The organism is Streptomyces sp. NPDC057253, from assembly GCF_042669125.1.
In the GTDB taxonomy this organism is placed as follows: domain Bacteria; phylum Actinomycetota; class Actinomycetes; order Streptomycetales; family Streptomycetaceae; genus Streptomyces.
This window is the reverse complement of record NZ_JBHUXV010000022.1, coordinates 1-54,624: the sequence shown is the minus strand read 5'-3', so window position 1 is coordinate 54,624 and position 54,624 is coordinate 1. Positions and strand designations below refer to the sequence as shown.

Here is a 54,624-nt window from a genome sequence, read left to right as displayed (position 1 = left end):
TGGCCATCTTCCCCACCAGGTAGTGCTGCGGGGTGCGGGTCTGCGCGGCGATGTGCCCCACGCACACCTCGATCACCTCGGTATACGCCGTGAGCTGCGCAGCGGGCCAGGAATCGATCTTCGCTTCCGGGTTCTCCAGCCACAGGATGCGGTCGGTGACGAACTTCTTGAGGTCGATCGGCCGCTCGCCGACCTTCTGCCCGTTCGAGTCGAGGATCGGCACCTTCGGCACCTCGGCACCGGTGACGATCCGCTGCTGAAGGGAGGCGTAGTCGGCGTTGGTGAACAGCAGCGCCCACAGCAGGTTGATGGCGTCCTGCATGGCGATCACGCCGGAGACGTCCGAGACGGGCTCGGAGGCCAGCAGCGGCCGGTTCGGCAGCTCCACCATCGGCACCACGCCCATGGGGTTGGGCTGCGGGTTCGGCTCGCTGCCCATCTCGCGCGGTGTCCAGGAGTCCATCACCGCGTCGGCCTCCGCCATCTGCGGCGACTTCTTGTCACCCGCAGACAGCGGCCGCTCGAACTTCCACACCTCGTCCTTCAGGTAGAGGGTGGCGTACTCGCTGAAGCCGTCCTGCCACATCTTCATGGCGGCCCGGCGCCGGCGGCGGGAGCCGGGCTCGTACTGGACGATCGCGGAGGAGGCGTCCTCGAAGGTGACGCACGGGGTGTCCTCGTCGTCCGGGTCGCCCCACACCAGCACGAAGCAGCGGGCCGCGTTCCCGGCCCCGAGGAAGCCGAGCTGGCTGTCGGCGTCCAGGCCGTTGCGCTGCCACACACCCCACAGATCGGCGTCCGCCTTCACCTCGCCGGGCACCTGTACCCCGGTGACGGTGAGCCGTTCCACCGGGCTGTCGGCGACCGGCTGCGTCCAGTTGTCCGAGAATCCCGCGTACCGGTCCGCGCAGTACTTACGGAACTCGTCCGAAGCGAAGCGAAGCGGGTGCTTGCCCCGGTAGTAGCGGTCGTGCTTCAGCACGTCGATCGACCGGGTCGTCAGCTCCGTCGCGAGGACGTCGACCAGGCGGCGGGCCTGTTCCTCCGTAGCCACGCGCACCCCCTCTCAAGCCGTGTAGGCGTAGTAGGTGGGCGGCGGCTCCGCCTGCCCTGCTGCGATCGCGTCGCCGGCCGCCTCGTGGGCGAGCAGGGCACACATGCCGAGGTCGATCTTCTGAGCCACGGACGCCTTGCGGAGCACATAGCGGTTCGACGGACGGGCCGCCTTGCGGGCGTTGCCGACGTGCACCGCGGTGGTCGGGCAGCCGTCGTGCGTGAACGTGCTGTCCTTCTTGTTCACGTCGGTGACGAGCCGCTCGGCCGCCGCGTGGGCCTGCGTGGTGCGGGCGGTGTACCAGCGGACCACCCGCTTCTCTCCGTACCGGTCGGCCCACACGTCCACCTCGGTCTCCCAGTAGGGCGGGTCGAAGTAGCCGCGCACGACGTCGTACCGGGCGAAGATCTCGTCCATCGCCGCGTCGACTTCCAGGCGCGGCACCTGGCCGTCCCAGTCGGCCGGATCCCAGATCGTTGGGCGCCGGTCGGGCCCGTAGGTGGGCGTGAACTGGTAGCCGGTCATGGTCTCCAGGCGGATGCCGGTCCAGTCGTCGACGTCGGAGCCGTCGAAGCCGAGAGCGACGCGGGTCTTGGCCGGGACCGATTGCGGCAGCGCACGGGCGTCCCAGCGGTCCTTGTCGATCCAGGCCCCGGTGCCGGCCACGATGCGGTTCAGGTAGTACCGCTCGGCCTGCGCGGGGTCGGTCTCAGCGATCTCCAGCATCTCGGCGTCGATGCGGTCGATCGACACCCAGCCGAACGGCTTCTTCGCCGAGTCCCCGTAGGCGACCCGCAGGGCCTTTCGGCGCTCCGCCTTGTTCGCCAGCGACGCGGGCGGTGCCATCCGGTGGTCCCGGTAGATGTCCTTCGCCTTGGCCTCGCTGGTGCGCTGCGCCACGGACTGCTCGGAGGGGTCCCACGCGTTCGTGGTCTCCACCGCGCGCCCACCGGTACCGGACAGGTTGCGCCGCTGCGTGGTGGCGATCGTCCACCCGCCGTTGGACTCCACCCAGCAGTGGGTCTCGTCCTGCACGGCGAAGGTGATGCGCTGCCCCAGGCGGGCGTTGCGCGAGCTGGTGACGGGCTCAATGAGCCCGCCGCCGGGCACGTTGATGCGGGTCTCGCCGGTGTCCGGGATGAGATCCGCAAGGGGCCCTTCCTCGATCATCGGGGTGAGCGCCCGGTACACGTTGTCCGTCTGGTCCTCGGACGTTGCAGTGACCTGGATCCACGGCGTGGCCCACGGCATGCCGACCGGCTCGCCGCTTGCGTCCCAGCCGCCGAAGCGGACCGGGCCCACGGCTTCCGCGCAGATCATCGCGGCGGTCAGCGGACCCTTGCCCCACTTCTGCGGGCGGACCAGCAGGGAGCGGCGGTAGGCCCATGCCGCCTGCCACTCGTCACCTATGGCTTCCGGCTTGATGCGGTAGTGCCAGACGAGGAAGTTCCACATCTCGTCCGTGAGGAGGTACGGCTCGCCGAGGCGGTCGCCGTCGGGGATGACGCAGTTCTCCTCGATCCACTCGCCGACCAGCCAGCCCAGCGTGGGGAACTCACCCGGATAGTCAGGACCCCGCCACGGCACTGGAGTCGACCACCCTCATGCGCTGCCGAGCACTGGGACGCCCGGTCGCGGCCGGCCGTTCCTGGCGCTGCTCGGCGACCTCGTCCGCGGCGATCTCCCACCGCAGGCGCAGCATGGCCAGCGGGGTCAGACCGATACGGTCCGACAGCTGCCGGGCCTCCTTCGCCGCCTCCAGGCTGCCGAGCTCAGCGAGCACCTTCCACCGCACGTACTGAGCCACGTCACGCGTCCAGCCCAGCCGCTCCCAGGCACAGGCCTGCGGGGTCTTCCACAGCTCCCGCCACAACGCCCGCTCCAGCTTGCGCTGTTCGGCCAGTTGCAGCGCGATGGTCTCCACCTCGATGTCGAGCTCGTCGACCTGCCGCTCCAGCCGGGCCCGCCGCGGCCCCGGTTCGGCCTCGTCCAGCTGGTACCGCAGCCGTTCGGCCTTGGCCGACAGGACAGAGTGCCGGGCCTTGAGCGCGACGTCGTCCAGCAGCGGCCATGTCGGGGGCTTTCCCTCACGTCCACCAGAGGGCAGGCGGGTCATGGCGATCGTGGCGTTGCGCCGGCGTGCGCCCTTCCCGTCTGGTCCAGCCGGTTTCGGTGCCGGTCCCATTCCACCCATGTGATCACTCTCCTCGTGCCGTTGCGGCACGTCAGCGGCCCCGTCATTGCGACGGAGCGGGGTCACACAGGGTCACGGGAGGGGGCACTTCCCCGACCTCCCAGACCCGTACATGCGGCGAGCCACCTCCCCGGCGGTCCTCCGGACGATCTTGGTTGGGGGTCACCCCCCGGGGTGATCATGGATCTCGTCACGGTCCGTGACTGTCTGGCCTGCGGGCAGGTCCAGGTCGATGACCAGCGGTGACACGCGCTCGATCGTCCAGGCCTTGTCCCGGTCGCGGGGGTCGATGAGCTTGCCGCCGGCGTCGTTCAGGCGGAAGGTCTCGTAGCGGATGAAGCGCTGGCCGGCCTCCTGCTCGATGCTCAGCCAGTCGCTGGCCACCGTGCTCGGGTCGATGTGGTTCGCGCTCAGCCATGCCGTGAGCACCGCGCGGTGCTGTGGCACCGTCGTGCGGTCGAACACCCTGAGCACGATGGCGTCAGGCATGGGCGCGAGCGGTGCGAGTGCTGCCGTGTTGATGTCCTCCTCGAACACGGCGACCGAGCTGAGGGCGAGGGCGTGGCGCAGGCTGAGCAAGCCGTCGTGCAGCGCGTCCAGTGCGTCCTCGCTCGACACTCCGATGTTGCCGATGAGCAGGACGTCGCCAGGCTTGAGTACGACGGTGCGTGCGCTGGTGTCCTTCATCGGTTCCACCCTCCTGGTTGGTGCCGTGCTGTCACGCTGCTGTGGCACGGGCCGCACAGTCCGCGTCCGTACTGCGGGTCGTTCGGGTTGAGGCCGGCCTGGACCAGGGCCCGGCGGTCCTGGGGGTAGTGGTCGGCATGCCGGGACTGGGCACCGCACGGGCTGCCGTGCTTGTGGCTCTGGTCGGTGCACACGCACGTGGGGTCGCGCCGGAGGACGGGCTTACGGAAGAGGACCTCGTGGTCCTGGCCGTAGCCGCGGTCTCGTGCGCTGCCTCGTGCCTGCTCTGCCTCGCGGCGGTGCTTGTCGCACTTGCCGTCGCGGGTGTACTCGGGGCAGCGGGGGACGTTGCAGACGCGGAGCCGCTTGGGCTTGGGCATGGCGTCTCCCGTCCGTATCGTGCTGCGCCTACGACTTGGGGGATTGATGGGCGAGAGAGGTGGCACGGGGCGGCCGTTCACGGCCGTGGAGAAGGCGGCGATGGGTTTCGCCGCGCTGGTGATGGGGCTCGTCTGCTTCAACAGCTGCGGCGGGGATGACGGGGCGAGCGAGGGCGACGCCGAGTCGACGACGTCAGCGGCGGCGGTGGGCGGGGCGGAGTCTTCGCACATGCGGCCGGTGGTGCAGTCCGGGTTCTCGGAGTGGCCGTTCACCGTGGCGTCGGGGACGCTGCGCTGCCGCTCGGGCAGCGAGGTGACGTTCGAGCCGGCGGGCGGCCCCGAGTACGCGGTGAACGGGACGGCGAAGGGGGCGGGGTATCCGCCGATCACGCCTATCTGGGCGGATGACGAGGACCTGGGCTACGGGCTGAAGGTGGATATCTCCGAGGTGCTGGCCGCTGGCCGCTCCTTGTGCTGAGCGTGGCTCCTGCGGGTTGTGGGCGGCGGTGCGGGGTGGCTGCCGTATCCACCCGCCTGCGGTCGTGACCCGCTCTTCCGCACCGTCGCCAGGCACGACGAAGCCCCCGGCCGGGGTGGTGGCCGGGGCTTCGTGTGCGTCTGTGGTGCCTGCTTCGGGGCACAGTTGTTCACCGAGATCGTTACACGCTGTCTGACCTGCGGTCAAGCGGCGGCGCGTTCGCGGCGTTTGGCGAGGAGGGCGGCGACGTCTGTGGCGGCGTAGAGCGGGTGGCGTTCGGTGCCTGCCGTGCGCTTCAGCTGGCCTCGGTGGACGAGGAGGCGGACGCTGGCGGGCTTGATGCCGAGGGCTCTGGCGACGTCGCTGGTGCCGTAGAAGCCGGGCGGGATGTCGGCGGAGTTCATGCGTCCATGATGCCGCCCTGCCGGGGTTCTCGGGGGTGATCCTCTACCCCCTCTAGCCCCACTACTTCGCAGGTGGGGGCCCACTACAGGGGGGTCTACGACGGTAGAGACCCCCCTCTAGATCCACTCGCCGGGTAGTGGGGATCAAGAGGGGGGTCTCGTAGTGGGGTTGGTAGTGGGGTCCCCCTCTACCGGGCGTTGAGGAGTTCGGCGGGCATGGCCGCTTCGAGGTCCTCGCGGCGGTATCCGGCGAGGTTCTTGCCGCCGATGTTGACCTGCTTGGTGGTGCGCTTCACGCCGGCGTCTTCGAGCTCCTTGGCGAGGCGTTCGGCGTCCCAGTCGCCGTAGTCCTCGTCGAGGTTCTCCAGGCGGGCGAGCAGGTCGACGGTGTGCATCTTGACGCTGTGCCGCATGACGGCGAGGCAGTCGGACAGGACGGGGCTGATGGTGACGCCGCTCGCGTCGGCGATGGCGGCCGGGTCGCTGGCGGCGTCTCCGGTGAGCTGTCCGCAGGCTTCGCGCAGGGCGCGGCCCTTGGCGCACATGGTGTTGAAGGCGGCGGTCTCCAGCATGTCGGCCTTGACGGTGACGAACGAGGCAGGGCCGGTGACCAGCACACCGACGCCCTTGTGCTCCTCGGACAGGACGGAGGCGTCGGCGCCCTGGGCGGCCTTGCCCTTGCCGAGCACCATGTCGCTGGACGTCTGGTCGACGACCTGGGTGGAGTAGCGGATGGTGATGATCTCGCGGAGCTTGGTCGGTACGGACTTGGCGTCGGGGCGCTGGGAGGCGTAGTTGGAGACGAACCCGGCCGCAGGGCCGCGGCGGGCGATGCGCGCCATGTCGTTGATGATCTCCTCGCGTTCCTGGTCGTCGACGGCCAGGAAGGCTTCTTGCAGCTCATCGACGGTGAACAGGATGAACGGCATGTTGTAGCGCTTGACGATCTCGGGGGTGAGCTTGCCCTCGGGGCAGATGGAGGTGGGCAGGCCACGCAGGAGGGAGAAGCGGCGCTCCATCTCCGCCAGGAGCTCCTTGAGCAGGGCCTTGAAGGCGAGGATCGCGTCTTCTTCGGCGCCGAGGACCAGGCGGTGGGCGACCTGCCGCATCTGGATCCAGTCCTGGCCGCCCTTGAAGTCGGCGACGTAGTGCCGCACGTAGGGGTCGAGGAGGCCGGCGGCGGTGAGCAGGCGCTGGCTGAAGGTCTTGCCGCGCCGGGGCAGGCCGCCGAAGAACATGGACTGCCACACGATCGGGAGGGTGACGCGGTTGCCGCGGGCGTCCTGGCCGAAGGGGATGGGCTCCCAGATGCTGAAGGTGTCCATCTGCTCCAGGGGCGAGGGGTTGGGCGGGGCCAGGTAGGGGTCATCGTCGGCGACCCACATGGAGACGCGGCCCGCGTTGCCGCCGGCAGCTGCGCGGACGCGGGACATGATGACCTGGATCTCGTCGACGCCGAGCTCGGCGGCGATGGCGGTGCGCTTGGCGAGGACGTCGGCGGCGGTCTTCCCTCCGCCCTTGGGCAGGTCGAAGATGCAGCTCCAGCCGTTGCCGTCGCGCAGCGGCCCCATGACGCAGTTGACCTTGGGGCCCTCGTCGTCGCCCTTGCCGGGCTTGAGCAGGCCGGTGGCGCGCAGGGCGTCGTTGAGCTGCTGGGAGTCCATGGCGATGCGCAGCGGCGGCGTGCCGTGGTCGAGGATCTGTGCCTCGTCGGACCAGCCGATGGCGGTGAGTCCGCCGCAGGCGATGCAGCCTGCGGCGATCTGGAGGCCGAGGGCGGCGTAGTTGAGGGCGACGGCCGCCGCGGAGACGAGGCCGAGGGCGGCGCCCCACCGCCACCTGCGGGCTTCGGTGCGCTCGCGGTGGGCGACCTGGTAGCGCAGGGCGAGGGCTTCGTCTTCGGGCTTGTCGCGGGTCTGGGCGCGCAGGGCCTTGACGGTGCGGGTGTGGTCGTCGGCGGTGAGGACGGGCCACAGGCGTCGGCCGCCACGGTAGGCGCCGCGGGCGGAGTATCCGACGACCTTGACGGCGTACTTGGGGCTGCGCACGGCGTGGTAGCGGGCGTGCCACCAGGTGACCTTGACGAAGGCGCCGCTGTTGGCGCGGACGGAGGCCCAGTTGCGCGCCCAGGCCGGGAGGATGGGGGCGTCGGGGACGGTGAGCCAGTCGGCGAGGGGGTTGTCGGGACGGTCGACGGCTTCGACGTCCTCGGTGGCGTCCTGGGCGTCCTGGAAGGCGTCCTCTAGCGGCTTGATCAGGATGTCGGTCATGCTGGGGGCTTCCTGCCTCTTGCTGGGGTTGGGAGGCCCGGGGACGGCGGGCTGCTTGGCGGTAGGACGCCGTCCCCGGGGTCGAGCTACTTGCCGTTCTTGCGGCGCTCGGCCGTCTTCTCGATGCGCTCGACGCGCTTCTTGAGGTCGCTCAGGTCGACGTTTCCGGTGCCGTCATCGGCGAAGCCGCGCTTGCCCATGCGGGCGACGAGTGCGACGACCCGGGCCTTCTCGCCGAGGGTGAAGTCGCGGAAGCTGATGTCCTTGGCCATGGTCAGGACTCCTTGGTGTTGTCGGTGTCGGGCAGGGTCATGGAGAAGGTGACGGTGTAGTCGCTGTCGTCCTCCATCTCGATCTCGCTGCCGGTCTCCGGGTTGGTCTCGGCCATGGGTCAGGACTCCTCGGTGGTGTCGTCGGCCGTCTCGGGGAGCGCCTGGGCGAGGGCGGCGTAGGCGCGGGAGGTGTCGGCCCACACGCTGGCGGCTTCGGCGAACCGGGTGGCCTTGATGTACTGGTTGGGGTCGCCGCTGTGGGCGGCGCCCTCGGCGTACTCGGCGAGCCGCTTGGCCTTGGCGGCGGCCCTGCCGGCTTCAGCCAGGGCCTGATCGCGGGTCAGGTACATGAGTTTCTCCTGGTCAGCGGCGCTTACGGCCGCGGCTGGCGGGGCGGATCTTGGAGGCGGCCCACCCGGCGGCGACGATCGAGCCCACCAGGGCCAGGGCGAGGGTGGTGAGGTTCTGGCCGACGGCGCCGATGATCCCCATGAGCGTTCCGCCCATCAGGACGACGACCGCGCACACGCAGGCCGTGCACACGACGACCACCGCGAGGATCAGGAACGTGACCACGACCAGTCGGAACAGGGCCGGGTCCATGCCCTCACGGACCGGGGCCTGCACCACGATCGGCGCCGGCGGCTGGCCGATCGTGAAGTGCACGGGGCGGCCCTGCTCGTCGTAGAAGACGTTCGGCGGCCGGTGGTGCGCGGGCGCCTGCTCGGCGGGCGGGGTGGCGTATTGCCGGTAGGGCTCGGGGACGTTGCTCATCGCGCCCACCTGCGCAGCCGGGGAAGGCGCGGGCGGGCCAGCAGGCCGAGGCCGAACGCCACCAGCGCGGGCTTCGACAGGACCGCGGCCAGCACGGCGGCGAGCACCGTGAGGATGGACGGGAACAGGAGCAGCAGGGCGAGGACGGCCCCCAGCAGGATCCAGCGCATCAGTTGTACCCCTCTCGCATCGGGTCCGCCTCAGCGGCGGGGGAAGGCTTCTTGGCGGCCCGGGACAGGGCCGTGCGGATCCGGTTCTCCTCGACGACCAGTCGCCGGTTCCGCTCCAGGTGCTCGGCGATCTGCCGGGGTGATGCGGCGTCGCCGAGGGCTGTAGCGGCTTCTTCGATCGCGCCCTGGAGATTCAGCGCGGGCAGGGCGCTGACCTGGAGCGCATCAGCCGCCTCAGGCCGTTCCACGGTGTACTCGGGGGGCCGGGCGCCGAGGATGATGGCGACCGCCACGGCGTCGACGGCGACCCCGTAGGTGGAGAGCAGGGCGGCGAGTTCATGCGCGTCCGCATCAGGTCGCGCATCGTGGGCGAGGCGGATCGCCTCGGCCGGGTCCATCGTGGCGAAGTGCTCGCGCAGCGCCTCCGTAGCGCTCGCCGGGCGGGCGTTTGCCAGGTCCTCCCGGGACCTGACAGCGACGGCACCGCCGTACATGTCCGCGAGGGCCGCATCAGCCCCCTCACGGACCCGGAGCCGCTGCACGTCGACCAAGCCGGCGCCCAACTCCGTGTCGCCGACGCCCACGTACCGGGCGAGACGCCAGTAGCGGCGCACCGCGGCCTTCTTCTTCCACTTGCCGGGGTGCTTGTCGGCGACGGCCCGGTTGAACGCCAGCTGCCGGGCAGCGTCCGCGTTGCGGCGCATCGTCTCGGCGTCCACACCGGTCCGGTAGATGACGATCGAGCGGGCCACGAAACCCAAGCCCTCGGCGGCCCCGGACATGGCGAGCGGGGTGACCGCGTACACGGCGGCCTCGCGGACGTCCGAGGCGATCGTGACGCCGATGCAGGCGGCGGACATGGGGGCCAGCCACATGCCGCCCCGAACCACGGCAGGGGAGGCCATGCCGAGCATCGTGCGGCCGAGCATCACCATCGCCAGGATCAGGGTCAGGCCCTCGCCAGCAGCAACGACACCCGCCGCTGTGGCCTGCCGGTGGAACTCGGCCACCGCGTTGCTGTACGTACCCCAGGCGCCGAAGCCGCCCACGGCAACCATGGCGACAGCGGCGCCGCCGAGAACGGCGCCCTGCCCCCACGTGAGTTCTCTGGTGCTGGTCACTGCTGCCCCCTGCGCAGGTGTTCGAGCTGGACGGCGGCGCGGTCGGCGCGGGTGGCGGCGAGGCGCAGCGCGCGGGCGAGGTTGTGGACGTCGGCCGGGTCGAGGTCGCCGTGCCCGTCGAGCTCGACCGCCAGCAGCGGAAACGGCTCGATGTGCGGGGCGTGGCTGACGTGGGCGGTCATGATGTGCGACGGCCCGTACTTGGCGGTCACGATCGGCGCGACGATGTCCGGCCCGTTGTGGGTGACGTCGGTGAAGTGGCCGACGGTCTCGTCCTCGTGGCCGGTGCACCAGGACGGTTCGTCGACGGTGACCTCACCGCGGTCGACGGTGTCGAGGGTGACGGTGCCGTTGCCGTAGCGGGGCTGCTGCACGCGCAGTTCCACGGGGGCGGGGCGCGGCGGGTACGCCTGGCCGATGGCCTCGGCGAGCACCTGCATGATGCGCTGCTGCTCGGGCGAGAACTCGCGGGCCTGGTCGCGTTCCATCTGGTCGGAGAGGGCGAAGAAGGCCTGCACGGACAGCCACGCCTCGACCTCGTGCCGCACCTCCGCCACGGTCAGCGACTCCGGGTTACGGTCCCCGGCGATCTCAGCCCAGGCGATCCCGAGCGCGGTCACCAGCTGCTCGCGCGACATCAGGAAGTCGACGCGCACGATCACGTCCGGCTCGTGTTCCTCGTCGCCGTGGGGGTCGGTGGGCCCGTAGACGGGCAGGCCGAGGACGCTCACTGTTCCTCACCCTGTTCGGCGTCGAGGGCGCGCAGGAGGACGCGGAGGGCTTCGGTGAGGCCGCCGTGGGCCTGGGCGTAGTCGAAGATGTCGCCGCTGTCGACGGTGCCGTAGTGGTCGAGCATGCGCTGGCCGACGCGGACGGCGGCGGCGAGCTGGCTGAAGGCGGCCGGGCGCGGGTGGGGGATCTTCGGGATGACGGGCTTGTTGTCGTCGGCGTCCCACGCGGTGGGGGCGGGCGTCTGCTTCATCGGGCACCCGCCTTGCGGATGCTGCCGGTAACGCCGGCCTGGGTTACGCGCACGGTGACGGTCTGTGCCGGGGTGCGGCGGATGATGCCCGCGGCGATGAGGCGGCGGGTGGCGGTCATCGCGTGCCCCCGTCCGCGAGGGTGGCGGTGCGGAAGCCGGTGGGGGCCGGGGTGTAGTAGCCGGCGCCGGGCTCCATGTCCCGGTTGGCGAACGTCCAGTGACCGGTGTCGGTGGGGGTTTCGGCGGTGTTCTTCTTCCACCGGTAGTGCTCGGTGACGGTGCGGCGGGCGAGGGTGGCGAGCCAGTTGTACATCTGGCCGTCGGAGGTGGCCTTGCACTTGTGGAGGTCGATCCAGGCCCGGTAGAAGGCGTCGGCGGTGAGGTCTTCGGCGAGGGCGTGGTTGCGGTCGCGGACCTGGCCGAGGACGAGGCGGGCGATGCGGGGCTGGAACTGGGTGTAGATGGCGGTGAAGCGCTCGTTGAGCTGCTCCGCCGGGGTGATCGCGGGCATGGCCGCGGGCATGGCAGAGTAAGCCACTGCCGACTCCTGTCGTAGTCAGGATGTTCGGTAGAGGGTCGGGCGGTGCGATCGCCCCGGGTGCGCCAACACCTGGGAGCTGCTGTCCGGCCCTCGCTGTCTATTCGGTTGTGGGGGCGTCCTTCGCGGACTTCTTCTCGTCGCGCTTGAGCGCCTGGTCGACCGCCTGCCAGCTGCGGCCGAGGTCCCGGGCGACGGCGGCGACTGTGCCCAGTTCCGCTACGCCATCGCGCAGGGCTTGGGCTCGTCGTGAGGCGGCCTCGGATGCGGCTTGGTTGAGCTGCGCCAACAGCTCTTCCTCGTCGCGGACCCGATCCCGCCAGGGCTTCGGTTCCATCGAGACGACTCTATCCAACAGGGGTGTTGGATGCAAGGAGGTCACGTCGACTCCTTGCGTCGCGCCCGCTGGAACGCCTGATGGATCAGCCTCTGAGCCTCCGCCAGGTGGCGCGCGCATATGAGGAGTTCGGCGTTCGGGTCGACTGCCTCGCCCGTGCACTGGCTGCCGCGCCCGGACAGGACCCGGCAGGTGACGATCCGCTCAGGCATCGGCGGCCTCCGTCGGCTGGTGGTGCAGGAGCAGGAGAAGGTCCTGCTCGCCCTGGTAGACGCAGTGGCACCAGGGGCAGACGATCCTTCCCTCGCCCGCCTGGTGCCGCAGGACGGCCCCGCAGATGACGCCGGACGAGTCGACGGCGACGCAGTTGCCGATGCGCCGGCCGCGCTCGGGGGCGGCGCCCACGATGGACAGGGCCGCGCCCTCCAGCTCGCGGACCTCAAGGGCGAGGTCGCCGGCGGCCGGGTAGGAGGCGGCGATCCACGACAGCTCCATCCCCAGCCAGCGGGACGCGACGAGCACCCGCCGTTCGACGTCGCCGGAGATCGCAGGCTCGCCCCACCCGCGCACCCGCTGGACGTCGGACCGCCAGCCCTCCAGGACGAGAGCGATGCCGCCGTACCGGAGGTCGAGGACGGCTTCGTCGACGGGCAGGGAGGCGCCCGCGTGGCTGCGGGAGACGAACTCGGCGGAGGCCCGCGCGGCCGGGCTGAGGAACCCGGCAAGCGCGGCGTACACCCGCGGCATGCGGTCGAGACGCTGCGCGAGGGCGAGCGTGTCGCCCGGGCACAGGTAGCCGGTCTCCAGGGCGCGGTCACACAGCCCGCACTCGGCGGTCACGCGTTCCACTCCATGACCAGGGCATCGTCGGTGCCGGTGGCACTGCCGATGCGCACTTCGATCCGCCGGCCCTCGAACTCGTCGTCGATCCATAGCTCGAAGCCGTCGGCGTTGGCCTCGTCAACAAGGCCCCGAATGCGCGCGGCCCACTCTTCGGCGCTCACCGGCGGGTCTCCGTCCGCTGCTGCAGCTGGTAGAGGCGGAGGCTGGACAGGTAGCGGTCGCCGGCCGCCTGGCGCCACGCATGGCGGGAGTGGGCCGCGTTACGGCGGGCGTCGCGCATGTCCCACCACATGTTGAGCACGCCCATGAACTGGGCGCCGAGGCCGAAGCCGACAGCGAGCAGCGTGATCTCGTCGCTGGTCATGTTGGTCTCCTTACGCTGCAGGCCGGACGGCAGCGTCACCGTCGGCTACGGATCGGGCGGCCTCGACGACCGCCGCAGCCTCCTGGGGGGTGTCGTAGGCGCCGAGGTACGTCGTGACTCGATGCCTCTTGAGCCGCGCCTGATACCGGCCCGACCTCAGGCGGTAGACCCCAACCGGCAACTCGCGAAGAGCTATCGACCGGTTCAGGTTCGACTGGCTGGGCGTGACCAGGCGGAGGTTCTCGCGTCGGCAGTCGAGCGGGTCGCGGTTGATGTGGTCGACGATCACTCGGTAGCCGGTCCCTCCCGGGACATCCATCAGCCAGCGGTGCAGCAGCGCCACGGTTGCGCCCGTCCACATCTGTGCGTAGCCGTGGCTGCCGATACTGAGCCGGCGGCGGCCGAGGCGCTCGTAGTCCTCGACGTCCAGGAGGACGGGCATTGGTCCGTCCGGGTGGGACGCGGGCAGTTCGACGTAGGCGCGCATCAGAACGGTGCCTCCTCCGGGTGGCCGGCCGGGGCCGCGGCGGGCTGCTGCGGTTGCGCGCCACCCCATCCGCCACCCCCCTGCTGGCCGTTGGCGGGCTGGGCGCCGGCCCAGGGGTCTGCGTTCGGCGCAGACCCCTGCTGCTGGCCGCCGCCGCTCGGGTTCTTGCTGACCTTGGCGGTGGCGCGGGCGAGGGTCGGGCCGACCTCGTCGACGTCGAGCTCGTAGACCGTGCGCTTGACGCCCTCGCGGTCCTCGTAGCTGCGCTGCTTCAACCGGCCCTGGACGATGACGCGGACGCCGCGGGCGAGGGATTCGGCGACGTTCTCGGCGGCCTGACGCCACACCGAGCAGGTGAGGAACAGGGCGTCGCCGTCCTTCCACTCGTTGGTCTGCTTGTCGAACACGCGCGGAGTGGAGGCGATGCGGAAGCGGGCGACAGCCACGCCGCTCGGGGTGAAGCGGAGTTCGGGGTCGTCGACCAGGTTGCCGACGACGGTGATCACGGTCTCGCCAGACATGGCGGCCTCCTTCAGTGGTGGGGTGAGCTGGGTCTTTACGGGATCCCGTAAAGTTCGGGGCCATGGCCGGGCCCGATATCCGCGGGCCCGGCCGGGGGTGCGGGTCAGCGAGTGAAGTCGTCGAGCGCGGACGATCCGTCCGGGTCACTGTCGGGGCGGATGGCCTCTTCCAGCGCCTCCTGCCGGGCGCGTGCTTCTGCGGCACCGGGAATCTCGCGGGCGCGAATCTCGAAGTTGGTGTAGCCGGACGCGTGCTCGATCAGGTCCATCTCGGTCCACACCTGGTGGTCCCACAGGAAGGCGGGCCGGGCATCCGTGGTGGTGGTGCCGTCCTTGAGGTGGCCCCGGACGACGGTGGCCCAGGCGACGACCGGGCAGACGACCTCCCCGACCTCGCCGCCCAGGTCGAAGGCAACAACCCAGTCGTGGCCGGCGGGGGCCATGTTGAGTACGCATCCGATAGCGATCTTCATGAGTTCTCCTCGGTGGTGTCTGACCCGTCCTCTGTAGTGACGGGTGTTCCGCCCGCGGTGCGGGCGGAAGCCTGGTTGCGGAGCTTGGCGGCGTGCCGGAAGGCGAGGCCGCGCTGCCGGGCGGCGGCGAGGGCTGCGCGTCGGCGCTTGGTCTCCTCGGCGCGGCGGCGGGCGGCGGCGATCTTCTCCGCCACGACGTCGTCGACGTTCACGAGGGCCTCGCCGGGGGCAGCAGGGGCAGCCGCGCGCGCAAACTCTCTGCGGTAGAAGCTGGACAGCTCATCCGTGATCCGAATGCGGGGTAATGTCCGTTTCCGCTGAGGTTCTTACAGGGGAACTTTCCGCAATTACCTGCCCCTGCTGCCCCCTCTGACAGAAAAGCCCAGGTCACATCGGGTTTCGGGTGGGGGCAGATACCCGCAGACAGCTGCCCCTGAGCTGCCCCCACCTGCCCCCTCGCTGCTGCCCCTACCTGCCCCCGAACTGCCCCCTGTGGATAACTCCGCCCCAAGCCACGAACCCGCAGGTCAGTGGTTGTGGAAAAGCGCAGCAACGGAAGGGAGGTGTGGGGCTGGGGGCAGCTGCCGGGGGCAGGTAGGGGCAGGCTGCTGGAGGGGGCAGGGAGGGGCAGGTGGGTCATCGCGACCACCCGGCCGGGGCCATCTGCTTGGGGCCGATGCTGATGCCCTTGTAGCCGCGCGTGCCGCCGATCTTGGCTGCCCGATAGGACACGTCGAGGCGGGCGTAGAAGCGGGACGGGCGGAGGGGCTCGCGCATGGCGGACTCCTTGCACCACCGCTTGTACATCTCGTAGAGGTCGGTGCGCGGGGTCCAGCCGTCCTCTTCGACCTTGAGGAAGTCGTCCTCCGCGAACTCGGCGACGAAGGCGGTGACACCGTCCGCCGATGACCTGAACCGTTCGCCGGCCTGGATGACCTCCGGCGGCGGCGTGAGGCCGTCGCGGAGGTACAGGCGCAGGCCTTCGACGGCCCACGCGAAGATGCCTTCGAGCTCGGCGTGCAGCTTCTCTTCAAGGCGCTCGTCGCGGCGGGGGTCTCCGGCGAGGAACTGGATGAGGAACGGGACGACGCGGATACGGGTCCAGATCGCGTCGTCGTCGCCGGTGATCTTCGGGTACTGGTTGGAGCACACCCAGATCACGCACTCGGGTGTCCAGCTCCGGTTGTTCTCGTACAGGGCACGGGTCCGCTGGTCGTCGCGGCCGGTGAGCCGCTTCACGAGCGCTTCGTCCATCTCCTCTCCGGGCCTCGACTCGGAGGTGGTGACGAACCGCTTCCCTGCCATGTCGTCGACGTCGTTGTTGATGGAGCCTTCGCGCCGGGGGCGGAGGGCGCCGTCGGAGGCGACTAGGCCGTATTCCCCGAACAGGCGGGACATGACCCCGGTGAAGATGCTCTTGCCGGTGTCGGAGGGCCCGTACAGGTAGAGCAGTGTCTTCTCGTTAGACAGGCCGGACAGCGTGTATCCGGCGGCTTTCTGGAGGTAGAGGCGGGTCTCCTCCTCGGGGAGGTTCATGGCTAGGAAGCGCTCCCAGTTGGGCGCCTTGGCCTGCGGGTTGTACGGCGCCCCGAACATCTTGGAGAGCATCAGGTCGGGGTCGTGAGGCTTGAGCTGCACCTTGTCGGTGTCGAGGATCCCGTTGGGCAGGTTGAGGTAGCGCCGGTTGCTGTCGAAGTCTTCGACCTGGGCGTGGAGTTCGGGGAAGGACAGGGCTGCCGAGATCGCCCGGCCCATGGCGCGGTGGTCGCGGAGCTTGGCGACGTAGGCGAGGAAGATCTCACGGTCGCTGGGGAGTTGCTTCCCCTTCTCGTCGACCGGGTTCTCGGCGCTGTACGACAGGGCCTCACTGTTGGGCAGGTCTTCGACGGTGAGCCGCATGAGGGTACGGACGAGGGTGTCGCCGCCGTAGAAGGCCCAGCGGCGCCCGTCGTACACGGCCCACTCGCCGCCCTTCTTGACGAGCACCCAGCGTAGGATCGGCCCGTAACGGTCGATCAGGCGCTGGGCGTTGCCGATGTCGTCTCTGGTCCGCATCGTCCGGGCGGCACGCGGGGGCGGCGGGAAGGTGGTGACGGTGCGCAGCTTGGGCGCATCCGACCACTCCTCGCCTCCCCACATGTCGTCGTCCGGCGGGTAGCCGACATCGGCGGCCGAGGTCACGCCGCCTCCTTGTCGCTGTAGCGCAGGTACGTGCCGGGCTGCCCTGGGACGGCGACGGGCGGCCATCCGGGGGTGGCGCGCAGCTGGTGCGGGGGCTTGGGCTTGGCCGCCTCGTCGAGCTCCCTGCGGGTGCGGTGGCCGAAGAGGTTGGGTGTGCGGCCGAGGTTCTTCAACCAGGCCACGAGCTCTTCCTCGTCGCCATGCCGCCGCCACATCTCCGCGGCTTCGAGGGCGCCCGCCAGGCGGCGGGGGTCTCCCGGGTCGAGGGCCCGCCACTGGGGCGATCCGTACTTGGGGAAATCGCGTGCCGTCCATGCGATCTTCGCGTTGGCCCACAGCTCGGTGAGGGCGTCCGGGTCGACGGCCTCAGGCTCGGGGGTGGGACTGGGTGACGTGCGGTCACTCTGTTCGCCGCAGCGTGCGGCGACGCAGTCGAGAGGATCGCGGTGTCCGCAGTCGAGCGGCTCGCAACGGACGGCCGCCTCGCGGCGGTTCGCCAGCTGGGCCGCGGCGCCGAGGGAGTCCAGCCGGATTGCGTGGATCGGCTTCGGCTCGGGGGTGCTGTTCACGAACGGCTCTTTTCGGTGAGCTGGATCAAGAGTTCGCGGGGGTGCGGGCCGGGTGCGACGGGGGACAACGGCACCCGGCCCGCGGTCATGCGGCCTTCCGCTTCTGCTGCGCGACGTCGTCGGCCATGGCGGTGATGGCGGCGCACCAGCGGCGGCCAGCGGCCAGGGCGCTGCGGGTGCTGGGCTGGGCTTCAAGGTCTGCGCGGATCGCGTCGAGGGTCAGCTGCCGCTGGGCTCGCTCGGCGGCGTAGCGGAGTCGGATCTCGTCGGACGGCTCGGTCACGCCGCCTCCTGTGCCGTCGCGGTGGTGGCGCCGCTGAAGATGACGCGGAGCGTTGCCCTCTGCTCGTCACTCAGGGGTGGGGCGGAGTCGACGCAGGCGACGATGCGCGCCCAGTAGGCGTCGTTGCGGGCGTCGTCGTCGAAGCGGCGGGGGCGGTCGGGCCGGGCCGGGCGGCCGGGGGCACCCACGAGTGCACCCCCGGCCGTGGTCTCACGGTTGTTGGTCACGCCTTCGCCTCGATTCCGAGGTCGAAGACGGTGGCCTGGAGCATCTCGGGGAAGAGGTGCGAGGACAGGCCGAGGTGCTTCGTGATGAGGAAGCGGATGGCGGCGTCGCGTCCGTCCTCGTCGAGGTAGTCCGGGGTGTAGATGGTGAGGCGGCCTGCTCTGGTGATCGTGACGTAGCCGAAGAAGCCGTCCCCGCTGATCTCGGTCGAGTCGAGGCGGGCGTTCACCATGGGGAGCAGCTCCTCCAGGGGGAGGCTGCACACGTCCGTGGAGGTGAGGGCAGCGGCGCTCTCGGCAGTGCGGACCTGAACCGCACTGACGGGGGCGGACGCGGTGGAAGAGCCGGTGAGAGGGGCGCGCTGGTCGGATGGGGCCAACGGCGCCATTGCCGTTCTGGGCTGTACCTTGTCCATTGAGACGTCTCTTTCCGGCGGCGGCACTGATGGGGTGTGCAAGACCCCGGGTGCCGCCGTCTTGCAGTTAGCGCTGGTATGGACTGGGGCGATCTCAGGCGGCGTCGGACGTGCAAGGTCCGGCGCCGTCGCTGTTCTCGGGCGTGATCTGCAGGACGCGGAGCATGTCCTCGGTGATCACGCGGTACGCCTTGCCGGCGCGGAGCACCTTGCAGGGGAACTGGTCGGTTCTGGCCAGGGCGTAAGCCGTGGTCCGGCCGATACCGAAGGCCCGTGCAGCGGTCTCCACGTCGACGGCAGCGGGAAGGGCGAGCAGCTCGCTCCTGGTGAGAGGGCCTCGCTCAGTAGCCGTTGTCATGATTCGTGGCACTCCTTGCGGAAGTTGCTTCCTGGGGAAGTAGCCAGAGTCTGAACCTGTGGTTCGGCCGATGTCAAGCACTGTTGTCTTGTGCGAGCACAGATCTCATGCCACTGTTGCTGAATCCTGACAGTCCATGTCGCGTCGTCCGCCAGCGTTCGCGCTGTTCAGGTGGGTTCGATTGGTCCGCACACAGATGACGTGGGAGCCTCGCCGCCATGACACAACCGCCAGCCCCTGATTGGTCCGCCCGACTTGCCCTCACCATCGCCGGCGAGGTGCGCCGCCACCGACTGGCGCAGGGATTGAGCGCCCAGCAACTCGCCGAGCGGTGCGCGCAGATCGGCATGCCCATCCAGCGCTCCGTCCTTGCGAACCTGGAGAGCGGTCGGCGGACGACGGTGAATGTTGCCGAGGTCCTGGTGCTAGCCCATGCCCTGAAGGTGCCTCCGGGCGTGCTCATTTTTCCGGTCGGACATGTAACGCATACTGAGGTTCTTCCTGATGGGGCCACCGAACCTGGCTTCGCTATCGAGTGGTTGGCGGGGCGGTCGTTTTTTGACGCGGAAGCCGCTGAAGGGTTTTTCGATACCCCCCTTGGTTTGGTGCGCCTGCATCAAGACCAGGTGACCACCCTGAGGCGCACGGTCCAGTCGCGAGACCATGCGCGTAGAGAATTTGCGGATATCGCGACACGCTTCCGCGATGACGAAGAGCGCTACGTGCAATTTGAGACCGAGCGCGCTGAGATCTATCGCCAGATCCAAGAGCAGGAATCCCTGAAGGAGCAGCAGGATGCGTCGTTTGACCCTGACCGATCGAAGGCCCTAAAGGCTCTTTACGATCGCCATTCCTGGCTCGCTGAACAGAGGGATGAGCATGCGGATGGAGCTAGGCAGTATCGCTATGCCGCTCAGCGCGTAGACAGCCTTGAGCGTTCCGTGGTTGAGCAAGAGGCGAAGCTGCGAGAGCTGCGGGATCGAATGAAAAATGAAGACCTCCAGCCGCCCCTCCTCCCGAAGATTCTTGCGTACCTCGACCCTGACCGCCCTGCCTTCGAAGACATCCCGGAGAAGAAGACCGCCAGCGTTCCGGAACCCCATGTTCCTCTCAGCTTGCAGACAGGCGAACTGAACATTCCGATGGTTGACGAGGATCCAGGGCCGCTGGTCTCTGCGGAACAGGCGGACCAAGCGCGGGGTATTTTGGAGGAGATGAAGCCTTATCTTGCTGACATCCTTGCTGAAGCCATGGAGAAGTACGCGAAGCGGAAGCGGGATTCCGAGGGGGAGTAGATGCCTGCATCTCGCCGCGCTGGCGGCATCAGCAAGCGGTGCGAATGCCGCGGCCCGGACGGGAAGCGGCTCGGGTCGAAGTGCCCGCAGCTGACGAAGCGTTCGCACGGCAAGCCCCGCGTCAGCCAGGAGCTACCGGAGGACGCCGAGGGCAACCGGCGGCGCTTCCAGCGGACCGGCTACGCCGACACGAAGGAAGCGCAGAAGGACCTCGACCGCATCCGCGCGATCCTCGACCTGGCCGGTGACGACGAGGACGGGCAACGCCGGGTCGGCGACCTCCTCGCCGAGCTCCAGAAGACCCGCGGCCCCATCCCCGAGCCGACCGAGGTGTCCCGCAAGCTGGGCGTCGGCGTCCCGCTCGACGGGAAGATGACCGTCGCTGAGTGGCTCGACGTCTGGATCGCCGCCAAGAAGACACGCAAGACCACCACGAACAGCTACGCCTCCCATGTGCGCGTCCACCTGAAGCCGCGCATCGGGCACCTGCGCCTGGACCGCCTCAACGTCGGCCACCTAGTGGAGATGTTCGACGGCATCGACGAGGACAACGAGGTCATCGCTGCGGAGAACGCGGCACGCCGCGAGCAAGTGGCCCGCTGCACGCGCGGCCGGCCCGGGGTGCCGAAGGTGAGCGAGCGGGCAGCGCTGGCCGCCGAACGGGCCAAGCTGGCGGAGATGAAGCCCTACCGCCGCATCACAGGCCCCGCGTCGAAGCAGTCCATACGCCGCACCCTGCGGACCGCCCTCAACGCTGCCATCGCCCGGCAGCTCATCACCTTCAACCCGGCGTCCCACGTCGAGCTGGAGTCTGGGCGCCGGCCGAAGCCGCTGCTGTGGACCGACGAGCGGGTTGCCCGCTGGCGGGAGACGGGCGAGAAGCCGGGCCCGGTCATGGTGTGGTCGCCGCAGCAGTTCGGCCAGTTCTTGGACGCGGCCGAGGATGATCGCTTGTACGCCTTCTTCCACTTGGTCGGCTTCCGTGGGCTGCGCCGCGGCGAGGGTGTCGGGCAGGACTGGCCGAACGTGAACCTCGACGAGGGACTCCTGACCGTCGCGAAGGAGATCGTCGTCGACGGCTGGACGCCCGTGGAGACGGAGCCGAAGACGGACGGCAGCGCGGGCACGATCGGCCTGGACAGCGTCACCGTGCAGGTACTGCGCGAGCACCGGGCCCGGCAGCTGAAGGAGAAGGAAGCGGCCGGCGCCAAGTGGGTCGAGACGGGCAAGGTCTTCACGACCGAGCTGGGCGAGTGGCTGCACCCGGACGTGGTGAGCAAGACTTTCCGCCGGATCTGCGACGGCACGGACCTACCGCCGATCAACCTGCGGGACCTGCGGCACGTGTCGGCGACCGTGCAGCACGCGGGCGGCGGAGATCTCCACAGCATCAAGGAGACGCTGCGGCACTCGACCATCACGCTGACCTCGGACACGTACACGTCCTTGCTGCCCGAGGTGGACCGCGAGATCGCCGAGAAGGCGGCCGCGTTGGTGCCGCGTGCACGGAGGGGTGACGCCAAGGCTGCGGCGGAGTAGCGTTGGCTGTGGACAGCGCGAGGCCTCGTCACCGCAGGTGGCGGGGCCTTTCTGCTCAGCCAGTGCTCAACCGAACGACGCGGAACAGGCTGATACGGACCAGCACAGGACGGCATTGAGAGGGGTACTCAGATCGCGAGTACCCCTGCCTGAACAGGGAAGTTCGCTACCGTGCGACACAGGGCGGCATCGGCCGGAATGGGGCGGTCCGAGGGGGCCGCAGACTTTTAATCCATTGGTTGTGGGTTCGAGTCCCACAGGGCCTACGGCTGCGGGGGAGGGGTTACCCCTTCTGACCTGCGGCAGCGCTCGGGTCGGCTTCGGTCGGCTCGGGCGCTGACTCGTTCTCGGGGGCGGGGTCGGCCGGGGTCGCCGGCTTGCTGGCCCGGACGATCGCGGAGTGCATGCCGTCCGCGACGGAGTGCGTGGGGGTGATCTCGATGTCCGTGAAGCCCGCGGCCGCGAGGCCGGTGCGGTACTCGGTGAGGGACAGGGCGCCGGCGATGCAGCCCACGTAGTCGCCGCGTTCCGCGCGCTGTTCGGGGGTGAGGGTGTCCTCGGCGACGACGTCGGAGACGCCGATGCGGCCGCCGGGCCTCAGGACGCGGAAGGTCTCGGCGAAGACGGCGGGCTTGTCGACGGACAGGTTGATCACGCAGTTGGAGATGACGACGTCGATCGTGCTCGCGGGGAGCGGGATCGCCTCGATGGTGCCCTTGAGGAACTCGACGTTGGTCGCCCCCGCCTTCTCGGCGTTGGCCAGCGCGAGTTCGAGCATCTCCTCGGTCATGTCCAGTCCGTACGCCTTGCCGGTGGGGCCGACGCGGCGGGCGGAGAGCAGGACGTCGATGCCGCCGCCGGAGCCGAGGTCCAGGACGCGTTCGCCCTCGCGGAGTTCGGCCACGGCGGTGGGGTTGCCGCAGCCGAGGGAGGCGGCGACGGCCTCGGCGGGCAGGGTGTCGCGTTCGTCGGCGGCGTAGAGGGTGGAGCCGAAGTTGTCGTCGACCTCGACCGGCTCGGGCCCGCAACAGCCGGTACCGCCGTCGGTGACCTTCGTGGCTGCGGCGGCGTAGCGCCGGCGGACGGTTTCGCGCAGTTCGGTGGACTGCTCGCTCATGGCGTCACTCCTGGGAGGGATGGGGCATGGCGGTGCCCCGCTTGTGGTGCCCCGGAACGGCTTGTATTGACGTTCGTTGATACAACCTTGCGCCTTGGATCGAAAGACGTCAACATAGAGGCATGTCGAAACAAGAGCTCGAGGTGCTCGGCCAGGACGCCGACTGCTGCTCAGTGGTGTCCGAGGCGCCGCTCGACGAGGAGCGGGCGGCGGAGCTGGCCAAGGTCTTCAAGGCGCTGGGCGACCCGGTCCGACTGCGCCTGCTGTCGATGATCGCCTCGCGGGGCGAGGGCGGCGAGACCTGCGTCTGCGAGCTGACCCCGGCCTTCGACCTCTCCCAGCCGACGATCTCCCACCACCTCAAGCTGCTGCGGCAGGCCGGGCTCATCGACTGCGAGCGACGCGGCACCTGGGTCTACTACTGGGTGCTGCCGAACGCCCTGGACCGGCTCGCCGGATTCCTGACGACGCCGCAGACCGCGGGGGCGACGCCGCTGACCGCGGGGGCGACGCCGCAGACCGCGGGGGCGACGCCGCTGACCGCCGGGGCGACTGTGACCGCCGGGGCGACCGCGTGACCGTCTCCCTGGGGCGCCGTGTCGTCGCCGAGGCGGTCGGGACCGGGTTGCTGGTGGCCGTGGTCGTGGGCTCCGGGATCCAGGCGACCGAGCTGTCGCAGGACGTCGGCGTGCAGCTGCTGGCCAACTCCTTGGCCACCGTCTTCGGGCTGGGCGTGCTCATCCTGCTGCTCGGGCCGGTCTCCGGCGCGCACTTCAACCCTGCCGTCACCCTGGCCGCCTGGTGCACCGGCCGCCGCACCGGCTCGGGGCCGAGCCTGCGGGAGGTGGCCGCCTATGTGCCCGCGCAGGTCGCCGGGGCGATCGGCGGCGCGGTGCTCGCCGACGCCATGTTCGCCGAGCCGCTGGTGAGGTTCTCCACGCACGACCGTTCCGCCGGCCACCTGTGGCTGGGCGAGGTCGTCGCCACGGGCGGGCTGATTCTGCTCGTGCTCGGCCTGGAGCGCGTCGGCCGCGCCGCCACGGCCCCCGCCGCCGTGGCCGCCTACATCGGGGCCGCCTACTGGTTCACCTCCTCGACCTCCTTCGCCAATCCCGCCGTCACCATCGGTCGCGCCTTCACCGACACCTTCGCCGGGATCGCCCCGGTCTCCGTCGCCCCGTTCGTCGCCGCACAACTGCTCGGCGCAGCCCTCGGGCTCGGTGCCGTGGCCCTCGTGTACGGGCGCGGCGCTCGCACGGCAGACGACGTGGTCGTCCCGCACGGCAAGCCCGAACTCGCCTCCTCCTGATCGCCATGCCACCCGCAAGGACCCCTGCCATGAGCACCGCCGCCACGCGTCCGTCCGTGCTGTTCGTCTGCGTCCACAACGCCGGCCGCTCCCAGATGGGCGCCGCCTTCCTCACCCACCTCGCCGGCGACCGGGTCGAGGTCCGCTCGGCGGGCTCCGCCCCCGCCGCCGAGGTCAACCCCGCCGTGGTCGAGGCCATGGAAGAGGTGGGGATCGACGTCTCCGCCGAGACCCCCAAGATCCTCACCACCGAGGCCGTACAGTCCTCCGACGTCGTGATCACGATGGGCTGCGGCGACACCTGCCCGGTCTTCCCGGGCAAGCGGTATCTGGACTGGCAACTCGAGGACCCGGCGGGCCAAGGCGTGTCCGCGGTGCGGCCGATCCGCGACGAGATCGAGCAACGCGTACGCGGCCTGCTGACCGAACTCGGCATTCCGGCCGAGTCGGCCTGAGCCCGCGTCCGGGCCGACTCAGTGCACCTTGTTCTTCGGGTGCCCCTTCTTTGCCACAGCTTCGGGTGCCCCTTCTTTGTCACAGCTTGATCAGACGTAGCTCCCCGCTTTGATCCACCGTGCCCTCGGCGTACCTAGGCTGGCCATCTACAGGGGTGTGAGGGGGAGTTGACGATGGTGCGTCGAAGATCGCTTTCGTTTGTCGGGGTGGCCGCCCTGGTGCCGCTGCTCGCCGCGGCCGTACCCGCGCAGGCGGCCTCCGGCTCGCTGGCCGTCACCACGCTGGGGCGGCACGGGGCCAAGGTCGCGACCACGGTCACCGTCGTCGCCGTGCCGTCCGGGCAGACGTACAGCGTCGCCTCGGGCAAGCGGATCAGCCTGCCGGCGGGGCGGTACATCGCGATGACCGACATCTGGGAGCACGGCACCCAGGGGCTCGGCACCGACACCATCGGCGCTCAGGTCGTCAAGGTGTCGGGCAGGACGTCGACGACGCTCGACGCCCGCAAGGGCAAGGCCGTCAAGGTCTCCCTCGACACCCCCGCCGACGTGACCGAACCGCCGCAGATCAGCGCGCAGGTGTGCGCCGGCACCGTCAGCAACATGCCCGACGCCTTCAGTTCGGGCGGCTGGAACTACCAGGGCTCCCTGTACGCCATCCCGAACTCCTCCCGGCTGCTCCAGTTCGGGTTCCTGGCGCAGTGGTCGGGCAACGACAGCTATGTCGCCGTGAAGAACACCACCGGCATCCCGGCCGCGCCCGGCGGGTCGTACAGGCGGGCGGGGCTCGCGACCGTCCACTTCTCGGTGCGCGCCGGGACCGAGATGGGCCGTCAGGTCTACACCGGGCTCCAGGCGGAGCCGAAGGTCGACGACTGCACGAGCCAGCTGATGGCGAGCGTGCGCGACCAGGACGCGCCCTACGGCGCCACCGTCCATGTGACGCCCGGGACCTGGCAGCCGCGCGACGACATCTTCGGGAGCAACGGGGACAACGTCGGCGGTGGTTTCCCGAAGCTCAGGACGCTCAAGGCGGGGCAGCGCTTCACCCAGTTCTTCGGCCGGGCCGCGTGGAGTCCGATGCACTACCTGCCGTTGGTCACCCGCAGGTCCGTCGCCTTCATCCCCGAGGCCCTGATCGGCGACCCCGACGTCGGGGTCAACAACGCCGACCCGACGAAGGAGACGGTGGTCCTCAGCAAGGGGAGCACCACCGTCAAGAAGCAGACCATGACCAACTGGGGCGGCGATGACGAGGGGTTCTCCGCCGGCATCCGCTCGGCCGGCTGGTACGACCTGACCGTCGACGCCCACCGGTACCGGCCCGGCATCACCTTCCCCGCCGGGATGCTCTCCTCGCGCGTCACGCTCGACTGGCACTTCAAGGCCGACCCGGCCAGGTCGATGGTCGCGCCGGTCTTCATGACCCGCTTCCTGCCGACCGGGCTGAACAGCCACAACCAGGCCGCGGCGAACAGCACCACGACGGTCGACGTGAGCGCCGGGCGCGGCTCCCAGGACCCGGACGTGAGGTTCACCCGGGTGACCGCCAAGTCCGTCAAGGTCTGGTCGTCCGCCGACGGCGGCCGGACCTGGAAGGCGGCGAGCGTCAGGCACTCCGGCTCGACCTGGCAGGCCACCGTCCACAACCCGGCCTCCGGTGCCGTCGCCCTGCGCTCCCAGGTGACCGACGCCGCCGGGGACCGCTCGGTGGAGACGGTGTACCGGGCCTACGCCATCGGCTAGTTCACGCCAGGAGGTGGCGGTTGGGGGCCTTCGCACGGTCCTCGTGCTCGCCCAGCACCACCACGTCCACGCCCGCCGCCGTCAGCATGCCCGTCCCGTCCGCCGCTTCCACGAAGGTGTCCGGCTCCCGCCACGCCGTCACCACCCGCCCCACCCCCGCGTCCAGGATCAGCCGGGCGCAGGGGGCCGGGCGGGAGGCGCGGTGGGTGCAGGGCTCCAGGCTGGTGTAGACCGTGGCGGACGGCAGCCGCGGGTCGTCCGGGGCGATCTTTGCCAGGGCCGCCTCCTCGGCGTGCACGACCGGGTCGCCGGCCTCCCGGGAGTGGCCGCGGGCCAACTCCGTGCCGTCGGCGGCCACCACCACCGCTCCCACGCTGAACGCGGTTGGGGAGGGCGGGCATTGGGCGGCCAGTTCACAGGCCAGCGCGAGCCAGTGGTGGTCCGCGGCGACGGCGCTCAGACCGGTGCCGGGGGCGGTGGGCTCGTAGCGCATCAGGACGACGTCCTCGATACGGCGGCTCTCCACGAGCCGCAGACGGCCGCCCTGGTAGCCGCCCGGGCCGAACAGCCGCGGCGCGTCCGGGTCGCCGACGAACAGCGGGGCCAGCACCAGCTGCACCTCGTCCGCCAACCCCTCCTGGAGCAGCTGGGTGTGGATGCGGCCGCCGCCCTCGACCATGAGCCGCTTCACGCCGTACACCGAGCGCAGGTGCTCCAGCAGGCGGCGCCAGTCCAGCGCGGGGCCCAGCGGGACCACGTCGGCCGTCGGGCCCAGCAGCTCCGCGGCCCGCTCGGCGCCCTTGTCCGTCGTGTAGAGGACCTTCGCGCCGCCGGTGTGCCAGAAGTTCGCCGCCGGGTCCAGCTCGCCCGAGCCGCTGACCGTGACCTTCAGGGGGTACGGCGGCTTCCCGGCGGTGACCCGGGCCGCCCGGCGTTCCTCGGAGTTGACCAGCAGCCGGGGGTTGTCGGCGCGGATCGTGCCCGCGCCGATGAGGATCGCGTCCACGGAGGCGCGGACCTCGTCGACGCGGTCGAAGTCGGCCGGGCTGGACAGGAGGAGCCGGTCGGGGCCGGTGTCGTCGAGGTAGCCGTCCAGGGAGACTGCCGCGGAGAGGAGGACGTAGGGGCGGGACATGGACGGGGCTCCCCAGGGTGTCGAGGGACGGGGTAAAGGTGCCGGGGGACGGCGGTCAGGGTGTCGAGGGACGGCGGGCTTGGTTCAAGTTTGAAGCAAACCTACACTGGTGGCATGACGACCCGCTGGCTCAGCCCCGACGAGCAGCGAGCCTGGCGTGCCTACCTCGCCGCCTCGCTCCTCCTGGAGGACACCATCGACCGGCAGCTCCAGCAGGAGGCCGGCATGCCCCACGTGTACTACTCCATCCTGGCCAACCTCTCCGAGACCCCGGAGCGGCGGCTGCGGATGACCGATCTCGCCGAGGGGCTGAAGATCACCCGGCCCCGGCTGACGTACGCCGTCGCCCGGCTGGAGAAGGACGGGCTGGTGCGCCGCGAGAGCTGCCAGTGGGACAAGCGCGGCAGCATCGCGGTGCTGACCGACGAGGGCATGGCGGTGCTGGAGCGGGCCGCGCCGGGCCATGTGGAGACGGTCCGGGCCGCGCTCTTCGACCGGCTCACCCCGGAGCAGGTGGGGCAGCTGGAGGAGATCTTCACCAGCGTCACCGCGGGGCTCCAGGGGGAGGACGGTCCCGTGGAGGAGGTGCCGTGGCGCCGGCGCTCGTCCCCGTCCTGTCCGAGCGAGGGTCGCGTGTGACGCCTGCGTGTGACGCCTGCCATAAATGCGTTGCTTCAAATTTAAAGCAAGGGTAGGGTCTCGATCAGTAGATCTGCTTCAAATCTGAAGCAGGTATGCCTAGGGACCGGAGTACCCGCATGATCGACCTGCCCGCCGCCACCCAGCGCTCCCGCGTCCGCGTCCCGCTGCGCTTCGGGGACGGCTACCGCGCGGACGCCGAACTCGTCACCTTCCACGGCCTGGCCGACGGGCTGGAGCACCTCGCCGTCGTCCTCGGCGACCCGGCCGCCGGCGGCACCCCGCTGGTGCGTCTGCACTCCGAGTGCCTCACCGGGGACGTCTTCGGCTCCGCCCGCTGCGACTGCGGGCCCCAGCTGCGCGAGGCGGTCGAGCGCATAGCCGACCGCGGCGGCGTCCTGCTCTACCTCCGCCAGGAGGGCCGCGGCATCGGCCTCTACAACAAGCTCGACGCGTACGCCCTTCAGGACCAGGGCCTCGACACCTACGCCGCGAACACCGCGCTGGGCCTGCCCGAGGACGCCCGTGACTACACGGCGGCCGCGCAGATGCTGACCGCGCTCGGGATCGGCGAGATCGACCTGCTCTCCAACAACCCCGACAAGGCAGGCCAGTTGCGGGACCTGGGGATCGGCGTCCAACACCGTGTCCCCACCGGGGTGTTCACCACCGACCACAACGTCCGGTACCTGCGCGCGAAGGTCCTCCAGACCCAGCACACGCTGCCGCTGGGGGCGTTGACCGAACTCGGCGTCGGCTGAAGGTCACCTGGGCGTGTGCGCCAGGTAGGCCAGCACGGCGAGCACCCGCCGGTGGCCGCTGTCGCTTGGCGGCAGGCCCAGCTTGAGGAAGACGTTGCCGATGTGCTTGCTGACCGCGCGCTCGGTGACGACCAGCGTCCTGGCGATGGTCGTGTTGTCGTGGCCCTCCGCCATCAGCTTCAGCACCTCGCGCTCGCGCGGGGTGAGGGAGTCGAGCGGGGTGTCGCGGCGCCGGGTGAGGAGCTCGGTGACGACCTCGGGGTCGAGCGCGGTGCCGCCGGCCGCCACCCGCTCCAGCGCGTCCAGGAACTCGTCGACCCGGCCGACCCGGTCCTTGAGCAGATAGCCGACCCCGCTGGTGCCGCCGGCCAGCAGTTCGGCGGCGTACGACTCCTCGACGTACTGCGAGAGCACGAGGACCGGCAGCCCGGGGATCCGCGCACGGGCCTCCAGGGCGGCCCTGAGCCCCTCGTCGCGGAAGCCGGGCGGCATCCGCACGTCGAGCACCGCCACCTCGGGCCGGTGGTCGAGCAGGGCGGGCAGGATCTCGGGGCCGGTTCCGACGACGGCCACCACCTCGTGCCCGGAGGACGTCAGCAGCAGGACGAGTCCCTCTCTCAGCAGGGCGTTGTCCTCGGCGATCACCACACGCACGGCAGCTCCACATCGATCACGGTCGGACCCCCGGCGGGGCTGGACACCTCGAAGATCCCGTCGAGCGCGGCCACCCGGCGCCGCATTCCGAGCAGCCCCGAGCCCGCGGACTCCTCGGCACCGCCCCGGCCCTCGTCCCGCACCCGCACGGCCAGTCCGCGCCGGGTGCGGGTGAGCCGGACCTCGGCCCGGTCCGCGCCGCTGTACTTGGCCACGTTGGTGAGGGACTCGGCGACCACGAAGTAGGCCGCCGCCTCCACCGCGGCGGGCGCCCGGGTGCCCTCCTCCAGACCGCCGGCGTCCACGGTCACCGCGAGCCCGCTGCTCGCCGCGAGCGCCCGCACCGCGCCGGTCAGGCCCCGGTCGGTGAGGATCGGCGGGTGGATGCCGCGCACCACGTGCCGCAGCTCCGTCAGCGCCTGCTCGGCCTGGGTCTGCGCGTCGTCCAGCAGCTTGCGGGCGGCGTCCGGGTCTTGGTCGTAGGCCCGCTTGGCCAGGCCGATCCGCATCGACAGCGCGACCAGGTTGGCCTGGGCGCCGTCGTGCAGATCGCGTTCGATGCGGCGCAGTTCGGCCTCGTGGGCGGCGATCGCGTCGGCCCGGGTCTCCTTCAGCTCCTCGACCCGCCGGGCCAGCCTGGCCTTCGGGGAGGGCATGAGCAGCAGGGTCGACCAGCGGGCCTCGGTGTCCGCGAGCTTCACGATCAGCGGGAGGACGACCGGGGCGCGGCGCAGGATCCCGGCCCAGACGCCGTCGACCAGCAGACCGAGGGGCCACAGCGGGAGGGCGAGGACCAGGAGGGCGCCGTAGAGGTAGTACGCCACCATCCAGCGGAAGTCCCCGAGCGTGCCGGGGTCCCGCACCGAGACGCGCAGCCGCTCGCGCAGGGTGCCGGTGACGGGCGCGTACGCCTCGGGGATCTCGCGGCCCGTCCACAGGGTGGTCAGGTTCCGCTTGGCGCCCGCGATCCGCCGTATCAGCAGGACCGTCTCGGGCAGCAGCCAGCAGCCGACCACCACGAGCGTGCCCACGGCGGTGATCAGCAGCACGGTGACGAAGAGGTACACCCCGAAGCACATCGCCGCGGCCACCACGAGGTGCACGGTCGCCATCGCGGCCCGCCGGACCGACTTCCACATGCGGCTCACGCTAGAGGATCGGCCCCGCCGGCACGGTGTAGCGGGCTACACCATCCGCCGCTCACCTGTGCACACGTACGCGGAGGTCACCGCGCCGGCCCTGTGCACACGTACGCCGAGGTCACCCCGCGGCCCCTGCGCGCACGTACGCGGAGGTCGCCCCGTCGCCCCTCGTCTGTGTGCACGGACGCGCAGGTTGTCTCGCCGCCCCTCGCCCGTGCGTACGGATGCCGCCCAGGTCGTCCCGCCGGCCCTCACCCGTGCACACGTACGCCCAGGTCACCCCGCCGGACCTCCAGCACCCGCCGGTACGGCAGCACCCGCCACGCTCCGTCCGGCTGGGGCACCCCGCTCGACGCCACGACCACCCGCTCGCCGTCCGCCCGGTACCGCAGCCGGAAGAAGTCGGGCCCGCGCCGGCGGCTGACCTCGGAGTCCGGGTCCTCGTCGGCGTACGCGTACAGCGCCTCCTCGGTCAGCAGCAGGCAGTTGAGGCTCGCGAAGGACGCGCGGGCGCGGATGTCCTCGGCGGTCCGCGCGAGCGCGTCGACCGGGCCTTTGTCCCGCAGCAGGGTCAGCACCCGCAGGAAGAACCGCTCGGAGTCGGTGCTCCCGCCCGCCCCGGACAGCAGGTCGGGATCGATGAGCTCGTCGAGGGCGTCGTACGGAGAGAAGAAGCCGTTGTGCGCGAAGGCGAGGCCGCCCGCGGTGAACGGGTGGGTGTTGCCCGGCACGACGGGCAGCCCGGGGCTCGCCATCCGCAGATGCAGCACGGCGGCGTCGGCGCGCGTCCCGGTGAGCGCGTCGCCCCAGAGCCGGTCTCCCACGGCCCGCTCGATCCCCTTGACCACCCGCGGACCGTTCCCGTCCCGCCCCGGCCGGGCCGCGATCCCCCATCCGTCAGCGTGCTCCTGGCTCAACTCCGTGAAGGGAGCGGCCAGTTCGCCCAAGGCGGTGGACAGGGGCAGCGGGGCGCGGGTGACCACGCCGAGGAGACGGCACATGGGGCGAGTATGCGTGCGCGACCTGCCCCGCGGATGACGTATGCTGGTGTCACACCGACGCGGGGTGGAGCAGCTCGGTAGCTCGCTGGGCTCATAACCCAGAGGTCGCAGGTTCAAATCCTGTCCCCGCTACTCAAGGCCCAGGGCCGGAATCCAGTTCACTGGATTCCGGCCCTGGGTGTTTTCTCTGGCCTGTCCGTAACATTGCGTGAATGAGCGAGCGCCCTCCGCATCATCCCTGACATACCGTCAACACCTGCGTGTTGCCTGAGACATGGTCAACTCGCCCGTTTTTCGCCGTTCATGGGCCGTAAGTCCTGCGGGATTTCGTTAATGATCAAGAGGAACGGCTTGGAATCGGACCCCTGGGTCTATTAACGTTCGATAACGCAGCGCGGTCGTCCCAGCCGTCACAAGAGACGGCTCCGTGCTCACGCGCCGAATTCCGCAAGGGAACCGGGGAACCACCACCTTGGGGTGAATCGCTCGTCGACCGCCGTGGCAGCACGGTTGGTTTACGCGCGTAGGAGACCTTCCTGCTCCGAACCCGTCAGCTAACCCGGTAGGCGAGAAGGAAGGAAAGGAGCACGCCCACGTGGCGTCCAACCCGCCTGCCCCCGAGGCCCCGTTCGCCCCTCGCGACACGCTCGTCTACGGCGGCTACCGCCCCGACGACGACGCCCCCCTCGGCGAATGGAACCCGACCGCCGACTCCCTCGCCCCGGTGCGAGGCCGGCATCGCGTGGCCAAGCAGCGCGGCGGCGGATTCGCCCGCAGCTCCACCGTCCTCGGTGTAGGTGTCATAGCCGCGGTCAGCGCCGGTGGGATGGCCAGCGCCAACACCGGCAAGCCGCCGGTCTCCATCTCGATGCCCGACCTGCCCAACGTCGGCTCGCTCATCTCGGACGACTCCGACTCCGGCGCGGACGACACGAGCGCCTTCAGCAGCGTCGGCACCACCACCGTCGACACCGCCAAGGGCGCCTCGGACGCCGGTGAGGCGCTGCGCTCGCGCATCCTCGCCCAGGCCGAGGTCCAGCAGGACCAGCTCGACACCAAGGCCGCCCAGGCCGTCGCCGACGCCGCCCAGAAGGAGGCCGACGCGGCCGCCGCCAAGGCGGAGAAGGAAGCCCAGGAGAAGGCCGCCGCCGCGAAGAAGAAGGCGGAGGAGGAGGCCGCGAAGAAGGCCGAGGCCGCGCGCCTGGCCGAGCTCGCGAAGCAGTACACGCTGCCGACCTCGTCGTACACCATCACGGGCACCTTCGGTCAGGCCGGTTCGCTGTGGTCCTCGGGCTACCACACGGGCCTCGACTTCGCGGCCCCCACGGGCACGCTCATCAAGGCGATCCACAGCGGCACCATCACCGAGGCCGGCTGGGCCGGTTCCTACGGCTACCGCACGATCCTCACCCTCGACGACGGCACCGAGCTGTGGTTCTGCCACCAGTCCTCGATCAGCGTCAGCGTCGGCCAGAAGGTCGGCACCGGTGACGTCATCGGCCGCGTGGGCGCCACCGGCAACGTCACCGGCGCGCACCTGCACCTGGAGGTCCACCCGAACGGCTCGGCCGACGGGATCGACCCGATGGCGTGGCTGCGCGGCAAGGGGCTCAACCCCTGAGCCTCCCTCACTGACCTCACTACGGTTTCCGGCGGCCCTGACGACGTCCCCCCGACGTCAGGGCCGTCGGTGCGTGCAGGGACGGAGTTTCGGAGGGGTGATTCCGGTTGTCTACGAGGACTTTGCGGCCGGAGCGGAAGAGCGGCGTCCGGCGCGGGTGTCGACGTATGGCATGACTTCTCTCCGCAAGCTCGGCTCCTCCGACCTCGAGGTCTTCCCGCTCTCCCTCGGCGGCCACGTCTTCGGCTGGACCGCCGACGAGGCCACGTCCTTCGCCGTCCTCGACGCGTACACCGCCGCGGGCGGCAACTTCGTCGACACGGCCGACTCGTACTCCGCGTGGGTCGACGGCAACTCCGGCGGTGAGTCCGAGACGATCATCGGGTGGGGGTCCCCTGCGCCCTTTAGGCAGTGGGGGAGGCTGGCGGCCCGCGGCGACCGCGACGACGTCGTCATCGCCACGAAGGTCAGCCGGCACCCCGAGTTCCCGGGCCTGACCGCCGCCAACATCAAGGCCGCCGCCGACGCGTCCCTGAAGCGGCTGGGCACGGACCGCATAGATCTCTACTGCACCCACTTCGACAAGACCCAGGTTCCAGTCGAGGAGATCATCGGCGCGTCCAACATCTCCGCCGCGCGGCTCACGGAGTCCCTCGCCTGCTCCGACCGGGAGGGCCTGGCGCGCTATGTCGCCCTCCAGCCCCACTACAACCTGGTCTCGCGCGCCACCTACGAGGGCGAGCTCCAGGCCGTCGCCTCCCGGGAGGGCCTCGCCGCCGTCCCGTACTACGCCCTCGCGTCCGGCTTCCTCACCGGCAAGTACCGGCCCGGTACGACGGTCGAGGGTGCGCGCGGCGGGGGCCGGCCGGCACCTCGACACCGACCGCGGCCGCAAGGTCCTCGCGGCCCTCGACGACATCGCCGAGTCCCACGGTGTGGCGGTCGCCACGATCGCCCTCGCCTGGCTCGCAGCCCAGCCCACGATCACGGCCCCTATTGCCTCGGCCCGCACGGTGGACCAACTCCCGCCCCTGCTGGCCGTGGCGGACGTGACCTTGACGGAGGCGGAGGTGGAGCGGCTGACGGCGGCGTCTGCCTGAGGGCGGGGGAGGCGTTGGCCCGACCTTCAGGCCGACGCCTTCTCATTCCGGCGGCGCGGGCCTACGTGCGATACGGGTTGTACGCGGGATAGGGCTGGATCGGCTGGGCCGGCAGTGCGGGGTGGCCCGGTGGGGGTGGGTAGCCGTACACGCCGTACACCGGCCAAGGCGGCGCAGCCACCCGGGCCGCGTGATCGAGCGCGGGTCGGGCCACGTCCCGTCGTCGCCACAGCTCCTGGAGCAACTCCCGCTCCCGTACGACGAAGTCCGCGTTCGCCCGCCCGAGCCGCCCCCGTCGCCGTAGAAACGCCAGGGACGTCGCGTACGCCTCGTACTGCGCGACCGCCCGCCCCGCGGGCCGCCCGCCGAGCTGCCGCCGCGCGTACTCCCGCGCCACCCGCCGCGCCCGCATCGAGCCGAGCACGTACGGCTCGGTGGGCGCCAGCCACCCGGCGACGGCGTACGCGGGCAGCTCCTCGCGCACGGTCTTCAGCTCCCGCTGCCGCGTCCAGATGACCAGCCAGGTCAGCAGCGCGAACGCCGGCACCATGAACATCGCGTACACCGCGAAGAAGCCGTACTCCCCGAAGGTCGACGAGCCGTTCCACATCGCGTGCATGCCCATCGCGAGCAGCAGCCCGGACAGCGGGACGAGCACCCGCCGCAGGTGCTGGCGTTCCGAGGAGAGCGCGGAGACGCCGAAGCCGATGCCGGTGAGGACGGTGAACAGGGGGTGCGCGAACGGCGACATCACGACCCGCACGAAGAAGGTCGCGGCGGTGACGGAGGCGATGCCCCGGTCGCCGGTGAGCTGGTCGGTGCCGAAGGCGGTGCCGAGGTAGAGGATGTTCTCGGTGAACGCGAACCCGGTCGCGGTGACCCCGGCGATCACCACCCCGTCCACGATCCCGGTGAAGTCGCGTCTGCGGAACAGGAACACGAGCAGTACGGCGGCCGCCTTGGCCGACTCCTCGACGATCGGCGCTATCACCGTCGCTCCGAGGGTGTCCGCGCTGGACGGATCCGCGGTCGCCGTCGCGATCCACTTCGTGGCGAAGCTGTTGGCGATGATCGCTATCAGCGCGGCCGCGCAGGCGCCCCAGGCGAAGGCGAACAGCAGATTGCGCCAGGGGCCCGGTTCGACCCGGTCGAGCCAGCGGAACGCGGCTATGAGCAGCGGCACGGGCAGGACCGCGAGCCCGAGGCCGACCAGGAACCCCTCGCTGCCGGTCTGTTGACGCACCAGCGCGAGGATGACGAGCCCGGACAGTGCGAGCAGGGTGATCAGGGCGCCGTAGCGCACCCACTTCCGCTGCCACCAGTGCGCATGCCGCAGCGCGGCGCCACCGGTGGGCTCACCGGGGTACGTCGGATACGGAGGAATGGTGGCCACGGCATCGACCTTAACGAGACGGAGGTACCGCCCGCAGCCGGGCAGGGACCTCAGGCGCCGGAGGGGGACTGGTCGGGTAGGTCGCCGTGCTGTACGCGGCGGAACAGCAGGTCGTTCACGACATGTCCCTTCTCCAGTCCCTGCCCCTCGAAACGGGTCAGCGGCCGGAAGTCGGGACGCGACGCAAAACCGCCGTCGGCCTGGGTGTTCTCGAAGTCGGGGTGCGCGGTGAGCACCTCAAGCATCTGTTCGGCGTACGGCTCCCAGTCGGTCGCGCAGTGCAGCAGCGCGCCGGGCCTGAGGCGGGTCGCGGCCAGGTCGAGGAACTCCGGCTGGATCAGCCGCCGCTTGTGGTGCCGCTTCTTCGGCCAGGGGTCCGGGAAGTAGACGCGCAGTCCGTCGAGCGCGTCCTTCGCGAGCATCTCGCGCAGCAGGATGATCGCGTCGCCGTTGCCGACCCGGACGTTGGACAGCTTCTGCTGTTCGGCCAGATTGAGCAGGTTGCCCTGTCCGGGGGTGTGCACGTCGACGGCGAGGATGTTGGTGCCCGGGTCCGCGGCGGCCATCTGCGCGGTGGCCTCGCCCATCCCGAAGCCGATCTCCAGCACGACGGGGTGGTCGTTGCCGAACATCTCGCCGAGGTCGAGGACGTGCTGTCCGTCGATGTCCAGCCCCCAGGTGGGCCACAGCCGCTGCAACGCGTCCGCCTGTCCGGCCGTCACCCGGCTGCGCCGCGGCTGGAAGCTGCGGATCCGCCGCTCGAAGTGCGACCCCGCGGGATCGGCGCTGGGACCGTCGGGAAACCGCGGCTCCCCCTTGGCCCGGGTGTGCCGCACGGAGACACCGGGGGTGTGCGGGGTGGACTCACCGGGGTCGATGGCGTCGGGAGCGTTGAGGGAATCAGACACAGTGGGGCTGATTTTACGTGAATCCCGCCCGAACCCAGCCGGCCCCCGGACGCCGGCCACGGAGCAGTCACCCGACGGCCGCGCACCGGCCCGCTCACACGCCCCGCAACGCCTCCAGGGCTCGCCGCGCCACCTCCCGCCCGATCGGCAGGGAAGCCGTCGCCGCAGGTGAGGGCGCGTTCAGTACATGCACCGCTCGCGCTCCCTCCCGGATCAGGAAGTCGTCCACCAGCGTGCCGTCCCGGAGCACCGCCTGCGCCCGCACCCCCGCCGCGGAGGGCACCAGATCGTCCGCCGTCGCCGCGGGCAGCAGCCTGCGCACGGCCGTGGTGAAGGCCCGCCGGGACACCGAGCGCAGCAGCTCACCCGATCCGTACCGCCAGTGCCGCCGCGCTATCTGCCACGATCCCGGCCACGCGAGCGTCGCGCCGAGCTCCCGGGGCCGTACGACCCCCCAGCCGTACCCCTCGCGGGCCAGCGCCGGCACCGCGTTGGGCCCGATGTGGACGCTTCCGTCGATCCCGCGTGTGAGATGCACCCCGAGGAACGGGAACGCCGGATCGGGCACCGGATACACCAGCCCCCGCACCAGCTCGGGCCGCGCCAGCGTGTAGTACTCCCCGCGGAACGGCACGATCCGCATCTGCGGGTCGTCCCCGGTCAGCCGGGCGATCTCGTCGCAGTGCAGCCCGGCGCAGTTCACCAGCACCCGCGCCCTTACGACCTCCCCGGCGCCCGTGAGCACGGCCACCCCGAGCTCCGGCCGGCGGTCGATGCGGCGCACCTCGGCGCCGTAGCGGATCTCCGCCCCGGACGCCTCGGCCAGCTGCCGCGCCACTCCGACGAAGTCGCAGATCCCGGTGGTGCCGACGTGTATGGCGGCGAGTCCCTCCACCTCGGGTTCGTACTCGGCGATCTGGGCGGCGCCCAGCTCCCGCACCGGAATGCCGTTCTCCCGGCCGCGCTGCACCAGGCCGTGCAGCCGTGGCAGCTCGCTGCGCTCGGTCGCGACGATCAGCTTGCCGGTCACGGCATGGGCGATGCCGTACTCCGCGCAGAACTTGACCATCTCGGCGGCCCCGCGCACGGCGTACCGCGCCTTGAGCGACCCGGGCCGGTAGTAGATCCCGCTGTGGATCACCCCGCTGTTCCGCCCGGTCTGGTGCCGGGCGGGGCCGGCCTCCTTCTCCAGCACGGTGACCCGCGTGCCCGGCGCGGCGCGCGTGATCGCGTACGCCGTCGACAGCCCGACGATGCCCCCACCGATCACGAGCACGTCACAGTCGTAAGCGATCCCCGACGGCACCTGCACCACCTCCCACCTCGATAGTGCACTGCGCCACTGACAGTCGCTTCAAACGCGAGGCGTGGTGCTGCTCTCCTTGACTTATGCCGGTGCCATCAGCAAGGGCCTGGCCCGCTCGCGCAGCTCCACCACCCGGGGCTCGTCCCCGTACGGCTCCAGCCGGTGCAGCAGGTCCTTCACGTACTCCGTGGTCCGCGCCGAGGAGATCCGTCCGGCCACCTCCACCGCCCGCACGCCCTGCTCGCAGGCCGCGTCGAGATTGCCCGACTCCAGCTCCGCGACCGCCGAGACGACCAGCCGCAGCCCGTGCGAGCGCACGAACTCCTCCGTCGGCTTCGACAGGGCCTGCTCGGTGAAGCGCCGCACCTGACGCGGCGCCTTCAGGTCCCGGTAGCACTCGGCGGCGTCGGCGGCGAACCGGTCGTAGGAGTAGAACCCGAGCCAGGACGGGTCGTTGTCCCCCTCCCGGGACCGCTCCAGCCACCCCTCGGCGGCCTTCAGCGCCGCCCCGGCCGCCACCGCGTCCCCCGCACGCGCGTGTGCCCGCGCCTCGACGAGCCGGAAGAAGCTCATGGTGCGGGCGGTCGCGAGACCGCGGTTGCGCTCCAGCGCGGCCTGCGCGAGGTCGACGCCCTCGTCGCCGAAGCCCCGATAGGTCGCCTGCAACGACATCGACGCCAGCACATAGCCGCCGAGCGGTACGTCGGCCGCCGCGCGGGCGAGCCGCAGCGCCTGGATGTAGTACCGCTGGGCCGCCTCCTGCTGGCCGGTGTCGAAGGCCATCCAGCCCGCGAGCCGGGTGAGCTCGGCGGACGCCCCGAACAGCGCCCGGCCCACCTCGTCGGAGTACGAGCCGAGCAGCAGCGGTGCCGCCTCCACCCGTAAACACTCCGGCACCATGGAAGAACGCCAGTCGCCGCCTCCGTACTTGGAGTCCCAGCGCCTGGCGTCGTCGGCGGCCTCCCGCAGCTTCTGCACGTCGCTGTGGCCGACTTTGAGCGGTGCGCCGGAGCCCTCGGAGTGGTTCGTCTCCCGCGCGACCGAGCTGTCGGCCGGGGTTATCAGCCACCGTGAGGCAGGCGTTGCGTATGCGCTCACTGCGAACGAACCGGCGAGGGACTGCCAGATGCCGCCCGAGCCGGCCCGGCGGCCGGCGAGGTCCAGGCGGTAGAGCTCGGTGGCCGACCTGACGGCCTGTCCGACGTCCCTGGGGAAGGCGAGGCCCACCTCCGGTGCGGGATCCGCGTCCGCCAGGCCTATCTCGTGGAGCGGCACCGGACGGCCGAGCTTCTGGCCGATGGCGGCCGCGATGAGGTGCGGCGCGGCGCCCTGCGGCACCATGCCCTTCGACACCCAGCGCGCCACCGACGTCTTGTCGTAGCGAAGAGTCAACCCGCGTTGAGCGCCAAGATCGTTGACGCGACGCGCGAGTCCTGCGTTGCTGATTCCCGCGAGGGCGAGAACGGCGCCGAGCTTTTCGTTCGGCCCGCGTTGCTCCCTGGACATGCGCCACCCCTCGACACAGACGGCTGCCGCGCTGGCATAACCACGCGGCATTCGTAAACCCAGCGTAGTTCGCCGGATCCCAAGCGTTAAGGGGCATTGTTCCGGATGGCGGGATTGTGGTCCGTACTGAAGTACGGGTCCGATACGCGCAGTTGCGTCGTGCTCCTGTTGTGTGGCCGTGCGCCCGTGTGTGCGCTCTTCTCCGGCCACGGGTGGAGCGCTTCGATGGATGATGCGTGGGTCGGCCCGCTGTACTGGATCCAGTGGGCTGGGGGACACCGCCGCCTCCATCCCCGCGGGCGGCGGAACGGCCCGGGGGGCGAAGTGGCGTCTCCCGGGCTGCGCGCCTGTCGTGCGGCGCGCGGACTGTGCACGGAGCGTGCGCGAGCCTGTCCTCATGACGCCGATTTGGCTGAAAACCGACCCTCGTTCTCGCGGGCGATCAGCCCTCCCACCATGGCAGTTGAGGGCGCGTTAGGTGTTTTTGGGGAGCGTATCGGGGGCGCATTCGCGTCGCACACCTCCTGCTCCGCGCGGGTGTCCGCAGGCGTACGCGGGTGTTCGCGGGGGCGCGTTCCCCGTATCCCGAGCGGCTCCACCGGCCCTCCGGCAGGCGTCCTTCATGGCAGCATGGTGACCGGTTCGAACGGTGCACTGGTTGTCCACAGCCTGTGGAGGCGTCGATGCGGTGGTTGGTGGGATGGAGCAGCACCGCCGCCGGTGTCTCCGAAATCGGCGCGGCCGGGGCGACCGGAAGCGACGGCGAGACCGTGCACCCGGTGGGGTCCCACCTCCTGTGGGGCGACCCCGATCCGCTGTGGGCGGTCGGCGACTGGCGGCCCGACGAAGTGCGCGTGGTGAAGGTCGACGCACAGACCCGGATCGCCGTCTTCGGCACCTGCGGAGCCTCCGACGAACAGCTGCGGGTCGGACTGCTCGCCGCGCGCGGAGGGGCACTTCGGCATCTGACGGCCTGGTCGGGGGCGTACACGGCGGTGGTCCAGGTGGGCCGCCGGATCACCGTGTGCGGCGATCTGGCGGGCGCGCGACCGGTGTTCTACACCCCTTGGGCCGGCGGTACGGCCTACGCGACCGCGGCCCTGCCCCTCGCCGACCTCATCGAGGCCAACCTCGACTTCGGGCACCTCGCCGCACTGCTCGCCGCCCCCGACGTCCCGGCCGCCCTGCACGACTCCACCCCCTACGAGGGCGTACGGCGCATTCCGCCGGGGCACGCGCTGATCCTGCGCAACGGCGCCCGGGAGATCGCCGGGTACGAGCCGGTCGCCTCCCTCGCCGTCGCCGCGCCCACCGCCGACGCGGACAGCGCGGTCGACGCCGTACGGGACGCTCTCGTGGAGGCGGTACGCGCGCGTCTGTCGGCGCCCCGGCACGTGCCCGACATCGACCCCGGTCCGGTGCCCGGCATGGGCCCCGCCGAACGGCGTGCCGCGCGCGGGATGCCGGTGCCGGGGATCGGGGCCGACCTGTCCGGGGGGCCCGCGTCGGGGACGCTGGCGTTGCTGGCCGCCGGGCTGCCGGGGATGCCGGGGACCGTCCTGGGGCACGGCACGGGGGCCGGTGAGCGGCTGCTCGCGGTCACCTTCAACGACCTCGTCGTGGGCGGGCGGGAGGCCGAGGTGGAGCGGGCGGGGACGCTCGCGGCCAATCCCCGGCTGCACCATGTGGTGGTGGCGGGCGGTGAGGAGACCCTGCCGTACGCCGAGCTGGACGGGCCGCTGACGGACGAACCCGGGGCGTCCCTGGTGACGGCCGCGCGGCACCGGGCCCGGCTGGCCGCGGGCAGCGCGGACCACTTCACGGGGTACGGGGCCCGGCAGGTCCTGGACGCGCATCCGGCCCGCCTCGCCGACCTGTTGATGGATCGCAAGCGGCGCCACCTGGTCCGGCCGGTGGCCGCGCTGGCGAAGGCGGACGGGTCCGTGTTCGTCCCCGCGCGCGTGTACGGCGCGGCGCGACGGCTGGCCCGTACGCCGTACCGGGTCGGTCTGGAGATGCTGGCCGACCGGCTCATGCACCAGCGTTTCGACGAGCCCGGGGGTGCGGTGGGCGCGTCCCTCGCCGCGCTCACCTGGGCCAGACCGGGGCCCGCGGCGCGGTGGCTGACGGGGGAGGCGCTCGCTGAAGTATCGGTTCGCCTGCAAGGCGCGACGCACCGTTCCGGGGTCGGTCCCGGTCAGCATCCCGGCGACTTCCGCGCGCGTGCGGCGCTCGCGCGGCACGCGTCGGATCTGCGGGTGCTGGAGCAGGCCGCGGAGATCCGGTCCCAGCGGCTGCACGCGCCGTTCCTCGACAACCAGGTGGTCCGGGCCTGCCGGGCGCTTCCCGAGGCGCTGCGGGTCCAGCCGGGGGCGCGGGCCGAGATCCTCCGTACGGTGCTGGAGGGGGCGGGGGTCTCCGACCTTCCCCCGGGGTGGGGCGCGCCCTCGCACGCCTCCTCTGCGGCGGCGACGCGGACGGGGTTGCGGGTGGCGGCGGACTCGCTGATGTCCTTGTTCGGCACGCCGTTGCTGGCGCAGGCGGGGCTGGTGGAGGCGCGGGTGGTCCGCAAGGCCCTGCGGGGGGCGGCGGAGGGCGAACCACTGCCGCTGGACGGGCTGGCCGACCTGGTCTCGCTGGAGCTGTGGCTGGGACGGCTGCTGGCCCGCCGCGGGACGTGCTGGACGGGGACGCCGGCGCGGGCGCGGGCGGTGCCGGGGGGGATTCGGCCTTCGCGCGGAGCATTGGCCTCCGGCGGTTGAGCGGTTGTTCGTCTGCGGCTTGGTGGGGGCGGGCGTTGTTGCGCAGTTCCCCGCGCCCCTGGATGCCTGCGGCGGCCCGTTGCTGCTCGGTGGGGGCGTGTGTAGCGCGTGCGGTGCGGTGGGTGGGTCGGTGCCGGGGCGGGGGGTATCCGTCCTCGGTCCGGCGGCTCGGTCACTTGAGCAGTTCTCGGTTCCGGACGCCGGCCGCTGCGGGCGGACACCCCCCACCCCGTCCCCTTCACGCCGTACGCGGCGAACCGCCGGAGGGGCGTCCGCGCGCGGCCAACGGCCTGGCGGGGGCGGGCGAGAGTAGCTGACGGTCCCGTCGTAGCGCGCGTGACTGCACTCCTCAGGGGCGCGGGGAACTGCGCGACCAGCCACGACGGCCCCGCACCCGCCCGACAGCCTGGCCCGGCACCCCAGTTGGCGCCCGCCCAAGCCCAGCGCAGCGGGGGCGCGGGGAACTGCGCGACAAGCCACAACGGACCCGCACCCGCCCCACAACCCGGCCAGGCAACCCCGTAGGCGCCCGAACCCGGCGACAATATGCCCGTGCGGTACAGGATTCTCGGGGTCACCCAAGTCATGGGCGATGGCGGTGCCGAAATAGCTCTTGGCGGCGCCCGCGTTCGCGCGCTGCTCGCTGCCCTCGCCCTACGGCCCGGGCGGGCCGTCAGTGTGGAGCGGCTGGTTGATGACGTGTGGGGGGAGGCGCCGCCGCAGGACGCTTCGGCTGCGCTGCAGGCTCTCGTGGGGCGGCTTCGGCGGGTCGTCGGTAAGGGCGTGGTGCTGTCCGGGCCGGAGGGATACCGGCTGGCCGCCGGCGGCGACGACGTGGACCTGCATGTCTTCGAGCGGCTGGTGAGAGAGGGCACGGACGCCCTGGCCCACGGCGACCCCCGTGCCGCCGCACGCACGCTCACCGCCGCCCTCGCCCTGTGGCGCGGTCCCGCCCTCGCCGACCTGCCCGACCGCTCCGCCGCGACCCGGCCGGAGGCCCTGCGGATGGAGGCCACCCGGGCCAGGATCGAGGCGGACCTGCTGCTCGGCCGCGCCCAGGACGTCGTACCGGAGTTGAAGGAGCTGAGCGAGGCGCACCCGTACGACGAGTCGCTGCACCTCCTGCTGATCCGCGCCCTGCGGGACAGCGGTCGGGGTGCCGACGCCCTCGCCGCGTACGAGGAAGCCCGCCGGGCGCTCGCCGACGGTCTCGGCACCGACCCCGGGCCGCAACTGCGGGCCCTGCACGGCGAGCTGCTCACGCCCCCGCGCAGCCGTCCCGCCGATCCCAGCGGCAACATCCGTCCGCGGCTTACCTCTTTCGTGGGCCGGGAACCCGAACTCGACGCCATCCGTTCCGAATTGCACAGGGCCCGCCTCGTCACCCTCACCGGACCGGGCGGATCCGGAAAGACCCGTCTCGCCGAGGAGGCCGCCGCCGGGCTCCCGCAGGCGTGGCTGGTCGAGCTCGCCCCGCTCGACCGGCCGGAGGCGGTGCCCGGCGCGGTGGTCAGCGCGCTCGGTCTGCGCGAGACCGTGCTCATGACCACCGAGTTGACGGCCCCGCAGGACGACCCGCTCGCCCTGCTCGTCGAGTACTGCGCCCCGCGCAGCCAGCTCCTGATCCTTGACAACTGCGAACATGTCATCGAGGCGGCAGCCCACCTCGCGGAGACCCTCCTCACCCGTTGCCCGGGGCTCACCGTCCTCGCCACCAGCCGGGAACCCCTGGGCGTGCCCGGAGAGTCGGTGCGACCAGTCGAGCCCCTCCTCCCCGACCAGGCGAGCCGCCTCTTCGCCGAGCGCGCCGCCGCCGTCCGTCCCGACGCGGCCGGCGTGCTCGCGGACAAGGAGTCGGTCGCCGAGATCTGCCGGCGGCTCGACGGGCTCCCCCTCGGTATCGAGCTCGCCGCCGCCCGGCTGCGGATGCTGACCCCACGGCAGATCGCCGACCGGCTCGACGACCGCTTCCGGCTGCTCACCTCCGGCAGCCGTACCGTCCTGCCCCGCCAGCAGACCCTGCGGGCCGTCGTCGACTGGTCCTGGGACCTGCTCGACGAGCGGGAGCGGACGTTCCTGCGCGAGGTGTCCGTCTTCGCGGGCGGCTGGGACCTGGAGGCCGCGGAGGCGGTGTGCGGCGCACCGGCCGCCGAGCTCCTCGGGGCGCTCGTGGACAAGTCCCTGGTCGTGGCGGTCCCGTGGGAGCGGGACGGCTCCGACGGCATGCGCTACCGCCTGCTGGAGACCATTCACGAGTACGCCGTCGAGCGCGCCGCCGAGTCCCCCGCGCTGCGTGCCGCCGCCGAGCTCCGGCACCGCGCGTGGGTGCGCGCGCTGGTCGAGGAGGCCGAACCCCGTCTGCGCTCCGCCGACCAGCTCCCCTGGATCGCTCGCCTGGAGACCGAACTCGACAACATCCGCGCCGCCCTCGACCGCGCGATCACAGCGGGCGCGGAGCCGGAGGCCTCGGCCCTGGTCCTCGCCATGGGCTGGTTCTGGTGGCTGCGCAACTACCGCCGGGAGGGCATGTCCTGGGCGGTCCGGGTGCTGGGTCCGGGGGCGACCGTGGACGGGGTCGAGGCCGGGGACCCGGTCGACGCCTTCCTCGCCGCTCCGCACACGGAGACACCCGTCCGGATGAACCTCCGCATGCTCTACCTCTTCCTCAGAGCCGAGACGGAGCCCATCGACAGCCGCCTGGACCCGCGCCTGCACCGCTACGTCACCCTCGTGCGCGACCACTTCGCCCGGGGCGGCCCCGACGCGGCCCGTCTGCCCGGCATGATCTGGCCCCTGGTGGGCGTCATGCTCGGAGACCCCACGGACATCCGGCCCCTCATGGAGGCCGCCGTGGCCAACTGCCGGGCCCACGGCGACGACTGGTCCGTGGCCGTGTCCCTGATGTTCCGCACGCACATGATCGTCGACTCCCCGGGCGGCATGGCCGGCGTGGACGACGATCTGGAGGAGCTGCGCACGCTCAGCCGCCGCGTGGGCGACCGCTGGCTCCGCGCCCAGGTCAGCAGCGCGGCCGGCGAGGCGGCCATGGCCCGGGGCCGCCCGGCGGCGGCCAAGGAGGAGTACGAGACGGCGCTCCGGCTCGCCTACGAGGTGGGGGCGTACGCCGAGACGCCGTTCCTCATCGCCCGGCTCGCCGAGGTCGCGTACCGCACGGGTGAGCGGGCGACGGCGCTGAGCACCCTGGAGGAGGCGAGCGAGGCCGGCGACCGGTACGGCGTCCCGGAGACCAGGGCGTTCGTGCGGTTGCTGCGGGCCCATATGGCCCTGGACGACAAGGACCCCGCACGCGCGCGTGCCCTGGTGGACGAGGTCCGCGCGGAGCTGGGGCAGGTGGTGCCGCCGCCGCAGTTCACGGTGATGCTGAACTCGGTCGAGGCGATGGTCACGGCCGAGGAGTCGGGCCCGGAGCACGGGCTGCCACTGCTGACCGACACCATCCGCGAGGCGATCGACCAGCGCTGCTCCGACGCGGTGATCACGGCGCTCGTGGACGCGGCGGCGGCCCTGCTCTGCGATCTCGGCGACCTCCCGCGCGCGGTCCGGCTGCTCGCCGCCGCCGAGCGCCGGCGCGACGGCGATCCGCGTCCGCATCCCGAACGCGTGGTGGTGGAGCGCGCGGAGACCGCCGCCCGCACCGGCCTGGGACCCGAGCGCTACGCGGCGGAACACACCCGGGGCGCGGACCTCACCCTGGCCGAGATCCTGGCCGAACTCGACGAGGCGCTCAGGGCGCGGCGCGCCAGGAGCAGCTGAACTTCGACTCGGCCCAGTCCGCGAGCATGAGGTCGTCGAGGTGGCTGTGCGGCTCGACCACCAGCCGTACGGTCTTGCGCCCGGCGAGGTTCACATGGACGGGCACGGCCGCGTCCCCGCCCTCGACGAGACCGGACTTCCACAGCCGGACCCCGTCGGCGTAGACGGAGAAGTAGACCTTGCCGAGGCCCAGCGTCATGTCGTCGACGCCCACCATCGCGTCGTAGGACGCACACGCGCGGTTGAGGTCGATCGTGACGGAGGAGTGGCCGTGCACGGTCACGCCGTGGCTGTATCGGCTGCCGGCGATCGAGACGCCGTAGCGCTGCCACACCCAGCTGCTCTCGCCGATCCGCATCTCGGGCCCGCTGCCGTCGCCGGAGACGTCGTAGGCCAGCTCGCTCCACTGGTAGACGGCCGGGGGCGGCGGGGGAGTAGGTGTCGGGGTGGGCGTGGGTGCGGGAGGGGCGGGGGGCTTCGGTGCCGTTGTGGGGGTCGGCTTCGGGGTGGGGGTCGGCGTGGGCGTGGGGGTGGTCTTCGGGGCCGGTGCGGGCGAGTCGGCGGGCGCCGGGGTGGGGGTGGCCGCCGCGACCGGGACCAGCGGGGGCTGCGGTTCGGGCACGCTCGGCGCGGGGGTGGGCTCGCCCGGCTCGACCACCGGTGCGGAGGCGGGCGGCTTGGCGTCCGGCTTCCTGGCCGGGCTGTCGTCGCCGATCAGCGCGAGTGCCACCGCGGCGGCGGCCACCGCGACCACACCGGCCGCGATACCGGCCTTCACCGGCGCGCCGAGTCCCTCCGAGGCCGCGGCGCCGCCGGCGCCCGCCCCGCCCGAGGAGCCTCCGCTCGCCCCGGCGGCCGCGCCCGCGGCACCGGCCGCTCCGGCGCCACCGGCGATGAGCCCGACGGCCTTGGCGTACCCGGCGGCCCCGAACCAGCCGATGACCGCGAGCGGTACGACGGCGGGGATACCGCCGGCGACTTCCTTGATCTGGCCCGCGGCCAGCCGGCACTTGGCGCACTCCTCCAGGTGCTTGCGCAGACCGCGCTCGGCCCGGGTGCGCAGGCTCCCGCGGGCGTAGGCGCCGAGCCGGTCGGCGTAGCGGGCGCACTCCTCGTCGCCGGCGAGGGTCGCGCTGACGTGGGCCTGGAGATAGGCCTGCTTGAGGCCCTCGCGGGCGCGGCTGGCCAGCACGCGCGTCCCGTTGGCGTCGAGCCCGAAGAGGGTGGCGACCTCGCTCGGCGACTCGTCCTCGACCTCGGTGTGCCACAGCACGGCCTGCCAGCGCTCGGGCAGTGACCGGAAGGCCTGCATGGCCATGGACTGCTCGGCCTCGTGCATCGCGCGCACATCGGCGCCGAGGTCGAGTGTGTCGTCGTCCGACACCTGTGCCGAGCGCGCGGCCTGCGCGGCGAACACCGCGAAGTCGTCGACCAGCTGCTCGCGCCTGGCCGACCTGGTCCAGTCGGCGGCGACGCGCCGGACACTGGTGAGCAGATAGGCGCGCACGGCGTGCTCGGGGCCGTGGCCGCGCCGCACCGCCTGGAGCACGCGGGCGAAGACCTCGGCGGTGAGGTCGTCGGCGGTGTGGCCGTCGCGGCAGCAGGTGCGGGCGTAGCGGCGGACCGCGTTCGCGTGGCGCCGGTAGAGCGCCTCGTAGGCCGTGTCGTCGCCGGAGCGCATCCGCTCGATCAGGTCGGCGTCGGAGGGCGGCAGATCCGGGGGCGGCGGCAGGACGCTGCCGTCCTCGCGCCGGTCGCGCTGGGCCGGCACGCTGCCCTCGACGGGTTCCCCGCCCTGGGCCGGGATGCCGCCCTGGGGGATGCCGGGCCGGCCGCCCTGACTGGGCACCTGTGGGGTGCCGTCGGCGCCCCCGTCGTCCTCGCCCAGCGGCTCGTTCCGCCCGTCAACGCTCATCGCGGAATGCCCCCGCCGCCGGCTCCACCAGTCCAGAACACCGGGTCAGCGTGCCATATCGACTTTTAGTCAGTAGGGCTGAGTGCGCCGCAACCACTCGTCCGTGGGGTTTTCCGGCAGCGCGGTACTAGCTCTCACCCGTTCGGGGAATGCTCAACCGTCGTGCGCCGCACGGCAGTTGAGCGATCCGCCGGAAATGGCCGGGAATGTTCCGGGGTGCGGACGGCAATCCGACCGCACCCCGATGTCACCTTGACGGGTCACGCCGGCCGCGACCGCAGACCTTCCAGCAGGATGTCCAGCAGCCGCGCCGAGGCCGCCGCCTGCTGCGCCGCGTCCGGCAGCGAGGGCGCCGCGGTCGCGATCACCAGCAGGACGTCCGACACCGACACGTCGGTCCGCAGCTCACCGGCCGCACGCGCGCGGTCCACGAGCTGGCCCACGACCTCCAGCAGCGCCGCCGCCCCGGCGTCGTCGTCGCCGGAGACCAGCGAGCCCTCCTCCGGGACCAGCCGCAGCTCACCGGAGCCCGGCGTGGTCCGCTGCTGCGGCACCCGCGCCTCGTCGTAGCCGTCGCCCTCGTCGGCGACCCCGACCCGCAGCACCTGCGGCGGCAGCAGCCGCCCGGCGCCCGACGCGACCGAGGTGCGCAGGAAGCGCGACAGCGCCGACCACGGCTCGTCCTCCTGGCCGAGCGCCGCCCGGGCCTGGTCGGTCAGCCGGGAGGTCTCCTCCTCGGCTATCCGCCGGACCAGGACGTCCTTGCTCGGGAAGCGCCGGTACACGGTGCCGACACCCACCCGGGCGCGCCGCGCCACGTCCTCCATCGGCGCGCCGTAACCCAGCTCGCCGAAGACCTCGCGCGCCGCGCGCAGTACGTGTTCCAGATTGCGCTGTGCGTCCACGCGCAGCGGGGTCGAACGCGACACGTCCCCGCGTCCGTTGCCCGCCGCGCTCATCGCCGAGCCCATCGCGCCGCCCGTCGACCCGCCACCGGGTGCGATGGCTGACGCGGTGGACCAATGAGAGTCCTGAATGTGCATAAATGATCCCCCGGTAATGACGTCTCCCCCCGGAGACTCTCCCCGCCATCGAAAGCCGGAGCGTGCGGAACATGCCCGTTTCGCGAGTCCGCCCGTCGCGGACCCGGAGCGCATCCCCCTACACCCCGTCGACACACGAACATAGTTGAGTGGGGGTCAATTCAGAAGGGGCAGGTTCCGCACGGAGCGCCCCCCGATCGGAGTACGGGTGCCAAACGCCCCGATTGCACCCCCTCCGCCCGCCCGGCGCACACCCATTGACCTGCGAACCTTCCGCGCGCTCCGGAGATTCGGCCAACCCGGCGCGCCGAGGAACTCCGGTCACACAAATTGTCGAGGCTGTGGACAAACTCAAGCGGCGGGTGCGTCATGGGATGGTGAAGGAACGTGCGCGCATTCTGGTTGTCGGCGGTGGCTACGTCGGGATGTACACGGCCCTGCGGCTGCAACGGAAGCTGAAACGGGAACTCGAACGGGCCGAGGTCGAGATCACCGTCGTCACGCCCGACCCGTACATGACCTATCAGCCCTTCCTGCCCGAAGCGGCCGCCGGATCGATCTCCCCGCGCCATGTGGTCGTACCGCTGCGCCGCGTCCTCGACCGCTGCCGCATCCTCGTCGGCGAGGTCACCGCGATCGACCACGCCAAGCGCACCGCCTCCCTCACCACCCTCGCCACCGAGGAGGAGCGCACCGGCGGCGAGCAGCTGTCGTACGACGAACTCGTCCTCGCCCCCGGCTCGATCGCGCGCACCCTGCCGATCCCCGGGCTCGCCGAGCACGCCATCGGGTTCAAGACGGTCGAGGAGGCAATCGGCCTGCGCAACCACGTGATCGAACAGATGGACATCGCCTCCTCCACCCGCGACCCCGCGATCCGCGACGCGGCCCTGACCTTCGTCTTCGTCGGCGGCGGCTACGCGGGCGTGGAGGCGCTCGGCGAACTGGAGGACATGGCCCGCTACACCGCGCGCTACTACCACAACGTCCGTCCCGAGGACATGAAGTGGATCCTCGTCGAGGCCACCGGCCGCATCCTCCCCGAGGTCGGCGAGGAGATGGGCCGCTACACCGTCAGTGAACTGCGCCGCCGCAACATCGACGTCCGGCTGAACACCCGCCTGGAGTCCTGCGTGGACCGCGTCGCCGTCCTCAGCGACGGCAACCGCTTCCCCACGCGTACGGTCGTGTGGACGGCCGGCGTCAAACCCAGCCCGCTCCTCGCCGCCACCGACCTCCCGCTCAATGAGCGAGGCCGGCTGAAGTGCACCCCCCAGCTCACCGTGGAGGGCGTCACGCACGCGTGGGCGGCCGGAGACGCGGCCGCGGTCCCCGACGTCACCGCCGACGAGCCCGGCAGGGAGACCGCGCCCAACGCCCAGCACGCCGTCCGCCAGGCCAAGGTCCTCGGCGACAACATCGTGCACGCCCTGCGCGGCGAGCCGCTGGAGACGTACGCGCACGCGTACGTCGGCTCAGTGGCCTCCCTGGGACTGCACAAGGGTGTCGCGCAGGTCTACGGACGCAAGCTGAAGGGCTACCCTGCCTGGTTCATGCACCGCGTCTACCACCTCAGCAGGGTGCCCACCTTCAACCGCAAGGCCCGCGTCCTCGCCGAATGGACCCTGTCGGGGCTCTTCAAGCGGGAGATCGTCTCCCTCGGTTCACTCGAACATCCCCGGGCGGAGTTCGAACTCGCGGCCGGTGGAAAGCCTCCTCATGACCCTGTGAACGACCCGAAGGGGTCGTCCTGACCGGACCGAGGAACTCCACCGACCGCCCCGGCGTCTGACGCATGTCGACCCGGTCGGCTCCCTGCCACACTGATGCCCGTCCTCGGACGGGCAGCCGCCCGCCCCTCGAACCCAAGAGGTCTTCCCACCGTGCTGCACCCCCGGGCTGCCGTCCCCAGCCCACCGGCCGATCCAGGAGCCGGCCCGAAGACGCCGAAGACGACGACACGAGGCAAGGATTCGTGAACTTCACGCGCTGGAGCGCCCGCCTCCCCGGAACGCAGCGCCGCGCCGCAGCGCGGACCGACGACCTGGTCACCGAGGACCGCCTGAGCGAGGGCGCGGTCCCCGCGGCCCGCGCGGAGCAGCTCACCGTCCCGGTCCCCGCCGTCGACGAACTCCCCGTCCGTGAGGTCCTCGACCGCGTCCCCGCCCTCGTCGCCCTCGTCCACGGCCCCGACCACCGCCTGGCCTACGTCAACGACGCCTATGTGGTCGCCTTCGGACTGCGCTCGCCCGGCGCACCGGCCCGCGAAGCCCTCCCGGAGCTCGACGAGATCGGCCTCCTCCCGCTCCTGGACCAGGTCCTGCGCAGCGGCAAGCCCCGCACGGTCAAGTCCCGCAAGGCCCCCGACGGCCGCTCCTACACGTTCACCTGCACCCCGGTCACCGAAGGCGACGGCGGCGTACTCGTCTTCGCCACCGACGTCACCGACCACGCCGAGGCCGCCGAGCGCCTCAGAGCCAGCGAGCGCCGCCAGCGCGAAACCGCCGTCACCCTCCAGCGCAGCCTGCTCCCCCAGGAACTCGAACAGCCGGACGACCTCCGCATCGCCGCCACCTACCACCCCGGCGGCACCGAGGCCGCGGTCGGCGGCGACTGGTACGACGTCATCACCCTGGGCGGCGGGCGCACCGCCCTCGTCATCGGCGACGTCATGGGCCGGGGGGTCCGCGCGGCAGCCGTCATGGGCCAACTCCGGACAGCCGTGCGGGCGTACGCCCGCCTCGACCTGCCCCCGCACGAGGTGCTCCAGCTCCTCGACGGCCTCGCCACGGAGATCGACGCCAACCAGATCGCCACCTGCGTGTACGCCATCCACGACCCCAACGAGGGCAAGCTGGTCTACGCCTCGGCCGGCCACCTGCCGATCCTGGTCCGCGACGAGAGCGGCACCGTCCTGCGCGCCGACGAACCCACCGGCCCGCCCCTGGGCACCGGCGGCTGGATGCACGCCTCGGGCTCCATTCCCCTCGGCCCGGGCTCCACGGCCGTCCTGTACACCGACGGCCTGGTCGAGCGCCGCAACGAGGACCTGGACGAGGGCATCGCGGCCCTCGAACGCGCCCTGGCCGGCGCGACCGGCACCCCGCAGGTGATCTGCGACCGCCTGGTCCGCTCGGCCGGCGTCACCGCCGAGCACGACGACGACGTCGCGGTCATGGTCCTCCAGCACCCGGCCCACACCGGCCCCGAGGGCGAGCTCTTCCGCAACGCCGGTCTCGAACTGCTGGGCGGGGTCGAGGCGGCCCCACGCGCGCGTGCGTTCGCCTCCGGCGTGCTGACCAGTTGGCGGTTCCCGGTCGAGCTGCATGACCTGGGGGTGCTGGCGGTGAGTGAACTGGTCGCCAATTCCCTTCAGCACGGGACCCCGCCCATGCGGCTACGGCTCCGCCGCACCGACCGGCGCCTGATCGTCGAGGTGACGGACGGGGACGACCACCTGCCGCGGCGCCGGAGGGCGGAACCGGGGGACGAGTCGGGGCGGGGGATCGCGATCGTGGCGACCATCGCGTCGAACTGGGGGTCGCGGAGGACGCCTGGTGGGGGGAAGGCGGTCTGGTGCGAGTTCGTGTTGCCCAAGGGGTAGCGGCCTGAGGACGCGGGGCGACTGCGGCTGAGTGGGGGCTTGTCGCGCAGTTCCCCGCGCCCCTGAGGAGTTGCAGCTAGGCGGCCAGAGACTTCGCCGTCGCTCCACCCTGCGCCACTACCCGGCTCTTCCTCAGCGACGGCTGGTTCTGGATCGGGGTCAGCTGCTTGCCCAGGCGTATCGCCAGGTAGGTGATGCCCAGGGAGAACAGCAGGAACGTCACGATGTACGGCGCGTGCAGCGAGGCACCCAGGGGGCCGCCCACCGCCGGGCCGACCGCCAGGGCGAGCTGCTTGACCAGGGCGAAGGCCGAGTTGTACTGGCCCGCCATGCCCTCCGGCGCCAGGTCGGCGACCAGCGGGGCGACGGTCGGGGACAGCATCGCCTCACCCAGGCCGAACAGCGCGTACGTCGACACGAACGCGGCCGTGGCCATCTCCTGGCTGCCGTGTCCCAGGCCCGCGTAACCCGCGGTGAGCCACGCGATCGCCCAGATGAGGCCGACCGCCGCGATCACCCGGGTACGCCTGCGCCGCTCCACGAACTTCAGCACGGCGAACTGCGCGACCACGATCATCGCGGTGTTGGCGGCCAGGGCCGTCCCCAGCGCGGAGGTGGAGATGCCGGCGGCCTCCACGCCGTACGCGCTCAGGCCCGACTCGAACTGGCCGTAGCACGCGAAGAACAGCACGAAGCCCAGCACGCACAGCTGCACCATGGCCCGGTTGCCGAGCAGCTGCTTCCAGCTGCCCTTGGCGGACCGGCCCGGCGCCTCCGCGATCCGCGGCGAGTGCGGCAGCCGCAGGGTCGCCATGACGACCACCAGCAGCAGGAACATCGCCGCCTCGATCGCGAACAGCAGGGTGAAGGACGCGGCGCTCGACGTGTCCACGAGATGCCCGCCGATGAGACCGCCGACGCCGAGCCCGAGGTTCTGCAGGAAGAACTGCGTGGCGAAGGCCCTCGACCGCGTCTCCGCGGTGGAGCAGTCCACGATCATCGTCGCCAGGGCCGGCTGCATCACGGCCTGTCCGGCCCCGAGCAGGGCCGCCGACAGCAGCACGGTCGAGGCGTGGGCCGAGAGCCCGAGGCTCAGTGACCCGATCGCGGCGGTGACCAGGGCGGTGAGCAGCACCGGCAGCGGGCCGCGCCGGACGATGGCCCGCCCGGCGAACGGCAGCACGACCAGTGCCGCCACGGCGAAGACGGCAAGGACCAGCCCCGCCGTCATGGCTCCCAGCCCACGCACCTGCGCCACATAGACGTACAGATACGGGACGGTGAAACCGAGCCCGAACGCGCTGAGTGCGTTGCCCACGTGGATCCGGCGCATCGCTGCGCCCATCGCCCTGGTCACGTTCACCTCTCTCACTAGTTAGGAGTGAAGACTTCAGAGTTAAAGTTCGAATCTAAAGAGTACATACTGAAGGACTTCAGGGCAAAGGATGGGCGTGCGATACTGCGCACATGGCCGAGCCCCCTGGCGTCCCCGAGCCGACGCTCGACGAGCAGATCGCCGCCTACCAGCGCGAGTTCCAGGGCCTCGACCCCCAGGTCGAGCAGATCGTCTCGGCGCTCTCGCGCCTCAACCGCCGTATGAACGTCGCCTACGGCCGCCAGACCGCCGCCCTCGGCATCAGCAACGCCGAGTGGGAGGTGCTCAAGGCCCTCGTGCTCTCCGGCGCCCCCTATCGGATGGGTCCCAGCGATCTCGCCAAGCGGCTCGGCCTCACGCCGGCCGCGATGACCCACCGGATCGACCGCATGCTCGCCGAGGGACTGGTCACCCGGGAGCGGGACGAGTCGAACCGCGTCCGCGTGATCGTGGAGCTGACCGCCGAGGGCCGCGAGAAGTGGCTGGAGGCGATGCGCATGGCCACGGTCTTCGAGGAGGACCTGCTCCAGGACCTCTCCGCGGAGGAGCGCAACACCTTCGGTGACGTCCTCACCAGGCTGTTGCGTAGGGTGGAGCACGCACAGCCGGACGCCGGCGGACGGCTCAGCGACCTCGACTGAAAAGATCTTGACAGAGGGTGCTTGACAGCCCCCTCCGCGATCCGTAGAGTTCTTCGGGTTGCCACGGGGCCGTAACGGTTCTGCGGTAGCACCTCCCGCCGCGACAGCGGCCACTCAAACCATCAGAACGATCTCCCAGCCGGGGTGAATTCGGCGTGCCCGAATTCAATTCGATTTGGATGTGGCTCCTCGATTTGGGACCACAGCGAGAGTCCGCTAAGGTTTGAGACGTCGGAACGGCCCAACAGCCGGGAAGACAAGCCCCGCTGACCGGGGATCAGGCCCGAAAGGATCTGATAGAGTCGGAACCGCCGGAAAGGGAAACGCGGAAGCGGGAACCTGGAAAGCACCGAGGAAATCGGAACCGGAAACGGTCTGATAGAGTCGGAAACGCAAGACCGAAGGGAAAAGCCCGGAGGAAAGCCCGAGAGGGTGAGTACAAAGGAAGCGTCCGTTCCTTGAGAACTCAACAGCGTGCCAAAAATCAACGCCAGATATGTTGA

The 54,624-nt window shown here is 71.2% G+C and carries 58 protein-coding genes, 1 tRNA gene, 1 pseudogene and 1 riboswitch (1 of these 61 only partly in view); of the genes and pseudogenes, 17 read left to right on the top strand and 43 right to left on the bottom strand.

Features of this window, described 5'->3' with window-relative positions; translation table 11 throughout:
• From ACFULQ_RS14950 to ACFULQ_RS14930, 5 genes are all read right to left on the bottom strand, one after another.
• Positions 1-1,054: the 5' portion of a phage portal protein gene (locus ACFULQ_RS14950; RefSeq protein ID WP_383543185.1), read on the bottom strand. The gene continues 419 nt to the left of window position 1, outside the view; only the first 1,054 of its 1,473 coding nucleotides appear in the window; it begins with the start codon at positions 1,052-1,054; the stop codon falls past the left edge of the window.
• A 12-nt stretch (positions 1,055-1,066) separates the two neighbouring features.
• Positions 1,067-2,641: a hypothetical protein gene (locus ACFULQ_RS14945; protein WP_383543183.1), complete on the bottom strand. Its 1,575-nt coding sequence runs from the start codon at positions 2,639-2,641 to the stop codon at positions 1,067-1,069.
• On the bottom strand, positions 2,622-3,170 hold the full coding sequence (locus tag ACFULQ_RS14940) for a hypothetical protein (protein WP_383543180.1): 549 nt from the start codon (positions 3,168-3,170) through the stop codon (positions 2,622-2,624). The genes ACFULQ_RS14945 and ACFULQ_RS14940 overlap by 20 nt, the downstream gene beginning before the upstream one ends.
• Positions 3,171-3,410: 240 nt before the next feature.
• Positions 3,411-3,935, bottom strand: a complete 525-nt coding sequence (locus ACFULQ_RS14935) for a hypothetical protein (RefSeq protein ID WP_383543177.1) — start codon at positions 3,933-3,935, stop codon at positions 3,411-3,413.
• Positions 3,932-4,315: a holin gene (locus ACFULQ_RS14930; protein ID WP_383543174.1), complete on the bottom strand. Its 384-nt coding sequence runs from the start codon at positions 4,313-4,315 to the stop codon at positions 3,932-3,934. The genes ACFULQ_RS14935 and ACFULQ_RS14930 overlap by 4 nt, the downstream gene beginning before the upstream one ends.
• Before the next feature lie 46 nt (positions 4,316-4,361).
• Between ACFULQ_RS14930 and ACFULQ_RS14925 the strand changes: the two genes are divergently transcribed.
• Entirely contained in the window at positions 4,362-4,793 is a 432-nt protein-coding gene (locus tag ACFULQ_RS14925; RefSeq protein WP_383543171.1) for a hypothetical protein, read from the top strand.
• 203 nt (positions 4,794-4,996) lie between these two features.
• Here the strand turns inward: ACFULQ_RS14925 and ACFULQ_RS14920 are convergent, their stop codons facing one another.
• From ACFULQ_RS14920 to ACFULQ_RS14795, 26 genes are all read right to left on the bottom strand, one after another.
• Entirely contained in the window at positions 4,997-5,197 is a 201-nt protein-coding gene (locus ACFULQ_RS14920; protein WP_383543168.1) for a helix-turn-helix domain-containing protein, read from the bottom strand.
• A 188-nt stretch (positions 5,198-5,385) separates the two neighbouring features.
• Entirely contained in the window at positions 5,386-7,467 is a 2,082-nt protein-coding gene (locus ACFULQ_RS14915; RefSeq protein WP_383543165.1) for a cell division protein FtsK, read from the bottom strand.
• Between the two features lie 86 nt (positions 7,468-7,553).
• Positions 7,554-7,739, bottom strand: a complete 186-nt coding sequence (locus ACFULQ_RS14910) for a DUF6257 family protein (RefSeq protein WP_383543163.1) — start codon at positions 7,737-7,739, stop codon at positions 7,554-7,556.
• 119 nt (positions 7,740-7,858) lie between these two features.
• Positions 7,859-8,089, bottom strand: coding sequence for a hypothetical protein (locus tag ACFULQ_RS14905; RefSeq protein ID WP_383543160.1), 231 nt, complete (start codon positions 8,087-8,089; stop codon positions 7,859-7,861).
• A gap of 13 nt (positions 8,090-8,102) precedes the next feature.
• Positions 8,103-8,513: a hypothetical protein gene (locus ACFULQ_RS14900; RefSeq protein ID WP_383543157.1), complete on the bottom strand. Its 411-nt coding sequence runs from the start codon at positions 8,511-8,513 to the stop codon at positions 8,103-8,105.
• Complete coding sequence (locus ACFULQ_RS14895; protein ID WP_383543155.1) at positions 8,510-8,683, bottom strand: hypothetical protein; 174 nt, start codon at positions 8,681-8,683, stop codon at positions 8,510-8,512. The genes ACFULQ_RS14900 and ACFULQ_RS14895 overlap by 4 nt, the downstream gene beginning before the upstream one ends.
• A complete protein-coding gene (locus tag ACFULQ_RS14890) occupies positions 8,683-9,804 on the bottom strand; it encodes a hypothetical protein (RefSeq protein WP_383543152.1) in 1,122 nt (373 codons plus the stop codon). The genes ACFULQ_RS14895 and ACFULQ_RS14890 overlap by 1 nt, the downstream gene beginning before the upstream one ends.
• Entirely contained in the window at positions 9,801-10,535 is a 735-nt protein-coding gene (locus tag ACFULQ_RS14885) for a DUF6907 domain-containing protein (RefSeq protein ID WP_383543149.1), read from the bottom strand. Before ACFULQ_RS14885 ends, ACFULQ_RS14890 begins: the two co-directional genes overlap by 4 nt.
• Complete coding sequence (locus ACFULQ_RS14880) at positions 10,532-10,786, bottom strand: hypothetical protein (RefSeq protein ID WP_383543147.1); 255 nt, start codon at positions 10,784-10,786, stop codon at positions 10,532-10,534. The genes ACFULQ_RS14885 and ACFULQ_RS14880 overlap by 4 nt, the downstream gene beginning before the upstream one ends.
• The gene (locus ACFULQ_RS14875; protein WP_383543145.1) at positions 10,783-10,905 is read right to left on the bottom strand and encodes a hypothetical protein; all 123 of its coding nucleotides are present in this window, start codon (positions 10,903-10,905) and stop codon (positions 10,783-10,785) included. Before ACFULQ_RS14875 ends, ACFULQ_RS14880 begins: the two co-directional genes overlap by 4 nt.
• On the bottom strand, positions 10,902-11,324 hold the full coding sequence (locus tag ACFULQ_RS14870; protein ID WP_383543142.1) for an RNA polymerase sigma factor: 423 nt from the start codon (positions 11,322-11,324) through the stop codon (positions 10,902-10,904). The genes ACFULQ_RS14875 and ACFULQ_RS14870 overlap by 4 nt, the downstream gene beginning before the upstream one ends.
• A gap of 100 nt (positions 11,325-11,424) precedes the next feature.
• Entirely contained in the window at positions 11,425-11,661 is a 237-nt protein-coding gene (locus tag ACFULQ_RS14865; protein WP_383543139.1) for a hypothetical protein, read from the bottom strand.
• A 41-nt stretch (positions 11,662-11,702) separates the two neighbouring features.
• On the bottom strand, positions 11,703-11,873 hold the full coding sequence (locus ACFULQ_RS14860) for a hypothetical protein (RefSeq protein WP_383543137.1): 171 nt from the start codon (positions 11,871-11,873) through the stop codon (positions 11,703-11,705).
• Positions 11,866-12,501 carry a hypothetical protein gene (locus tag ACFULQ_RS14855; RefSeq protein ID WP_383543134.1) on the bottom strand — a complete coding sequence of 212 codons (636 nt, stop codon included), beginning with the start codon at positions 12,499-12,501 and terminating at the stop codon, positions 11,866-11,868. Before ACFULQ_RS14855 ends, ACFULQ_RS14860 begins: the two co-directional genes overlap by 8 nt.
• Positions 12,498-12,665: a hypothetical protein gene (locus tag ACFULQ_RS14850; RefSeq protein ID WP_383543132.1), complete on the bottom strand. Its 168-nt coding sequence runs from the start codon at positions 12,663-12,665 to the stop codon at positions 12,498-12,500. The genes ACFULQ_RS14855 and ACFULQ_RS14850 overlap by 4 nt, the downstream gene beginning before the upstream one ends.
• Positions 12,662-12,868 carry a hypothetical protein gene (locus tag ACFULQ_RS14845; RefSeq protein WP_383543130.1) on the bottom strand — a complete coding sequence of 69 codons (207 nt, stop codon included), beginning with the start codon at positions 12,866-12,868 and terminating at the stop codon, positions 12,662-12,664. The genes ACFULQ_RS14850 and ACFULQ_RS14845 overlap by 4 nt, the downstream gene beginning before the upstream one ends.
• Positions 12,869-12,878: 10 nt before the next feature.
• Positions 12,879-13,355 carry an HNH endonuclease gene (locus tag ACFULQ_RS14840; RefSeq protein ID WP_383543128.1) on the bottom strand — a complete coding sequence of 159 codons (477 nt, stop codon included), beginning with the start codon at positions 13,353-13,355 and terminating at the stop codon, positions 12,879-12,881.
• Positions 13,355-13,876, bottom strand: coding sequence for a single-stranded DNA-binding protein (locus ACFULQ_RS14835; RefSeq protein ID WP_383543125.1), 522 nt, complete (start codon positions 13,874-13,876; stop codon positions 13,355-13,357). The genes ACFULQ_RS14840 and ACFULQ_RS14835 overlap by 1 nt, the downstream gene beginning before the upstream one ends.
• Before the next feature lie 104 nt (positions 13,877-13,980).
• The gene (locus ACFULQ_RS14830; protein WP_383543123.1) at positions 13,981-14,349 is read right to left on the bottom strand and encodes a hypothetical protein; all 369 of its coding nucleotides are present in this window, start codon (positions 14,347-14,349) and stop codon (positions 13,981-13,983) included.
• A complete protein-coding gene (locus ACFULQ_RS14825) occupies positions 14,346-14,561 on the bottom strand; it encodes a hypothetical protein (protein WP_383543121.1) in 216 nt (71 codons plus the stop codon). Before ACFULQ_RS14825 ends, ACFULQ_RS14830 begins: the two co-directional genes overlap by 4 nt.
• Positions 14,562-14,985: 424 nt before the next feature.
• Positions 14,986-16,530, bottom strand: coding sequence for a phage/plasmid primase, P4 family (locus ACFULQ_RS14820; RefSeq protein WP_383543118.1), 1,545 nt, complete (start codon positions 16,528-16,530; stop codon positions 14,986-14,988).
• Complete coding sequence (locus ACFULQ_RS14815; protein ID WP_383543116.1) at positions 16,527-17,099, bottom strand: hypothetical protein; 573 nt, start codon at positions 17,097-17,099, stop codon at positions 16,527-16,529. Before ACFULQ_RS14815 ends, ACFULQ_RS14820 begins: the two co-directional genes overlap by 4 nt.
• 85 nt (positions 17,100-17,184) lie before the next feature.
• Positions 17,185-17,382: a hypothetical protein gene (locus tag ACFULQ_RS14810; protein ID WP_383543114.1), complete on the bottom strand. Its 198-nt coding sequence runs from the start codon at positions 17,380-17,382 to the stop codon at positions 17,185-17,187.
• A complete protein-coding gene (locus ACFULQ_RS14805; protein ID WP_383543112.1) occupies positions 17,379-17,609 on the bottom strand; it encodes a hypothetical protein in 231 nt (76 codons plus the stop codon). Before ACFULQ_RS14805 ends, ACFULQ_RS14810 begins: the two co-directional genes overlap by 4 nt.
• A complete protein-coding gene (locus tag ACFULQ_RS14800) occupies positions 17,606-17,872 on the bottom strand; it encodes a hypothetical protein (RefSeq protein WP_383543109.1) in 267 nt (88 codons plus the stop codon). Before ACFULQ_RS14800 ends, ACFULQ_RS14805 begins: the two co-directional genes overlap by 4 nt.
• Before the next feature lie 244 nt (positions 17,873-18,116).
• A complete protein-coding gene (locus ACFULQ_RS14795; protein ID WP_383543106.1) occupies positions 18,117-18,380 on the bottom strand; it encodes an integrase in 264 nt (87 codons plus the stop codon).
• Between the two features lie 218 nt (positions 18,381-18,598).
• Between ACFULQ_RS14795 and ACFULQ_RS14790 the strand changes: the two genes are divergently transcribed.
• On the top strand, positions 18,599-19,675 hold the full coding sequence (locus ACFULQ_RS14790; protein WP_383543103.1) for a helix-turn-helix domain-containing protein: 1,077 nt from the start codon (positions 18,599-18,601) through the stop codon (positions 19,673-19,675).
• The gene (gene xerC / locus ACFULQ_RS14785) at positions 19,676-21,214 is read left to right on the top strand and encodes a tyrosine recombinase XerC (RefSeq protein ID WP_383543101.1); all 1,539 of its coding nucleotides are present in this window, start codon (positions 19,676-19,678) and stop codon (positions 21,212-21,214) included.
• 283 nt (positions 21,215-21,497) lie between these two features.
• On the opposite strand, the gene arsM is transcribed toward xerC, so the two are convergent.
• Positions 21,498-22,331: an arsenite methyltransferase gene (gene arsM, locus ACFULQ_RS14780; protein ID WP_383543098.1), complete on the bottom strand. Its 834-nt coding sequence runs from the start codon at positions 22,329-22,331 to the stop codon at positions 21,498-21,500.
• Positions 22,332-22,453: 122 nt separating this feature from the next.
• Between arsM and ACFULQ_RS14775 the strand changes: the two genes are divergently transcribed.
• The 4 genes from ACFULQ_RS14775 to ACFULQ_RS14760 all read left to right on the top strand — a co-directional run bounded on the left by ACFULQ_RS14775 (position 22,454) and on the right by ACFULQ_RS14760 (position 25,841).
• Positions 22,454-22,909, top strand: coding sequence for an ArsR/SmtB family transcription factor (locus tag ACFULQ_RS14775; RefSeq protein WP_383543095.1), 456 nt, complete (start codon positions 22,454-22,456; stop codon positions 22,907-22,909).
• Complete coding sequence (locus ACFULQ_RS14770) at positions 22,906-23,640, top strand: aquaporin (RefSeq protein WP_383543092.1); 735 nt, start codon at positions 22,906-22,908, stop codon at positions 23,638-23,640. The genes ACFULQ_RS14775 and ACFULQ_RS14770 overlap by 4 nt, the downstream gene beginning before the upstream one ends.
• A gap of 29 nt (positions 23,641-23,669) precedes the next feature.
• Positions 23,670-24,095 carry an arsenate reductase ArsC gene (locus ACFULQ_RS14765; protein WP_383543089.1) on the top strand — a complete coding sequence of 142 codons (426 nt, stop codon included), beginning with the start codon at positions 23,670-23,672 and terminating at the stop codon, positions 24,093-24,095.
• 207 nt (positions 24,096-24,302) lie between these two features.
• The gene (locus tag ACFULQ_RS14760) at positions 24,303-25,841 is read left to right on the top strand and encodes a hypothetical protein (protein ID WP_383543087.1); all 1,539 of its coding nucleotides are present in this window, start codon (positions 24,303-24,305) and stop codon (positions 25,839-25,841) included.
• Position 25,842: 1 nt separating this feature from the next.
• Here the strand turns inward: ACFULQ_RS14760 and ACFULQ_RS14755 are convergent, their stop codons facing one another.
• Entirely contained in the window at positions 25,843-26,976 is a 1,134-nt protein-coding gene (locus tag ACFULQ_RS14755) for a dihydrofolate reductase family protein (RefSeq protein WP_383543084.1), read from the bottom strand.
• A gap of 114 nt (positions 26,977-27,090) precedes the next feature.
• Here ACFULQ_RS14755 and ACFULQ_RS14750 point away from each other — a divergent pair, with 114 nt between their 5' ends.
• Both ACFULQ_RS14750 and ribA read left to right on the top strand, forming a co-directional pair.
• Entirely contained in the window at positions 27,091-27,615 is a 525-nt protein-coding gene (locus ACFULQ_RS14750; protein ID WP_383543081.1) for a MarR family winged helix-turn-helix transcriptional regulator, read from the top strand.
• Positions 27,616-27,734: 119 nt separating this feature from the next.
• Positions 27,735-28,376, top strand: coding sequence for a GTP cyclohydrolase II (ribA, locus tag ACFULQ_RS14745; protein ID WP_383543078.1), 642 nt, complete (start codon positions 27,735-27,737; stop codon positions 28,374-28,376).
• A 3-nt stretch (positions 28,377-28,379) separates the two neighbouring features.
• On the opposite strand, the gene ACFULQ_RS14740 is transcribed toward ribA, so the two are convergent.
• From ACFULQ_RS14740 to ACFULQ_RS14730, 3 genes are all read right to left on the bottom strand, one after another.
• Positions 28,380-29,030 (bottom strand): LuxR C-terminal-related transcriptional regulator, encoded by a 651-nt coding sequence (locus ACFULQ_RS14740; protein ID WP_383543076.1) that lies wholly within the window; start codon positions 29,028-29,030, stop codon positions 28,380-28,382.
• The gene (locus ACFULQ_RS14735) at positions 29,018-30,169 is read right to left on the bottom strand and encodes a histidine kinase (protein WP_383543073.1); all 1,152 of its coding nucleotides are present in this window, start codon (positions 30,167-30,169) and stop codon (positions 29,018-29,020) included. Before ACFULQ_RS14735 ends, ACFULQ_RS14740 begins: the two co-directional genes overlap by 13 nt.
• 254 nt (positions 30,170-30,423) lie before the next feature.
• Positions 30,424-31,173 carry a class II glutamine amidotransferase gene (locus ACFULQ_RS14730; protein ID WP_383543070.1) on the bottom strand — a complete coding sequence of 250 codons (750 nt, stop codon included), beginning with the start codon at positions 31,171-31,173 and terminating at the stop codon, positions 30,424-30,426.
• 58 nt (positions 31,174-31,231) lie between these two features.
• On the opposite strand from ACFULQ_RS14730, the gene ACFULQ_RS14725 reads away from it, so the two are divergent.
• From ACFULQ_RS14725 to ACFULQ_RS14715, 3 genes and pseudogenes are all read left to right on the top strand, one after another.
• Positions 31,232-31,305: transfer RNA gene (locus ACFULQ_RS14725), tRNA-Met, on the top strand.
• A gap of 294 nt (positions 31,306-31,599) precedes the next feature.
• Positions 31,600-31,757: riboswitch (cyclic di-AMP (ydaO/yuaA leader) on the top strand.
• Between the two features lie 11 nt (positions 31,758-31,768).
• Positions 31,769-32,794, top strand: coding sequence for a M23 family metallopeptidase (locus ACFULQ_RS14720; protein ID WP_383543068.1), 1,026 nt, complete (start codon positions 31,769-31,771; stop codon positions 32,792-32,794).
• A gap of 172 nt (positions 32,795-32,966) precedes the next feature.
• Positions 32,967-33,894, top strand: a pseudogene (locus tag ACFULQ_RS14715) (aldo/keto reductase).
• Between the two features lie 61 nt (positions 33,895-33,955).
• Here ACFULQ_RS14715 and ACFULQ_RS14710 read toward each other — a convergent pair.
• The 4 genes from ACFULQ_RS14710 to ACFULQ_RS14695 form a co-directional block, all read right to left on the bottom strand.
• A complete protein-coding gene (locus ACFULQ_RS14710; protein ID WP_383543065.1) occupies positions 33,956-35,287 on the bottom strand; it encodes a PrsW family intramembrane metalloprotease in 1,332 nt (443 codons plus the stop codon).
• Between the two features lie 50 nt (positions 35,288-35,337).
• Positions 35,338-36,195: a tRNA (guanosine(46)-N7)-methyltransferase TrmB gene (gene trmB, locus ACFULQ_RS14705; protein ID WP_383543062.1), complete on the bottom strand. Its 858-nt coding sequence runs from the start codon at positions 36,193-36,195 to the stop codon at positions 35,338-35,340.
• Between the two features lie 94 nt (positions 36,196-36,289).
• A complete protein-coding gene (gene lhgO, locus ACFULQ_RS14700; RefSeq protein WP_383543060.1) occupies positions 36,290-37,510 on the bottom strand; it encodes an L-2-hydroxyglutarate oxidase in 1,221 nt (406 codons plus the stop codon).
• A 72-nt stretch (positions 37,511-37,582) separates the two neighbouring features.
• Positions 37,583-39,007: an MFS transporter gene (locus tag ACFULQ_RS14695; RefSeq protein ID WP_383543058.1), complete on the bottom strand. Its 1,425-nt coding sequence runs from the start codon at positions 39,005-39,007 to the stop codon at positions 37,583-37,585.
• Between the two features lie 683 nt (positions 39,008-39,690).
• Here ACFULQ_RS14695 and ACFULQ_RS14690 point away from each other — a divergent pair.
• Both ACFULQ_RS14690 and ACFULQ_RS14685 read left to right on the top strand, forming a co-directional pair.
• A complete protein-coding gene (locus tag ACFULQ_RS14690; protein WP_383543055.1) occupies positions 39,691-41,769 on the top strand; it encodes an asparagine synthase-related protein in 2,079 nt (692 codons plus the stop codon).
• 546 nt (positions 41,770-42,315) lie between these two features.
• Entirely contained in the window at positions 42,316-45,543 is a 3,228-nt protein-coding gene (locus tag ACFULQ_RS14685) for a BTAD domain-containing putative transcriptional regulator (RefSeq protein WP_383543052.1), read from the top strand.
• Here the strand turns inward: ACFULQ_RS14685 and ACFULQ_RS14680 are convergent.
• Both ACFULQ_RS14680 and ACFULQ_RS14675 read right to left on the bottom strand, forming a co-directional pair.
• Positions 45,515-47,458 (bottom strand): sigma-70 family RNA polymerase sigma factor, encoded by a 1,944-nt coding sequence (locus tag ACFULQ_RS14680; protein ID WP_383543050.1) that lies wholly within the window; start codon positions 47,456-47,458, stop codon positions 45,515-45,517. The two genes, ACFULQ_RS14685 and ACFULQ_RS14680, sit on opposite strands and share 29 nt — an antisense overlap.
• A gap of 260 nt (positions 47,459-47,718) precedes the next feature.
• The gene (locus ACFULQ_RS14675) at positions 47,719-48,501 is read right to left on the bottom strand and encodes a TetR/AcrR family transcriptional regulator (protein WP_383543047.1); all 783 of its coding nucleotides are present in this window, start codon (positions 48,499-48,501) and stop codon (positions 47,719-47,721) included.
• A gap of 374 nt (positions 48,502-48,875) precedes the next feature.
• Here ACFULQ_RS14675 and ACFULQ_RS14670 point away from each other — a divergent pair, with 374 nt between their 5' ends.
• Entirely contained in the window at positions 48,876-50,255 is a 1,380-nt protein-coding gene (locus tag ACFULQ_RS14670) for an NAD(P)/FAD-dependent oxidoreductase (protein ID WP_383543044.1), read from the top strand.
• A 221-nt stretch (positions 50,256-50,476) separates the two neighbouring features.
• Positions 50,477-52,105, top strand: a complete 1,629-nt coding sequence (locus ACFULQ_RS14665) for a SpoIIE family protein phosphatase (RefSeq protein ID WP_383543042.1) — start codon at positions 50,477-50,479, stop codon at positions 52,103-52,105.
• 76 nt (positions 52,106-52,181) lie between these two features.
• Here ACFULQ_RS14665 and ACFULQ_RS14660 read toward each other — a convergent pair whose 3' ends face one another.
• The gene (locus tag ACFULQ_RS14660) at positions 52,182-53,450 is read right to left on the bottom strand and encodes an MFS transporter (RefSeq protein ID WP_383543309.1); all 1,269 of its coding nucleotides are present in this window, start codon (positions 53,448-53,450) and stop codon (positions 52,182-52,184) included.
• Between the two features lie 122 nt (positions 53,451-53,572).
• Here ACFULQ_RS14660 and ACFULQ_RS14655 point away from each other — a divergent pair, with 122 nt between their 5' ends.
• Positions 53,573-54,121: a MarR family winged helix-turn-helix transcriptional regulator gene (locus ACFULQ_RS14655; RefSeq protein WP_383543039.1), complete on the top strand. Its 549-nt coding sequence runs from the start codon at positions 53,573-53,575 to the stop codon at positions 54,119-54,121.
• Positions 54,122-54,624 lie beyond the last annotated feature (503 nt).

Excerpts from the sequence above, each read along its gene's own strand:
- ACFULQ_RS14845 (WP_383543130.1), bottom strand. The coding sequence starts at position 12,868 with ATGACCAGCGACGAGATCACGCTGCTCGCTGTCGGCTTCGGCCTCGGC.
- ACFULQ_RS14685 (WP_383543052.1), top strand. The coding sequence starts at position 42,316 with ATGCCCGTGCGGTACAGGATTCTCGGGGTCACCCAAGTCATGGGCGAT.
- ACFULQ_RS14675 (WP_383543047.1), bottom strand. The coding sequence starts at position 48,501 with ATGCACATTCAGGACTCTCATTGGTCCACCGCGTCAGCCATCGCACCC.
- ACFULQ_RS14900 (WP_383543157.1), bottom strand. The coding sequence starts at position 8,513 with ATGAGCAACGTCCCCGAGCCCTACCGGCAATACGCCACCCCGCCCGCC.
- ACFULQ_RS14905 (WP_383543160.1), bottom strand. The coding sequence starts at position 8,089 with ATGTACCTGACCCGCGATCAGGCCCTGGCTGAAGCCGGCAGGGCCGCC.
- ACFULQ_RS14840 (WP_383543128.1), bottom strand. The coding sequence starts at position 13,355 with ATGCGCGCCTACGTCGAACTGCCCGCGTCCCACCCGGACGGACCAATG.
- ACFULQ_RS14755 (WP_383543084.1), bottom strand. The coding sequence starts at position 26,976 with ATGTCCCGCCCCTACGTCCTCCTCTCCGCGGCAGTCTCCCTGGACGGC.
- ACFULQ_RS14750 (WP_383543081.1), top strand. The coding sequence starts at position 27,091 with ATGACGACCCGCTGGCTCAGCCCCGACGAGCAGCGAGCCTGGCGTGCC.
- ACFULQ_RS14690 (WP_383543055.1), top strand. The coding sequence starts at position 39,691 with ATGCGGTGGTTGGTGGGATGGAGCAGCACCGCCGCCGGTGTCTCCGAA.
- ACFULQ_RS14790 (WP_383543103.1), top strand. The coding sequence starts at position 18,599 with ATGACACAACCGCCAGCCCCTGATTGGTCCGCCCGACTTGCCCTCACC.
- ACFULQ_RS14795 (WP_383543106.1), bottom strand. The coding sequence starts at position 18,380 with ATGACAACGGCTACTGAGCGAGGCCCTCTCACCAGGAGCGAGCTGCTC.
- xerC (WP_383543101.1), top strand. The coding sequence starts at position 19,676 with ATGCCTGCATCTCGCCGCGCTGGCGGCATCAGCAAGCGGTGCGAATGC.
- ACFULQ_RS14835 (WP_383543125.1), bottom strand. The coding sequence starts at position 13,876 with ATGTCTGGCGAGACCGTGATCACCGTCGTCGGCAACCTGGTCGACGAC.
- ACFULQ_RS14655 (WP_383543039.1), top strand. The coding sequence starts at position 53,573 with ATGGCCGAGCCCCCTGGCGTCCCCGAGCCGACGCTCGACGAGCAGATC.
- ACFULQ_RS14660 (WP_383543309.1), bottom strand. The coding sequence starts at position 53,450 with ATGGGCGCAGCGATGCGCCGGATCCACGTGGGCAACGCACTCAGCGCG.
- ACFULQ_RS14930 (WP_383543174.1), bottom strand. The coding sequence starts at position 4,315 with ATGCCCAAGCCCAAGCGGCTCCGCGTCTGCAACGTCCCCCGCTGCCCC.
- ACFULQ_RS14895 (WP_383543155.1), bottom strand. The coding sequence starts at position 8,683 with ATGCGCTGGATCCTGCTGGGGGCCGTCCTCGCCCTGCTGCTCCTGTTC.
- ribA (WP_383543078.1), top strand. The coding sequence starts at position 27,735 with ATGATCGACCTGCCCGCCGCCACCCAGCGCTCCCGCGTCCGCGTCCCG.
- ACFULQ_RS14830 (WP_383543123.1), bottom strand. The coding sequence starts at position 14,349 with ATGAAGATCGCTATCGGATGCGTACTCAACATGGCCCCCGCCGGCCAC.
- ACFULQ_RS14775 (WP_383543095.1), top strand. The coding sequence starts at position 22,454 with ATGTCGAAACAAGAGCTCGAGGTGCTCGGCCAGGACGCCGACTGCTGC.
- ACFULQ_RS14680 (WP_383543050.1), bottom strand. The coding sequence starts at position 47,458 with ATGAGCGTTGACGGGCGGAACGAGCCGCTGGGCGAGGACGACGGGGGC.
- ACFULQ_RS14875 (WP_383543145.1), bottom strand. The coding sequence starts at position 10,905 with ATGACCGCCACCCGCCGCCTCATCGCCGCGGGCATCATCCGCCGCACC.
- ACFULQ_RS14910 (WP_383543163.1), bottom strand. The coding sequence starts at position 7,739 with ATGGCCAAGGACATCAGCTTCCGCGACTTCACCCTCGGCGAGAAGGCC.
- arsM (WP_383543098.1), bottom strand. The coding sequence starts at position 22,331 with ATGAGCGAGCAGTCCACCGAACTGCGCGAAACCGTCCGCCGGCGCTAC.
- ACFULQ_RS14860 (WP_383543137.1), bottom strand. The coding sequence starts at position 11,873 with ATGCCTGAGCGGATCGTCACCTGCCGGGTCCTGTCCGGGCGCGGCAGC.
- ACFULQ_RS14735 (WP_383543073.1), bottom strand. The coding sequence starts at position 30,169 with ATGTGGAAGTCGGTCCGGCGGGCCGCGATGGCGACCGTGCACCTCGTG.
- ACFULQ_RS14920 (WP_383543168.1), bottom strand. The coding sequence starts at position 5,197 with ATGAACTCCGCCGACATCCCGCCCGGCTTCTACGGCACCAGCGACGTC.
- ACFULQ_RS14765 (WP_383543089.1), top strand. The coding sequence starts at position 23,670 with ATGAGCACCGCCGCCACGCGTCCGTCCGTGCTGTTCGTCTGCGTCCAC.
- ACFULQ_RS14915 (WP_383543165.1), bottom strand. The coding sequence starts at position 7,467 with ATGACCGACATCCTGATCAAGCCGCTAGAGGACGCCTTCCAGGACGCC.
- ACFULQ_RS14670 (WP_383543044.1), top strand. The coding sequence starts at position 48,876 with ATGGTGAAGGAACGTGCGCGCATTCTGGTTGTCGGCGGTGGCTACGTC.
- ACFULQ_RS14880 (WP_383543147.1), bottom strand. The coding sequence starts at position 10,786 with ATGAAGCAGACGCCCGCCCCCACCGCGTGGGACGCCGACGACAACAAG.
- ACFULQ_RS14865 (WP_383543139.1), bottom strand. The coding sequence starts at position 11,661 with ATGGAACCGAAGCCCTGGCGGGATCGGGTCCGCGACGAGGAAGAGCTG.
- ACFULQ_RS14940 (WP_383543180.1), bottom strand. The coding sequence starts at position 3,170 with ATGACCCGCCTGCCCTCTGGTGGACGTGAGGGAAAGCCCCCGACATGG.
- ACFULQ_RS14730 (WP_383543070.1), bottom strand. The coding sequence starts at position 31,173 with ATGTGCCGTCTCCTCGGCGTGGTCACCCGCGCCCCGCTGCCCCTGTCC.
- ACFULQ_RS14695 (WP_383543058.1), bottom strand. The coding sequence starts at position 39,007 with ATGTCCAGGGAGCAACGCGGGCCGAACGAAAAGCTCGGCGCCGTTCTC.
- ACFULQ_RS14925 (WP_383543171.1), top strand. The coding sequence starts at position 4,362 with ATGGGCGAGAGAGGTGGCACGGGGCGGCCGTTCACGGCCGTGGAGAAG.
- ACFULQ_RS14935 (WP_383543177.1), bottom strand. The coding sequence starts at position 3,935 with ATGAAGGACACCAGCGCACGCACCGTCGTACTCAAGCCTGGCGACGTC.